The organism is Neptunomonas sp. ABH4_499 (assembly GCF_056160565.1).
Genome location: NZ_JBSWXK010000004.1, coordinates 1 through 57,671, shown reverse-complemented (window position 1 = coordinate 57,671; position 57,671 = coordinate 1). Strand labels below are relative to the sequence as shown.

Here is a 57,671-nt window from a genome sequence, read left to right as displayed (position 1 = left end):
CCGGTATCACCGAGCATGGTTTCAGGTCGAGTTGTACCAACAATGATGTAATCTTTGCCATCTTGTGTTTTGGCACCGTCCGCTAATGGGTAGCGCAGGTACCACATCTTGCCCTTAACCTCTTTGTTTTCCACTTCAAGGTCAGAGATGGCGGTGTGCAGTTTCGGGTCCCAGTTGACCAAGCGCTTGCCACGGTAGATCAAGCCTTCATCGTAAAGGCGGATAAACACTTCTTGGACGGCATTGTAGAAGCCCGTGTCCATGGTGAAGCGCTCGTTCGGCCAATCCACAGAGTTACCCAAGCGACGCATCTGGCCGGTAATGGTACCGCCGGACTCGCTTTTCCACTCCCAGATTTTTTCAATAAACGCATCGCGGCCTAAATCGTGACGCGTCTCGCCCGTTTCGGCCGCTAATTTACGCTCAACCACCATTTGGGTTGCGATACCCGCGTGGTCTGTACCTACCTGCCATAACGTGTTCTTGCCTTTCATGCGCTGATAACGCACCAACGAGTCCATGATGGTGTGCTGGAACGCGTGGCCCATGTGCAAGCTGCCGGTGACGTTCGGCGGCGGGATCATAATGCAGTAGCTGTCGCCTTCGCCGGATGGGGCAAAGTAGTTACGCTCTTCCCAGGTTTTATACCAGGACTTTTCAATCTCGCTCGGCTGGTAGGTTTTTTCCATGATGTCTTGTCAATCTCTTGGCGTTCTGTGTGCTCTTAACCGTTAAAAAGATAGAAGATGCACAAAGGTCTAAAAAAGTTGGGGGAAAGTATACCGTTTGTGACAGTTTCAAAGAAGGTTTAACGGCAAATCCACTCAGTACATCGTCACTTAATGGGCGGATGGGGGGAAAATAAAAAGCGGGCCGTGTGGCTGCCCGCTGTGGGATGGGCTAAAGCTCCTTGGCGACATTACCTGTTGGCATCGAAGGCTCAGTCTTATCGACAGGCTTCTTACTCCAATAACTTGCAATCAGCGAGCCAGAAATATTGTGCCAAACACTGAAAATAGAGCCCGGCAGTGCAGCCGCAGGGGTAAAGAATTTAATCGCTAATGCCGAGGCCAAACCTGAGTTTTGTAGGCCGACCTCGAATGCGATGGTGCGGCAGATGCGCTTATCAAAACCAAGCAGTGCTGTAACGGAGTAGCCGAGCAACAAACCGATGCCGTTATGGATGACGACGGCTAGGGCCACCAGTGCACCGACACTTGCCAGTTTTTCGGCACTGAGAGCGACAACAATCGCAATGATAAAGACGATCGCAAACATAGAGATGTATGGCAGAGCCGCTTCGGTTTTACGCACTGCATCGTGAGCAAATGAGTTGATCAAAACGCCGATCGCAACGGGGATTAACACAATTTTCACCAGACTCATCAGCATAGAGCTGACCGGAACATCCACTGCGGTGCCGATCATCCAAGAAACCAGTAGCGGTGTGAGTACAACGCCCAGTAAGGTGGAGATCGCGGTCATAGAAATCGACAGCGCCGTATCGCCTTTGGCGAGATAACACATCACATTGGATGATGTGCCACCTGCAACACTGCCGACCAGCAGCATGCCGACGGTTAGTTCCTCGTCAAAGCCGAACAGTGTGGCAATCAACAAAGCGGTGATCGGCATCACTAAAAACTGCAGCAGTACTCCGACGCCAACGGCTTTGGTGTTTTTACCGACCTGTTTGAAGTCTTTTGGACTGAGTGTAAGTCCCATGGCCAGCATAATGACCATTAATAGTGGGATAATATACCCCTTAAACGGGATGAAAAATTCAGGCAGAAAGTAAGCCAGCGCCGACAAGAGTACGGCCCAAAGCGGGAACAGTTGGATAACCATCTAACGACTCCTAATTGTTATTGTGAACATCCATGAGGGCGGGAGAGTCGCCTCAACCTACCTATGGTAGAGAGTCAAAAGAGGATGGTCGAGATAGGAAAAGAGCATTACAGAAAACGATGTAATGCTCTTAAATGGGGCGTGTTATACGTTTTCAACGTTATGGAAGACGTTCTGCACATCATCCAAATCGTTCAGCATGTTCATGAATTTTTCGAACATAGCGGTATCATCATCGCTTTGCAGTTCGGTCATTACTTTTGGTACGAACTGGATTTCAGCCACTTCAAAATCAATGCCTTCAAACGCGGATTCCAATGCTTGTTTTGCGTTGAAAAACTCGGTGTTTGGGGTCAATACGTTGATCATGTCGTCTTCAAGTTCAACATCGCTCACATCAACGTCGGCTTCCATTAAGGCTTCCAAAACGGCGTCTTCGTCATCGCCTTTGAAGACAAAAACCGCCGCATGATCAAACATGTGGGCAACGGAACCCTGAGTACCAATTTTAGACTTAGTTTTGGTAAAGCAGTTACGCACATCGCCAAAGGTACGGTTTGGGTTATCGGTTAAACACTCGATAATCACCATGCAGTTAGCTGGGCCATAACCTTCGTAACGTGCAGGGGAGAAATCTTCACCCGCTCCACCTTGAGCTTTTTGCAGGGCCTTGTCGATGACGTGGCCAGGGACTTGCTCTTTTTTAGCGCGTTCGATCATTGAGCGAAGCGCTAAGTTACCGTCCGGGTCCGCGCCACCGGATTTAGCACAGACGTAAATTTCACGTCCGTAACGGCTGTAGAGTTTTGCTTTCATGTCGGATGTTTTCGCCATCGCGACTTTGCGGTTTTGATAGGCACGGCCCATAGGGTGCTCCAAATAAAAAAATCAGAGGAACAGTGCTGCAAAATTAGAGCACTTTCTTGGTATTTTAATCGAGTTCTTCGTTTCTAAGAAACTTAATTACTCGCTCAGTTCTTGATTGCACATCTTCCAGTAGATGCTGCCTTACGATGAGCGCCTCTGACTCGGTTACATTATCCCAGTCTTCAGGCTCTTCGTAACCTTCGATACTTGATAGCCCTGTAGAAGCCATTCTGAAAGTGTTCGAAAGAGGTTTTCCTTGTGTAAGGTCGGCATAGGGATTAAGTGTATAGATGTGCCAATCAAATCCAAATGATGCAGTTGCGAAACCAATTCCAAACATGGAGCGCGAGTACAACCCTGGATGTGACATCTTACGATAAGAGCAGTCCGACATACCGCATTCGATGCTTACTAATAGGTTTTCTGAGCTTTGCATTACAAAGAGAGCGTCAAGCTCCAAGGTGTTCTTTACGTAGTCTGCAGCAGGTTGTTGTTCAGGTGTGATTCGCCACTCTTTATCTGAGTAAGTAATCAGAGGCTCTTTTTTGGGGAAGCCCTCAATCGATCCTTTAGGAATAATAACAGTCTCAAAGCCTGCATTTTTAAGCTTAGTAACCACTACTTGCTCAAGTTGATTCTGGTAATCCCAATCGTATGGAAGCGTTTTCTCTTCATTATTGAACGCTGTTGTTCCGATGTGCTGATGATGTAACTCTTCAGGAACATCAATATAAACACCAATTCTTGCGCCTTGCTGAATATCTGTAGATGGGATTTCAGGAGTTCCCATACAGCCAAGTAAAATCAATGATGATAAGCACAGAAGTAAAATGCGCATTATTGTATCCTTTCAATATAAAGCGCGGATTTTATCATTAAATTAGATTTAAAAAGAATGACCTACGTCGATAAGTTCTCAACGTCGCATATCGTGCAAAGCGGTTTTCCAACCTTGCGATTGGTAGTCCTTAAAACGCGCGCGGGTGATTTCTAGAACGGTGTCTTGTTGAATCACAATCTCTGTGACACGCGAAAACGCATCACTGGATACCTTAGGCAGAACCGAGAGATTCATTAAAAGATCCGGTTCTTTAGGCGTGTGCGTTTCATCCCAACCGATCTCAATGGGGCTGTAGCCCTCTTGGGTGATCAGCTTGCTGGGTAAAAACGACTCGGCTTCACTGTGCCATAGGCGTTCGTGAATGGTTTCGGCTTCCGATTGGGAGTCGGTAAGAATATAGATGCGGTGTCCCGCGCCCAAGGCGCGAGTCACCAGTTTGCCCATAAACCGATATCGGCTGTCGATATCGGCTTGGGGCAGTACGTAAAAATCCGCTTGCTTCATGAATCAGTGGGCGTGGTCATGCTCGTGATCTTCATCGATCACATCGGCCGCTTGATTCATCAAGTACTGGGACAGTAACGGTACACAACGGCCTGACGCGCCTTTGTCTTTACCGCCGCTCACCCAAGCGGTACCTGCGATATCCAAGTGCGCCCAACGGTACGCTTTTGTGAAGCGTGACAGGAAGCACGCCGCGGTAACGGTACCTGCACCGGCGTTACCGATGTTAGCAATGTCGGCAAAATTGCTGTCCAACTGCTCTTGGTAATCGTCCCACAACGGTAGACGCCATACACGGTCATCCGCGTAATCACCGGCCAGAGTAATCTCATCGGCCAGTTCTTCGTCGTTGGTTAACAGGCCAGACGCCACATGACCCAGTGCAACGATGCATGCGCCGGTTAAGGTTGCAATATCCACAACGGTTTTTGGCTTAAAACGCTCAACATACGTCAGGGCGTCACACAAGACCAGACGGCCTTCAGCGTCGGTGTTAAGAATCTCGACCGTTTGGCCGGACAGAGTCGTTACGATGTCGCCTGGTTTAGTAGCATTGCTGCTTGGCATGTTTTCAGCGGAGGCGATCACACCGATGATGTTGATCGGCAATTCCATTTCAGCCACTGCGTGCATGGTGCCCATGACGGAGGCTGCGCCACACATATCGAACTTCATCTCGTCCATTTTTGTGCCAGGCTTCAAGGAGATACCGCCCGTATCGAACGTGATGCCCTTACCGACGATCACGTGTGGTGCTTCATCGGCTTCGCCGCCATTGTATTTGATCACGATCAGACGTGATGGCTCTGCGCTACCGCGACCAACGGACAGCAACGAACCCATGCCGAGCTTTTCCATCTCATCTTCATCAAGGATGTCGCAGGTAACGGCATCAAACTCAGACGCCAACTCTTGCGCTTGGTCGGCCAGATACGTTGGTGTGCAAACATTGCCCGGCAAGTTACCCAAATCGCGCGCAACGTTCATGCCGTTTGCGATCGCTGTTGCGTCAACCAAGCCGCTCTCGCCATCTTCGGAGTCCGCTTCACTCATTACAATCGTAAAGCGCTCAATGCTATGCGGGTCGGCTTTTTTGCTTTTCGTGTAATCGTATTGGTACAGCTCTGCCGTGGTCAGTTGGGCTAATAAACGCGCATAGCGGTAAGCGTCTTCTTGATCCGATGCTTTGTTATCCAGCGCAACCGAGATGTCTTTCAGGCTGGATGACTTAACCGTCGACAAAATCGCCTTAACGACTTTTTTCAGGTTGCGGTCGTGACGGTCAGCTTCTTTACCAAGACCTACCAACAAAACGCGCTTGGCGCTAACGCCTGCGACCTTGTGCAGCAATAAAGACTCGGCGGTTTTACCTTTAATATCACCTGATTGAACTAACTCAGTGATCAAACCGTTACTTACGCTGTCTACTTCTTGAGCGGACGGGGTCAACACACCCTCAGCTTCGATACCAACAACCAAACATTCGGTTTCTAACGCAGTGACGGCGCCATGTACAATTTCAAAATCCATAATCGCTCCAAACAAGACATTACAGCGGCTTTGAGTGATAATGCCGGCCTAAGTTTCGGCCAACCTATGAGTGTTGGCACTATAAACCATTTGCGATTGGTTTCATAAACGCTTTTAGGCGGGTGTTTTGTTTTGATTATTTTTCGTTACCTTTCCCGTCAGATTCTTGTCAGTACCTTTGCAGTTACGGCTGTGCTTACGTTGATTATCGTCAGTGGCCGCCTGATCAAGTTTTTGACCTACGCCGCATCCGGCGAACTCTCTCCTGAATTTGTTCTGCAATCGGTGGGCTACCGTATCCCAGGCATGCTGATGCTGATTTTACCGCTGGGGCTCTTTCTGGGTGTGTTGCTCTCGTATGGGCGCATGTATTTGCAAAGTGAGATGGTGGTGCTGCAAGCGGGGGGCGTCAGCCATAAGCGCTTGGCAGGCTACGCGCTTGGTCCCGGTATTTTTGTTGCGCTGATCGTCGCGTTATTAGGGTTGTTTGGATCCCCTTGGGCGTGGCAACAGATGGATCGCATGTACCAAGAGCAGAGCGAGCAAAGTGAGCTGGATCTACTCACGGCTGGGCGTTTCCAATCATTTTCGGGCAGCGAACGAACGCTTTATACCAGCGGCGTCGAGAACGATACGTTAAAGCTGATCTTTGTCTCTGAACACAAGCAAGATGATGAGCAAATTCAGATTGTTTTGGCCGAATCCGGTCGAAAGCTCGAATCCGAGGACAGTGACGCTCGTTACATTGTGTTAAATAACGGGGTTCGCTACGCCGGTGTACCTGGGCAAGCGAATTACGAAGCGGTGAGCTTTGATGAATATGGCTTCCAGTTACCCCCTTCGAACCTTCGTCGTCGCTCGGCTGATGTGAATGCACTATCACTGCAAGAGCTACTGGCCGATAACAGTGCCAAAGCGCAAGCCGAACTCCAGTGGCGCTATTCTTTGCCCTGTTTGGTGTTGATCATCACGCTGATTGCTGTGCCGATGTCGCGTACCAACCCACGCCAAGGCCGCTATGCGAAACTGATCCCCTCGATCTTGCTTTATATGCTGTACCTAACCTTATTAACCTCGTTGAAAGGCCAAATCGAGGATGAGAAAGCGCCGGCTTACAGTTTGTGGGGTGTGCATGCCGCTTTCTTAGTGCTGGCGTTATCGCTGTTGTTTGCCGGCGGATTTTGGGATCGAGTATTTAATGCCTTACCGTCGCTTCCCGCCATTAAAGGGAGGAAAAAAGCATGATGACCAAATTAGACCGTTACATCGCTGTGCAGATGCTAGGTGCTGTGTGTCTGATCCTATTGATCGTTGTGGGTTTGGATGTCGTGTTTGCTTTTGTGGATGAGGCCGAAGATTTAAGCGACACCTATCAAATAAAGGACTTGCTCTATTATTTGATGCTGCGTATCCCGAGCCAACTGTACGAGTTTCTACCCTTAGCCAGTTTGATCGGAGCTTTAGTTGGCCTTGGTGTTTTGGCCAGCAACAGTGAACTGACCGTGATGCGTGCGGCCGGTATTTCGATTAAGCGCATTGTTTTGTCGGTGTTTAAACCGGCGTTGATGCTAGGCGTGTTGGTTGTACTGCTGGGTGAGTATGTGGTGCCAAACACCGAGCAAATGGCCGAAAGCTCGCGTGCGTTAGCGCAATCGGGCGGGCAGGCGATCCGTTCTAAAAATGGTATTTGGCACCGCCAAGGTAACGAGTTTATCCACATCAATGCGGTGGCTTTGGATGGTCAAATTTACGGTGTAACGCGCTTCAAATTTGATGAGTCGCGTAACCTTAAAGAGAGCAGCTTTGCCGAAACGGGCGTCTACAAAGAGGATGGCTGGGATTTAAAAGGCGTTCGTGCAACCGAGTTATTTGATGATCGGACCCAAACCCGAGTGGTGGATGCTGAGTTTTGGCCATCGGAGCTGACCCCCGCTTTGCTGTCAGTTGTGGTGGTGGAACCGGTGGATCTGTCCATTCAAGGGCTGTGGTCTTACACCCAATACCTACAAGATCAAGGCTTAAACACCGACGCGTACCAGTTAGCGTTCTGGAGCAAAATCTTACAACCGGCGGGCATCTTAGCTTTGGTTCTGGTCGCTGTGTCTTTTGTCTTTGGTCCCTTACGGAGTGTGACCGTAGGTCAGAGGATTATTGCAGGTGTGATTGTTGGTTTGGTGTTTAAGTTTTCGCAGGATTTACTGGCTCCGGCCAGCTCCATCCTTGGGTTTACACCGCTGTTGGCCTCGTTACTGCCTATTGTGATCTGCTTCTTTGTCGGTTGGTTACTGCTGCGACGGGCCGGGTAAAATATAGATTAAGCCGCTGAAGCATCAGCGGCTTTTTTGTTTTTCTTAGGTAGCAGCACAACACGTGTATGAGTGATACGGTCGTGCAGAGTCAGGCGTTCATCACCCCACAGCATAGCAAGATACCCCAAGCCAAAAAGCAGCATCGAAAGCGCCCCCAATAAAAAACGCTTAAGCGATGTACTGTAACTTAAGCGTCCCCCTTCAATGGTTTGTACCCGAAGTCGCCACGCCATCATGCCAATGGTTTGTCCTGAGTGTGTCCACGCGTACGCACAATAGGCAAAAGCGGCAATGAGTAAGTTGCTTTGATAGAAGGGGCGTTGCGTCTCTGAAATCGCTTCGCCTTGGTTGATGGCAATCCATACACCGCTAACAAAAAACAAAATCGCCGCAAGAATAAACGCATCGTATACCCAAGCGGCCAAACGCCTCAGTAAATTGGCGTGTTGAACGTGGGTTTGGTCAAAAGCGGAATGAATGCTCATAACCCAGCCTTATTGGTTAAAGGGCTCAACGAATTCGCTCGCGTACTCATTGGCGAGGGATTGCGCCTCGGCAACTTGTTCATCCTTTAGCTTCATCAAAAGGCGAGTTTCGATGGTTTTTGCAGTTCGGTTGCCCAGCATGGCTGCGTTGTGAATCCAGGCATAGGCGATCACATCGTGTGCATGGCTCTGGTCTTGTCCGTAACCGTTCGAATACATTACGCCTAAAAAGAACATCGCATCGGTAAGGCCTTGGCCTGCGGCGGTTCGGTACCAGTGCTCGGCCTTAACTAAATTTTGCTCTACGCCGGTACCGAAGTGGTAGCAACGTGCAATGTTGTTCTGGGCTTTCAAAAAACCTTGGTCGGCGGCTTTTTTGTACAACTCATACGCTTTGGCAGGGTCACGCTCTGTGCCATAACCAAACTCGTACATCTCGCCTGCGCGGTTTAACGCGGCAGGCTCACCGGCGTCGATTTTCGCTGCTAGCGCATCCAGCTCTTGTTTGTATTCCTGATTTTTTAGGGCGCGAAGGCTGTTGATAGAAGGCAGGTGACCCACACGGGCTCCGCGGTCGTACAGCTTTTTCGCTAGCTCGATGTCTTGGTCAACCCCCAAGCCTTGTTCATAGAGTTTGCCCATCAAATTAGAAGCGTCGGCGTTACTGTCTTTCATCAAGAGGTTAAGCTGCTCTATCGCTTCGGGATAGGCGCCTCGTTCGATGGCGTCTTGCGCCTCTTGGAGGGAGGCGGCATGGCTTAGGCTGATCTGCATGGTCAGCAAGGTGGCGGTAAACAGGGTACGTAATTTCATAAATGCATTGCCCTTGGTGTCATCGCACGCTGGCTTTGGCGTAGAAAATTGCAGCGCTGGTTCAATAACTATGGTTCAAATGCTGGTGGATTGCTGTGGTACTTTCAGTCAAATCTACCAATTAGGCGTACATCTTAAGGTGTAAGGCGTGTTTGGTGGGGTTTAATCGCGAATCTATTGATCAAGATTAACAAACCGGGCAGTGATGACCGCCCGGCTTTAGAAGATCAGTCTTTACGGTCTGGGCTTAACAGTTCAATCATGTAGCCATCGGGGTCTTTAACGAAGGCTAGGATGGTGCCTGAGTTGCTGTTTTTCATTGGTCCCGCTTCACGCACTACATCGCCGCCACGGGCTTTGATGGCATCGCATGCTTTGTACACATCATCGACTTCGATCGCGATGTGGCCGTAGGCGTTGCCAAGATCATACTCATCGGTATCCCAGTTGTGGGTCAGTTCCAATGCGGCTTGCTCGGATTCAGGGCCAAAGCTCACAAACGCCAGTGTGAAACGCCCTTCTGGATAGTCGTTCTTGCGCAGCAGTTGCATGCCCAACACATTGGTGTAGAAGTCGAGGGATTTATCGAGGTCGGTCACTCGGACCATCGTATGTAAAATTCGCATTGAGCTCGCCTTGTCTTTGGTAAGTGCTTGTTATCAGTCCATCAGCGATGTGTACAAAAGTACGTATTTGTGTTGCTCTCACTGACAGAGAGTGCTTAAGTATAAACAACTCTAAAACACAGAGGTTCCAGAGCGGAGGGCAAAAGAATGTTTCAGGATATGACAAAAACAATGACTGAATCGATGGCGCCATTTAAAGAGTTACTGAACGTGCAAACCAAGATGCTTGAAGAGATTACTCGACATCAGATGGAATGCACTAACTCCTGTATTGAAGCAACACTGCAGCAAACCAAAGAGTTGACCAAGTGTGAATCACCCACCGATTTGGTCGCCTTGCAACAGGCGTATGCCAAAGAGTTGGAGGAAACACTCTCGAGCGCCAGTGCTCAGAATATGAAAGCGTTGGAAGACGCCAGACTCCAGATCGAAAAGATTACCAAGGACTCGTTTAGCGCATTTGCCGGAAAATAAACGACCCTTACCCAGACTAAGCCGCTTTTTGAGCGGCTTTTTTGTACGCGTTAATCAGAACTAAATTAAGCACACGCTTTCTAAGTGTAAATATTTGTTAATCCGGCGCTCCTACACTAAGCCGAGATTGATGCGGCTGATCGGTTCTTCTAGATTAGACGCTAGGGTAAAGCTCCGTTAAAGAGGGCGGCCCATACCGAATTGGACAATGACGAAAGGAACCAACTATGAAAAAGCCTCTTTTAACGGCGGCCGCGGCTGTGCTGTTGAGTACGACGACCGTTGCTTTTGCGGATGTAGAAGACTCGATCGAATACCGTCAAAGCGTTTTCAAAGCGATCAAATATCACTTTGGCCCAATGGCTGACATGGTGCGTGGTAAGGTCGATTACGACCAAGCAGCGTTTTCGCTGCACGCAGACCGTGTTGCGGCGTTGGCCAAAATGCCAGGTGATGGATTTGTTGAAGGCTCAGACAAAGGTGATACCGATGCTAAATCCTCCATCTGGTCAAATCGTGCCGACTTTGATCAACGCCTAGATACGTTTGCCAGCGATGCTGCAACGTTAGCTGAGGTGGCTGGCACTGGCGATATGGGCGAGATCCGTAATGCATTTGGTAACGTGGGTAAAAACTGTAAAGGTTGCCACGACGAATACAAAGATTGATTTCTCAATCCTTACGCCATAAAAAAAGGGCCAGCGGCCCTTTTTTGTATTCGTTTTTTTGAATATTAAACGCTGTTAACCACCTAGCTGCACAATACCGTACACGGCCGCGATCGCGATGATCGCAACAATGCTCATGCGGATGAATGGCTCTTTTATCGATACCGCTTCACGGTTTTTACTGGTCTTGTAGCCAGTCACCATGCTGCGCGCCAAATGCTCGCGTTTGAAAACAAGGTGGACCAGTACCGCAGCAATGTGCAAAGCGACACAGGCCAGAATTACGTTAAAGTTAAAATGGTGAATCTTTGTCAGCATACCGGCAATATCACTTGGAACCAGTGAGTAGAGTGGGCCTTCGATGAAAATATCGTCACTGGCAAAGAGCCCGGTTGCGGCTTGCAGAAAGATCACCGTGAGTAGGATTAGTACCATCCAAGAGCCAAGCGGGTTGTGGCTTAAGTGCTCTTTCTCTCGACCGATCAAAAACTGAGCGCCGTATTTGAGGGTCACAAAAGGCCCTGTAACAAACTGTCCAAAGCGCGCATACCGACTGCCGATGAACCCCCAAATGACCCGATAAATGATTAAGCCCAGCACAAAATAGCCAACGTACACATGCCAATCCATCGCGGTGCCGCCGGTCTCACCTGAGTACCAAAGAAAGCCAATGGAGGCCACCAAGGCCCAGTGGAAAAAGCGCACGGAGATATCCCATACTTTGACTTTCTTAGGGCCTTTAGATGCCTTGGTGGTTTCGGGCGGGTGGGGGGCTTTTGGCGGCGCGTTTACATCGGCCGACAAGGTGTCGGGGTTAAATGTGGGTTCTGTCATGATCGGTCAAGCTCCATTTATGATCGTTATGGCGGCAAAGATACTGGAGTGGGATTCCCTTGAAAAGCCTGTGGAATTAGAGCTTAGATGATAAAGCGAGTTCCTGACTGATCGCTTAAGCATGAAAATTACCTGGAAATTAAACCCAACGATTCAAAGCGTAAGGCGGATCGGTTAAAATACGTCCCCTTTTGAATTTGACAAGTGTTGAGCGTAGCGATGGAAGTCAATCCAATCATAAACAGCCTGAAAGATATCAGTGAGCGCACCAAAGCGCTGTACACCTATCTGGATTACGAAGGCAAAAAAGAACGCCTTGAAGAGGTTGAGCGTGAGTTGGAAGATCCAACCGTTTGGAACGACCCAGAAAATGCGCAAAAACTTGGTAAAGAGCGCTCTTCGCTGGACGAGGTGGTCTCAACACTTGAAACGCTGAAAAGCGGTGCGGTGGATGCCCGTGACCTGCTGGATATGATCGTCGAAGAGGGCGATGAAGATTCCCTCGTGGATGTGGAAACCGAAGTCGCGTCCCTGATGGAACAGCTCGAGAAGCTGGAATTCCGCCGTATGTTTGCTGGCGAAACAGACGAGAACAACGCCTACTTGGACATCCAGTCAGGTTCCGGTGGTACCGAAGCACAGGATTGGGCCAACATGGTGCTGCGTATGTTCCTGCGTTGGGGCGAGGACAAAGGCTTTAAAACTGAGCTGATGGAAGTCTCCGACGGCGAAGTAGCCGGTATTAAATCCGCAACGATCCGCTTTGAAGGCGAATACGCCTTTGGTTGGTTGCGCACGGAAACCGGTGTCCACCGTTTGGTTCGTAAGTCGCCATTCGATTCCGGCGGTCGTCGTCACACCTCTTTCTGTTCCGTGTTCGTGTCCCCTGAGATCGACGATAACGTCGACATCGAGATCAACCCAGCGGATCTGCGTGTGGACGTATATCGCGCATCCGGTGCAGGTGGTCAGCACGTTAACCGAACAGAATCAGCGGTACGTATTACCCATAACCCATCCGGTATTGTTGTTCAGAGCCAAAGCCAGCGCTCTCAGCACCAAAACAAAGACAACTGTATGAAACAGTTACGTGCAAAACTCTACGAGATGGAAATGCTGAAACGCTCAGCCGCGGCTCAAGAATTGGAAGATTCTAAAGCGGACATCGGCTGGGGCAGCCAAATCCGCTCCTATGTTTTGGACGACCAACGTATTAAAGATCTGCGCACTGGCGTACAAACCTCCAACTGCGACCGCGTGTTGGATGGTGATCTGGATATGTTTATCGAAGCAAGTTTGAAAGCGGGCCTGTAACCGCTGCTTGCCCTTTTGACCTTATCAACTTAACCCACACTTGAAGGTTGCTTGATGTCTGACACAACTCAGAAAATTGATGAAAACCGCTTGATTGCCGAGCGTCGTGAAAAGCTGAATGCGCTTCGCGAACAAGGCAATGCATTCCCTAACCAGTTCCGTCGTGATAGCTACGCGCAAGATCTGCAAGATAAATACGGCGATAAGAGTAAGGAAGAGTTGGCTGAATCAGGCATCAAGGTAAGCGTGGCTGGCCGTGTGATGCTAAACCGTGGTGCCTTCATGGTACTGCAGGATATGACCGGTCGCATCCAGTTGTACGTGAACAAAGAAGCGCGTGCGTTCGCTAAATCTTTGGATTTGGGTGACATCATCGGTGTGACCGGCGAGCTTCATAAATCTGGCAAAGGTGACCTGTACGTCGACCTTGGCGAGTACCAGCTGCTGACCAAAAACCTGCGCCCATTGCCCGATAAGCACAAAGGGTTAACGGACACTGAAATGCGCTACCGTCAGCGCTATGTGGATCTGATCACCAACGATGATTCTCGTCGTGTGTTCCAAATCCGCTCGCAAATTGTAGCCGGTATCCGTCAATACCTGACCGAGCGTCGCTTCATCGAAGCGGAAACACCGATGCTGCAAGTGATTCCAGGCGGCGCGTCTGCGCGTCCATTCGTGACCCATCACAACGCGCTGGACATCGATATGTACCTGCGTATCGCGCCAGAGTTGTACTTGAAGCGTTTGGTTGTCGGTGGTTTTGAGCGTGTGTTCGAGATCAACCGTAACTTCCGTAACGAAGGTCTGTCGACACGTCACAACCCTGAATTCACCATGCTTGAGTTCTACCAAGCGTACGCTGATTACAACGACCTGATGGATCTGACTGAAGATATGCTGCGCACCTTGGCCAGCAATATCTTGGGCTCTACGACCTTGACCTATCAAGGCGGTGAGTTTGATCTTGGTAAGCCGTTTGATCGCATCAGCGTGTACGATTCGATCTTGAAGTACAACGAGAACCTAAGCGCAGCCGACATCGATACGTTAGACGCGGCCCGTACAACGGCCGAAAAGCTGGGTATTGATATCAAAGACTCGTACGGCTTGGGTAAAGTGCAGATCGAGATCTTCGAAGAAACGGTTGAGCACCTGTTGCAGCAGCCAACCTTCATTACTGAATACCCAGCGGAAGTATCGCCTCTGGCACGCCGTAATGACGATAACCCATTCATTACCGATCGTTTTGAGTTCTTCTTGGGTGGTCGTGAAGTCGCTAACGGCTTCTCGGAGTTGAACGACTCTGAAGACCAAGCTGAGCGTTTCCGCAAACAAGTGGAAGACAAGGACGCAGGTGATGATGAAGCGATGCACTACGATGCTGACTACATCAACGCCTTAGAATACGGTTTACCGCCAACGGCGGGTGAAGGTATCGGTATCGATCGTTTAGTGATGTTCTTCGCAGACTGCGATTCGATCAAAGACGTTATCTTGTTTCCGGCCATGCGCCCGCAGGCTCAGCAAGCAAACAACGAAGAGGGTGACGACGCTTAATCGTCAACCCCTATCAACAAGCCGCTCAATGAGCGGCTTTTTTGTGGCTGTTGCCCCGTCCTGAATAAGATTTATAAAGAGGGTAGTAGCCCAAGGTTTACTCGGGCTTTTTCGGGACTTCTCCCGACGCTTCTTTGTCTTCGGTGGCCTCTTGGGTGTCGTCTTCAGGTTTGTCGTTGATGTCCATTGATAAAGGCTCATCAAAGGTGTCGGCCTCGTGGAGGATCTCGACCACATCGGAGGCGGAATCAGGCAGCATCTCGACCACGGCCGTTGCCACATCCATCGCTTGCTCTGGTTGGTGTTCCGCAAAGTGGCTCACCAGCTCAGCGGCGCTTTCTTGATACGCTTCAAGGTCTGCTGGGCGAAGCTCAGAGCTATCGAACCCAGTGCTCTCTTCGGCTTCGACGTCACCGTTGGATGCATCCGCGAGTGTTGTCTCTTCCTCAATCACCTCGGTCGGTTCTGGCTGGCTTGGCGTTAAGCGAGCAATAGCTGTAACGATCTCATCCAGGCGCTCTGGTTGATGCTCACTGATCCACTGCACCAGTTCAGTTACTTGTTCTGGGGCGGAATCGGCCAGTGCCTCGGCAATCGTTAAGCTCAAATCAGGAGCGGCGCGCGTGATGGAGTCAAACAGTCGACCTAGATCGATTTCGTCCACTTGCGCCAGTGCTGTGTAAAGCTCGGGTGCTAAATCAGGGGAGCGCTCGATCAACTCTTTGACCATCTTAACGGCGCTGCCTGGGTTGCTTTCGGCCATGGTGATGGCTACCTGAGCTTCAAGACTTGGAACGCCCTCCGATGGTGAGGCCGGGATACGAGGGTCAAGGTCGTACAGTGCGGCACTCATGTCGGTGTGCATAACAAAGCTTTCTTGATCGGCCACAGGCAAGGCGGTACGTACTTTCATGCGGTAGAGCACGAAGGCCAGCAAAGCGACTTCAAAAACGGTTAGGAATAGGAACAGTGCATCAGCCCCCATTATCTGCATCACACGCGAAGATACGATGGGCCCTAAAATGCTGCCCATGGCGTAAATGCTGAGGATGCCACCCATCGCCGCGGCCATTTCTGATTGGCGTAAACGGTCAAACGTTTCGGCAATACTCATCGGGTACAGGCACGAGAACACACCGGTAGTGACCGCTGTCAGTGCCATCATCACCCAGACCAAATCCCATTTGGCGACAAACATCATAGTGATGGTGGCCACAATGTTGATGACCAACAGATAAAAGAGCAGGGTTCGACGGTCCATCCGGTCAGACAAAATCCCCACAGGGAACTGGAACAAAAACGCACCTAATACCGCAGAAGCCATAAAGAAGGAGAGCATCACTCCGCTGACGCCATGGCTGTTGGCGAAGATGGGGAGCATGTTAATGATAGAGCCATACAATAAGCCGCCAAAGAAGCAGGTGACCACACCCAGAGGTGAAGCGGTAAAGAGCGCCTTATAGGACAAGCCCTGCATTTCGTGGATGACAGGCCCGGTACGCTTACTGATGGTCAGCGGAACTAAGCCGACCGACAGAATGATGGCCGCTAAAATAAACAGCGTGCTTTCTAGAGGCGGCGCAATGTTAATAAAGAACTGAGAGCAAAACATCGCCGCCATAATAGTGATCTGGCTGGTGGCCAGCATCTTGCCGCGCGTCTCTTCTGTGGCGTCGGCGCTTAACCAGCCATCGATGACCGCATAGACACAAGCGATACAGAAGCCCATTAAGCAACGCATGGCGCCCCATACCCAGACATTCATGGTCAAGCTGCAAATCAGGATCGCGGTAGAACTCAATGCCGCAGCGGCTGCGAGTACGCGGATGTAGCCTGCACGTGCAATCAGTTTTCGGCAGTACATACCGCCAAATAGCATACCCACTGCATACATAGCCAACACCAAACCGATGGTGTCGGTTGGGATCGATTCTAAATCCATGCGGACCGGTAAAAGAATACCGATCAGGCCATAGCCTGACATCAGAATAAAGCAGCTAATAAATAGAGAAACCAGCGGAACGAGCGCGACGATCACGGCAGATCCTTTAAGATTGAGCGGGTTGAGAAAGAAGTCGTTTGTAGAAGGCGCCACCCTAGGTGGAATAAACCACAGTGTCAATGTAGCAGAACAAAAGTGAACTTTCCGTTCTGAAAAAACAACGCTTGGGTTGAATTATTCGGTATCATGGCAAGATTCAATCAGCAGCAACATCGAAAATAAGACTATGGCTTTGGAGTTAGCGCCCACGTGGTCGCCTTTTTTACAGGTGGAATTTGAAAAACCGTACATGACCTCGTTAAAGCAATTTCTGCGCGAGCGCAAAGATCAACAGGTACGCATTTATCCGCGCTCAGAAGATTGGTTTCATGCACTGGAAGCCACACCGTTGGATCAGGTCAAGGTGGTCATCATTGGCCAAGACCCGTATCACCAACCAGGCCAAGCGCACGGTTTGTGCTTTTCCGTAAAGCCAAGTGTTAAGGTGCCACCCTCCTTAATGAACATCTATAAAGAACTGGCAACGGATGTTGGCTTTGAACCAGTAACGCATGGCTTTCTCGACAGTTGGGCGAAGCAGGGTGTGTTGATGCTCAACAGTGTGCTGACGGTTGAGGATTCAACGGCGAATGCCCACCAAGGCAAAGGTTGGGAGACCTTCACGGATAAAATCATTGAAACGGTAAACCAGCAGTGTGAGCATGTGGTGTTCCTTTTATGGGGCAGTTATGCCCAGAAGAAAGGCGCGAATATTGATCCAGAGCGCCACTGCGTTTTGAAAGCGCCACACCCTTCACCGCTGGCCGCGCATCGTGGTTTTTTTGGATCCAAACACTTTAGCCAAGCCAATCAATATATAGAAAGCCAAGGGCGGACACCGATTGAATGGCAACTGCCGGTAACCCCTGATTATAACGAGTCAAACGGAGAGTAAAGGCCAGATGACCTCCTTGTCATTTGATGTGATTAAAAAGTTGATGCTGATCGCCCTGATCTCAATTCGGCCTCCCAAGAGGGGATCTACTTTGCAGATTGGATTCGACCTTTCAGCTACTTTTAATCCTGCTATCTCCCTTCAAAATAAAAAAAGAGCCTCATGTGTAGGCTCTTTTTTGCTTGATCAGCGAAGCGGTGTTTTAACGCTTGGCGACAAACAGCTCAGGATCCAACTCGTAAGGCAGTTCAGCAAGCGTGATGGTGCCGCCACCGTCCAACGAGAGTGGGTGCTCGTCCGCTTCGGTTTTGGTGATCACCGCTAACGCTTTAGCACCGGTCTCGGTTTTGGCTACACGAAGAATGTGCCCAGCATGTTGACGGTTATCCGAATGGATCGGTGTGCCGATGGCGGGCAGAGCATCTGTCTCGATATCCACAACGTACATCGGCTTATTCAGCTTACCGCGGTGCTGAAGGCGAGCTACAATCTCTTGCCCTGTATAGCAGCCTTTTTTGAAGCTTACGCCCTTAAGGGCTTGTAGGTTGGTCATCTGTGGGATGTACTGCTCGGAGCTAGCGGCTTCGATGTCCGGAACACCGGCCTGAATTTCCGACAGTTCCCAATCGTTAGTGCTGCCCAATGGGGCCATGTCGATCAAGGATTTGAGCACGTCGGCGCTTTGGTCAGTGCCCATCCACAGCTCAAAGCGGCGTCCCGGTAGACGAGTACCGATCAAGCCATCCTGCGTAACAATCCGGTCCACTTCCGTAGGGATTGATTCAAACAGCTTATGCATCAAAGACTCAGCGCCTGGGCCAATTAATCCCAGACCGACCTTGGAATCACGAAGATCAAGCATCTCGACCTTCGAGAAGATGCTGTACTTTTTAAGTGCTGCAAATCCCGCTTCAAACAAGTTGGCAGGGCAGTGCAAAAGATAGCCATCTTTGAGTTTAACTAAGCGATAGAGCGCAATCATGCTGCCCTTTGGTGTGCAGTGCGCACCTAAACGGCTGCCGTGCTCGTTGACTTCGCGCAGATCGCAGGTTAACTGACCTTGCAAGAATTTCTCAGCATCAGGGCCTGTAACCGAAAAAGCGGCACGCTGAACCAGCGGGATAATGCGCGTAGCGCTGTCGGATGGCGTGACGGGGGCAAGGCTCTGTGCCTCTTCATCCCAAGTCACCTTGTAAGCATCCAGTGTGTGTTTCCAAGCATTCATGGATCAATCCTCTGGGCTTGCCTTAGCAAACCCGTCTATTCCGAAGGTCCGGCAATTACGATGCGTTTGAGGCATCCTGTGATGGCGCATCGCTTGTGATCGTTGCAATGCGCTCGCCCAAGCGTACACCCGAGTTCTCTTGGAGGGCATCTACCCAATCAATCGCGTCCTGACCAAACAGTAAAATAACGGTTGAGCCCAGTTTGAAGCGGCCCATCTCTTCCCCTTTTTCAAGGGTAATCGGGGTTTCGGGTTTAGGTTGAAACGCCTTAATAACCGGCTTTTTAATGACCGGCGCTTCTTGTCCGCTCCACACCGTTTCAATACCCGCGACGATCATTGCGCCCACGAGCACCATCGCCATAGGGCCTGCTTCGGTATCAAACAGTGCAACCAAACGCTCGTTCCGCGCAAACAGCTGATCGACTTCCTGAGCGGTGGTTTGGTTAACCGAGTACAAATCCCCCGGGATGTACACCGTTTCACGCAACGTGCCTTGGATTGGCATGTGCACACGGTGATAGTCGCGCGGTGATAGATAGATGGTGGCAAAGTAGCCATTTTTAAAGAGGTCGCTTAAATGGGCATAACCGCCCAATAAGGTGGACAGACCATAACCACGGCCTTTGGCTTGTACAATGCGGCCGTAATCGATCTTACCCATTTGGCTAATCGCACCGTCGGCTGGGGATACAATCGCATCACTGTCGGTATCGATTGGGCGAGCGCCCTCTTTTAATGCGCGAGTGAAAAAGGCATTAAAGGTTGGGTAATCCAAGGGGTTCTCGATCTGCGCTTCGGCCATGTTGATTTGATACTTCTTGGCAAAAAAGCGGATAAAGGTGTTTTTGATCAACGGGATGCGGCTATCGGCCAGCCAGCCCACGATACGTGACAGCGCATGTTGAGGAACAAGATGTTGGAAGGCGATAAAAAACTGTTTTTTCAAAGGGTGTATTCCAATCTATATCTGACTAAGAAGGGCTTACGCATTACCGGTTTCAAACGGTAAGTCGCTACGGTTGCCCCATTCAAACCAAGAGCCATCATAACACTGCATGGTAGCACCGGCATAAAGTCCGGCAATGTAGGTGAGACCAGAGCGGCGATGGGTCTGGCAATGCGTCACAATCGGCTTATCAAGATCAAGCCCCGCTTGCTGCATCTGATCTCGGATCACATCCGGCGAGCGCAGCAACGCAGGAGTGTCGTGCGCCAGTGTATCGGTCCATTCCAGCCAACGTGCACCTGGTAAGTGGCCGCCATGGTCAGCATTAACCACTTTCTCGCCAGCAAATTCGGCTTGAGTTCTCGCATCCCAAATCGAAACAGCGCCTTCCTGAACGCCTTTAATAATCCCTTCAGGGGCTGCAATTAACTCAGGTCGCTCGATGTTCACCGTTAGAGAGGACGGCTTAGGTTGGTTAGGTGTTTGTTCGTAACTGAAGCCTGCTAGCTTCCAAGCTTCTAGGTGGCCATTCAGAAAAGAGGCTTTCGTCAGCCCGCAGCAATGCAGTGTCCAGATGAAGCGCCCTGCGAGGGGGCCTTTTTGATCATCGTAAGCGACAACATGCGTCTCTTTCGTAATTCCGCAATCGGATAACAGCTCCGATAACTGTCGCTCGTTGGGGATCTTGTTAGGAACAGGTGCTTGGCCTGACTGCATGCGGCTTGAATCTAGATGAATCGCCCCCGGTATGTGGCCCGCTTGGTAATGATCCAGTGAAGAAAGATCGACGATGATCAAATTAGGATCATCCAATACTTTCGAGAGTTCGACAGCGTCGATTACGAGCGGTAGGTCCATGGCAGAGTCTCTTTTTCCAGCGCGAGAATGCCAAAATCATATCGGTTTGTCGGAGTGGGCTCAATCACGATAAGTCCACTCAATCGTTACGGATAAAGGTCAGGAGCTGATCGTGCGATGTTTAGAGCTTCTTCAGCGCGATACAGGCCGCCGCGCAGAGCTGCTTGAATTGATCCATCATGGATTCTGGAATCTGGCTTTGATCATCGGTGTCGACGTAGATGATGGCCACAGGGCGCTCACCTTTAAAGATCGACATCATGGCCCACTCTTGATCGGGCAGCGCTGCTTTAAATGGGGCTGGCAGTGCCCCTGCGTACTTAACCCGTTGCGCATCTTTACCGAACACCGGTAATGGTTTTTCCATCAGTTTCGCCAGAAGTGGTGAAGGGGAGAGAGGATAAGTAACACAGATCATCGGATGATCCGCCGGCAAACCCAAGGCTTGAGCGCAGCGGCCGGTACTCTCTTTGGCGTTGAGTAGATGTAAGCAGACGTGTTTAAACCCGATGGTCTCATGCAAACCTTGAGTTAAGGCCCCCAGAATATGAGAGGGTTTGGTGTACAAAGAGTACCCCTCTTTAAAGCGCTGGGTTAACAAGTCTAAGCGTCGTTGGTTATCTTCACTTAGATCCAGTACTGCGACGTTTGACGCGGTTTTGGTCTTGGGTTTCGGTGCGGCCGTTTCCGGTACCGCCTTGGATGGATCAGCGGTTTGGGTGTTGGCTTGAGCCGAGGCCGTCGCAGCGTCTTTAGCTGGCGCTTTGGTTGGGTTAGGGCTTGGGTATTTGCTTTCCAAGCGCATCGCCTCGGTCTCACTTAACTTGTAAGGCATCGACTGTTTGCTGGGGATCATCAGCATCTCGGCCGCTGGGGCGATAGCGCCGCGTACATGATACAGGTGGGCAGCGTACGCACAGGTGCGACTCAAAAGTGCTCGCGCATCGTCCTTGTTACCGCCAAGGTAGTTGCAAATGATGTCAGCGTATTCTGAGCTTCGCGGGCCGTTCCACTGTTTGTGTACGTTTTGAGCGTACCAGTTGGCCAGTTTGATGGGGAAGGTCCGATCATTCACGATGTGGTTCAGCGTGCGTTCTTCCTCTTCGGTCAGATCGGCCACACCCAAATTACGCTCTTTCATTTGGGTCAAAATGGTGTTGGACGGCGCCGTATCAGGGGCTTGCGCTTGTTGGATTAGCTCCGATAACTCCCACCGCTTAGACAGACCAAAAGCGATGGACTGGATCGAGCACCCAAGGACTGCTTGCTCGGCCTGTAGGTGGTTTTTGTGCTTCTCATTCATCAAAATCTGGATCTGATTCATATGCAGCGGTGCATTGAGCCACAGACTCCAATGCCCAACCCCATAAAACAGGGCCGACAAGAAGGTCTCTTCAACAAAAGGAAGGTTCTTTTGGCGCATCCAGGCTTCGCTGTAGCAGGCCGCCAGATGGCTGTTCGCGATGGAACGTAGATAAAACTGTTGTTGTCGACTGCTGGGGTTGATTTTGACCGGTTGCAAGCGGGTTGCAAGCTCCTCTATTGGGTCCATCCCAAGCGAGGCTACTGCGTGTTCAATACTGGTCACAAAGGAATCACGGCCAGACGATAAATGCGCTTTTTGAGCTTGTTTGACAACGCTTAAGCACAGAATAGGGTCGGCTTTGATCAACGCATTAAGGTCTTTGATCATGGTCGATGGGCTGATCAGCTTTTTCTTGAGGCGCGTTAAGCTACTGGCGCGAACCGGAAACGGCTTTTTCGCCAAGTAATCAACCCATGCAGAGGTGCCATGCAGCTCAGTGGGAGGTGTGGAGTTGGATTCTGCTGTCATGCCCATTCAGTATCTGCGCCCAGTTATACGTTCCCTTTACGCTTTTTAACGGCGTTCGTAGAGATAACATTAGACGCAAATGGGCCGAATTTCCGGTTTTAACCAGTGAAAATCGACCAATAGGCTGGTTTTGGATTAAAACGCTGGGGCGTTTTCCTCTAGGGATTGCAAAATCCGTTGGTAACTCTCCATACGCGACGCGCTGATCTTACCGGATTCGATCGCCTCAAGAATGGCGCATCCCGGTTCTTGTTCATGCTTGCAGTCACGGAAACGGCAGTGGCCAAGGAAGGGGCGAAACTCAATAAAGCCCTCGAGAAGGCGCTCAGGTTCAAGGTGCCAAAGTGCGAATTCGCGAATCCCCGGTGAGTCGATCAAATCGCCTCCTTTCGGAAAGTGGAACAAACGGGCCGTGGTTGTGGTGTGTTTGCCTTTTCGGGTTTGTTCAGACAAAGCACCCACTTTCAAATCAATGCCGGGTAACAGCACATTGATCAAAGAGGATTTACCCACACCGGACTGTCCGACAAACACACTGATTTTATCGGCCAGTTGCGCATGAAGCTCAGCCAAGTCTTGTTCGGTCTTCGTCGAAACCAATAGCACCTGATAACCGATGGCCTCGTAACGGCCAACTAAGTGGTCAATCTCGGCTTGATTGGACTCATTGATGAGGTCTGCTTTGTTAAGCAGGAGTACCGGCGTGATTTGACTAAGCTCGGCCGCGACCAGATACCGATCAATGAGGTTCGCAAAAGGTTGAGGCTCGACAGCAAAGGTGATGATGATCTGATCAATGTTCGCCGCGACCGGTTTTAGCTCACCGTGATTGGTTGGGCGCACCAACTCGCTGTCCCGATCCAGGACGGCGACTACAACCCCATATTCAACGCCCTTGCGCCAAATGACACGATCTCCTGTAACCAATTGGCCAAGATGCTGACGCATATGACAACGGAACAGCTGACCGGCGTCGGGGCCGTCTGTGGCTTCAACATCCACTTGCTTGCCAAAGTGAGAAATGATCAACCCAGATTGCTCTGGACCAAGATCCCCGCCGTTCAGTGCTTCATCGATGCGGGCATCTTTTTTGGCCGCGCGGGCTTTGCGCTCTTCTTGGATTTTCTCGATGCGCCAAGCTTGGCGGCGGGTCACTTTGCGTTTTGACATTAAAATTAACTACCTAAGTCCGATCACGGCTTGCTGTTGCTCGTGGTATTCTATACCGAACACATACAATATTGGCCATTTAATGCGCTTGTTTGCCCTGTTTCTCAAAAAATGCAGAGCGAAACCGCCATGGCGAGGTTTTAGAGGTTACACCATGTCCCGTACTGACAACCTGATTTGGATCGATTTAGAGATGACCGGACTCGACCCAGATCACGATTACATCCTAGAGATTGCTACCATTGTCACCGATGCGCATCTGAATGTGATTGCAGAGGGGCCGAACCTAGTGGTTCATCAGCCAGATTCGGTGCTGGATAACATGAACGAGTGGTGTATCGAGCAACACGGAAAAACCGGTCTTACGCAAAAGTGCCGAGAAAGCACGCTGACAGAGCGCGAGGCTGAGCAGCAAACCATCGATTTCTTAATGGATTATGTCGACCGCGGTGTATCGCCAATGTGCGGTAACAGCATCGGACAGGATCGCCGTTTCCTAAATCGCCACATGTCGGAGTTGGAAAACTACTTCCATTACCGCAATTTGGACGTAAGTTCTGTAAAAGAGTTGGCGCGCCGTTGGAAGCCAGAAATTCTGAAAACCCTTAAAAAACAAGGCACTCATCTGGCGCTGGATGATATTCGCGACTCCATCCATGAGCTTAAGCATTACCGCGAGCATTTTTTCACACTCTGATGTGAAAGTCGGATGAAATACCCCCTAGGGAATAGTTGTCGTCTCTTTTTTGTCTTACACTCGCACTAATGGTGGCCTGTTTTTTAAAGCACCTTCATTCTTGCAACGTAGGAAAAAGCGATGCGTTTTCACTTCCCCATCGTCATCATTGACGAAGATTTCCGTTCCGAAAACACCAGTGGTTCCGGCATTCGCCAGTTGGCGGATGCGATGGTTAAAGAGGGGGTCGATGTAGAAGGGTTTACCAGCTACGGCGATCTCACCTCCTTTGCACAACAGCAAAGCCGAGCCGCGGGTTTTATACTGTCGATTGATGATCACGATTTCGAATCGGATGAAAGCTCAGATAAATCGCTGGATCAGATTCGTGGATTTGTCGGCGAGATCCGTCGTCGCAACCCAGATATCCCTATCTATTTGTACGGCGAAACGCGTACGTCCCGCCACATTCCGAATGATGTTCTACGTGAGCTGCACGGCTTTATCCACATGCACGAAGATACGCCGGAGTTTGTGGCACGCCACATCATCCGCGAAGCCAAATCGTATCTGGATACCTTGGCACCACCGTTCTTTCGCGCACTTACTGATTACGCCCAAGACGGCTCATACAGCTGGCACTGCCCAGGTCACTCAGGTGGCGTTGCCTTTTTGAAATCTCCTGTTGGGCAGATGTTCCATCAGTTTTTCGGTGAAAACATGCTGCGTGCCGATGTGTGTAACGCGGTTGATGAGTTAGGTCAGCTTCTTGATCACACAGGGCCTGTTGCGGCCTCTGAGCGAAATGCGGCGCGTATCTTTAATTGCGATCACCTTTTCTTTGTCACCAACGGTACGTCAACGTCCAACAAGATTGTATGGAACTCGACCGTAGCACCGGGCGACATTGTGGTGGTGGACCGTAACTGTCACAAATCCATTTTGCACGCGATCATGATGACAGGGGCTGTGCCTGTGTTCTTGATGCCGACGCGCAACCATTACGGCATCATTGGTCCAATCCCGCGCAGTGAGTTTGAGCCTGCGACCATCAAGCAAAAAATGTTGGCCAATCCATACTGCAGCGAATTGCTAGAAGCCAATCCAGATCTTAAACCGCGTGTGTTGACGATCACCCAATCGACCTACGATGGAGTTCTGTACAACGTAGAAGAGATCAAAGATCTGCTTGATGGCGAGATCGACACGCTGCACTTTGACGAGGCCTGGCTGCCGCACGCGGCTTTCCATGATTTCTACGGGGATTACCATGCCATAGGTGAAGGTCGCCCACGTTGTAAAGATTCGATGGTGTTTGCAACTCAGTCCACGCATAAGCTGTTGGCCGGTTTATCGCAAGCGTCTCAGATTCTGATTCAAGATGCGCAAGAGCAAAAGTTGGATCGCGACGTCTTCAACGAAGCCTATCTGATGCACACCTCGACCAGCCCGCAGTACGCGATCATTGCCTCGTGCGATGTTGCGGCCGCCATGATGGAAGAGCCGGGTGGCACAGCGCTGGTGGAAGAGTCTTTGGATGAAGCACTTGAGTTCCGCCGTGCAATGCGCAAGGTGGATGAAGAGTACGGAGATGATTGGTGGTTCCGCGTTTGGGGCCCTGATGATCTGACCAGCGAAGGCTTGGATGAACGCGATGCGTGGATGCTCAAAGCGGGCGAGAGCTGGCACGGCTTTGGCGACATCGCCGAAGGCTTCAACCTGTTGGATCCGATCAAGGCGACGATTTTAACCCCAGGTTTAAACGTAGATGGTGATTTTGCCGATCAAGGTATTCCTGCGGCGATTGTGGCTAAATACTTAGCTGAACACGGTGTCGTGATCGAGAAAAACGGCCTGTACTCCTTCTTTATCATGTTCACCATCGGTATCACTAAGGGCCGCTGGAACACGATGATCTCTGCGTTGCAGCAGTTTAAAGACGACTATGATCGTAACGCACCTTTGTGGCGTGTTCTGCCAGAGTTTGTGCAGCAGTATCCACAGTACGAGCGCATCGGCTTAAAAGAGTTGTGTCAGATGATCCACGATATCTACAAAGCCAACGATGTAGCGCGTTTAACCACCGAGATGTACCTGTCGGATTTGGTACCGGCCATGGTGCCTGCAAAAGCCTTTGCGAAGATGGCGCATCGTGACATTGAACGTGTACCTTTGGATCAGCTTGAAGGGCGCGTAACAGCGGTCATGCTAACGCCGTATCCGCCAGGCATTCCGCTGTTGGTACCGGGCGAAGTCTTCAACAAAACGATTGTGGATTACCTAAAGTTCGCTCGCACCTTTAACAAAGCCTTCCCGGGGTTTGAAACCTATGTGCATGGCTTAGTCGCTGAAAAGACCGAGCAAGGTACAGGCTACTTTGTAGACTGCGTTAAAGAGTAATAGCAATCAGGGTGGTTCAGTTACGTAACTGCTGAACCGCCCAATCAATGTGCTCCTGAACCAATGGGGGGCACTCTTCCCGTTTGGCAAGCAAGGCCGTTGCGGCGGTTTCGCCCCCTCGACTGTTGCCAATGGCCACCGCCAAGTTACGACGCCAGCCATCAAACCCTGTACGTCGAATCGCCGAGCCTTCGGTGCGCTTTAAAAACATCGCCTCATTCCAATCCCATAGCTCCAGCAAGGTAATGTTGTCGAGCGAGTGTCGTGGTTGAAAGTCGGACTCTTCCGTGTGCTTTGCAAATCGATTCCAAGGACACACTAACTGGCAATCGTCACAGCCAAAGATGCGGTTTCCCATCAATGGGCGAAGCTCAACGGGGATGGCGGCCTTGGATTCGATGGTCAGGTACGAGATGCACTTTGTTGCGTTCAGTTGGTATGGGCCGTCAAAGGCCTTGGTGGGGCATACATCCAGACACGCCGTGCAGGAGCCGCAGTGGCGCTTAGTGTCTTTGGGTTGATCCGTCGGCAGGGGTAAGTTGATCATCAGCTCCCCTAAAAAGAACCAGGAGCCTGCTTTGCGGTTCAGAATCAGTGTGTGCTTGCCCGTCCAACCTAAACCGCCTTGTTCAGCAATCGGGCGTTCCATCACCGGTGCACTGTCCACAAACGCTCTAAACTCCAAGCCTTCGGCTTTTTGGCGAATCGCCTCACCAAATTGGGTTAAGCGCTTTCGGAAGGTTTTGTGATAATCCCGCCCAAGCGTATAACGGGCAATATAGGCTTTCTCGGGCGAGTTCAGCACTTCAAGGGATGAAAACGCCGGTGGGAGGTGGTTCATACGGACACTGATCACTCGACAGCTGCCGGGCACTAATTCGTACGGGTGCTCGCGTTTGTCCAGATGGTTTTCCAGATACCCCATCTCGCCGTGGTAGCCTTTTTCAAGCCAGGCTTTATGAGCATCAAGGCTCTCGCCAAGGTTGGGGTCTACGATGCTGATCTGCTGAAAACCAAAGGATTCCGCCATCGCGTGGATCTCTTTTGCGAGCGTTTCAAGCTGGTTCGTTGATAACCTTGCTGCGGCGCTTGCCTGCATGCAATACCCTTCCTCTATAATGCCAGTCAAAGCCGCCAATTGATCACGGAATTGAATGATGAAAACCTTACCCGGCACATTATACACGGCCGAGCAGACTCGGTTACTGGACAGAACCGCAATTGATGCCTTTGGTATCCCAGGCTTTACCTTGATGAAACGCGCAGCCAAAGCCTGCTTTCGTGAAATCAAACAGCGTTGGCCACAAGCAAAGCGGATCACAGTCTTATGTGGCGGTGGCAATAATGGCGGTGATGGTTTAGTGATTGCGGCGTTGGCAAAGGCCCAAGGCTGGCAAGTGCAAGCGCGCTTTTTGGGGGATGAGCACTACGCTCTTAAGCTCCAAGGTGAAGCGCTGGATGCTTGGCAAATGGCGAAAGCCTCGGGTGTTGAGCTTCGGCCCTTTAAGCGCGAAGAGCCTTTCTCTGGGGATATCATTGTTGATGCGCTGCTGGGCACAGGGCTAGGTGGAGATGTCCGTGGTGTCTTTGTTGAGGCCATCTCCAAAATCAATCGTGCCACGCAGCCAGTGGTTGCGGTGGATATCCCTTCGGGTCTGTGTGCTGATACGGGGGCGATTTTAGGTGTGGCAATACGGGCGGATCTGACCGTGACCTTCATCGGGTTAAAGCAGGGCCTTTTTATGCATCAAGCGGTCGACTGTGTCGGTGAGGTGGTCTTTGACGGTTTGTTGATCCCCGAGGCTGTTTTTGAGTCGGTGGATGTCAGCGCGTTTCGCCTAGGCCCTGATGATGTTAAAGAGTGCCTGCCAAAGCGGAAACGTTCCGGCCACAAAGGGGATTACGGGCACCTGCTCATCATTGGTGGTGACCATGGTATGGGAGGCGCGGCCTTGATGGCTGCTGAGGCGGCGGTGATGTGCGGTGCAGGTAAAGTCACCTTGGCGACCCGAGAGGAACACGTCACGGCGTGCCTGACCCGTTGCCCAGAGGTGATGGCCAAAGGCGTTAATTCGGCTCAAGCGCTCGTCCCCTTGTTGGAACAAGCAACCGCCGTGGTCATTGGCCCGGGGCTTGGACAGTCTGGTTGGGGGCATCAAATGCTCAAATCAGTGATGGATGCGATGCGCCCGACGGTTGTGGATGCCGATGCGCTGAACTTGATGGTGCTCCATGGGCTCTGGGGTGCTCAGTCGTTTGACACTTGGGTCGCCACACCTCACCCGGGTGAAGCTGCCCATTTGCTTAATGATCATGTGGTGGACCTTCAGTCCGATCGGCTTGATAGCGCCGCCCGGTTGCAGCGAGTGTTTGGTGGCACCATCGTTTTAAAAGGGGCTGGGTCCATCGTGACCGATGGCGATGCGGTTCATCTGTGCTCGCAAGGTAACCCAGGCATGGGCAGTGGTGGTATGGGGGATGTTCTATCCGGTGTGATCGGAGCCTTGCTGGCCCAAAAACTGTCGGCCATTGATGCGGCTCGTGTCGGAGTCTATGCTCATGCGGCGGCCGCTGACCAAGCGGCGCTTGATCTGGGTGAGCGTGGTCTAAAAGCGACTGATTTGATTCAATATGTTAGATTTTTAATCAATCATAGTTTCACCGTGGATTGATCCAAAGAAAACTCACGTGTACGGTTCTGTTTTTGAAGAAAAAAGGGGCAATTGTGGTCTATCTTCCCAATGAAGCTGCCATGGAACAATTTGGCGCAGCATTACTGAAGGCGTTACCAAAAGGGGTGGTGTTTTTACAAGGTAATCTAGGGATGGGTAAAACCACACTCAGTCGAGGCTTATTGCGCGCGGCTGGGCATCAAGGCTCCGTGAAAAGCCCAACTTACACCTTAGTGGAGCCCTATGAGCTTGAAAGCGGCACCATCAATCATTTCGATTTGTACCGTTTGATGGACCCAGAAGAACTCGAGTTTTTGGGTATCCGTGATTACTTTAACGAACAGACCCTCTGCTTAGTGGAATGGCCCGATAAGGGCGAAGGTTTATTACCTGAGCCTGATTTAATTATTGATCTAACCCCAAAAGATGAGGGGCGCGAAGCCAATTGGCAGGCGTGCACTGAAAAAGGCGAAGCGGCGGCCGATAAGTTACAACAGCACTATTTATAAACGACCCTCGCATGGGTCGTGCGACAACGGTTTGATGTAAGGTACTTGGACGTATGAAACGTGTAATTCAAAGATGCTTGGATGTACGCGCCCGAGTCTGTGTTTTGATGTTCACATTGATGTTCAGTGCGCTCGCCAGTGCCGCTGATATCAACAATGTACGTATGTGGCTCTCGCCCGACAAAACCCGCTTGGTTTTTGATTTAAATGGAGCTGTCTCGCACAAGGTGTTTTCACTCACTGGGCCTGATCGGTTGGTGATGGATATCCGTGGTGCGGTGATGAAAGCCGATTTAAACGGCTTAGATCTCAAAAATAGCCCGATTAAAGGGGTAAGAACAGGGCAAAACGGCGATGATCTGCGTGTGGTTTTGGACCTTAATGAGGCGGTTAAACCGCGCAGTTTTGATTTAAAACCCAACGATCAATATGGACATCGTTTGGTGTTGGACCTTGTGACCGATGGGCAAGTTAAAGCCGAACAACAACCGGTAACCGCGACACCGCCGGCCACACCTGCCAAGTTGCGCGATATCGTGATCGCAATTGATGCAGGGCACGGGGGCGATGACCCAGGTGCCTCAGGCCCAGGTGGCGTGCGTGAAAAAGACATCGTGTTAGAGATTGCCCGTGAAGTTAAACGCTTGATCGACAAGGAGCCTGGCTTTCATGCTCAGTTGATCCGCGATGGGGACTACTACGTCAGCTTGCGTGGACGTACAAACAAAGCGCGTAAGTCCAGTGCGGATATGTTTGTGTCGATTCATGCCGATGCCTTTAAGGACCCTCGGGCGCGTGGCGCTTCGGTGTGGGTGTTGTCCAACCGTGGCGCAACCAGTGAGATGGGACGCTGGTTAGCATCCAAAGAGAACAGCGCCGATTTAATCGGTGGTGTCGGCGGCGTGAGCCTTGAAGATAAGGATGAAGTGTTAGCAGGGGTGTTGCTCGATATGTCGATGCACGCGACCCGAACTGATAGTCAACTGATTGCCAAAAAAATTCACGGCAACATCAGTAAATTTGCCAAAATGCATAAATCCTACGTCGAGAAGGCCGGGTTCATGGTGTTGAAATCACCTGATATCCCCTCCATTTTGGTTGAGACGGGCTTTATCTCTAACCCAGAAGAGGCGCGCTTACTGAAAACGCGTCAGTATCGTCGTCAAATGGCGAATGCGATCTACAACGGCATCAAAGAACATTTCTGGAATAAGCCGCCGGCGTACACTCTTATTGCTCACCAAAAAACCGGTGGCCTTAACGCTCAGGGCAAGCGGGTGTACAAAGTGGTGTCCGGTGACTCGCTTTCCGGGATTGCGTCTCGTCACGGAGTTTCGCTCTCCAACTTGCGTAGGGCGAATGACCTTAAAGGTGATATCATAAAAGTCGGTCAGGTGTTGGAGATACCCTCCACCTGATTAAAACGCCGCCTAAGGGCGGCCTTTTTGTTTATGCAGATCAAAGGTTTTCATGTCCCGTATACACTTGCTCTCCCCTCGACTTGCCAACCAGATCGCTGCCGGTGAAGTGGTTGAGCGTCCGGCTTCTGTGGTGAAAGAACTGTTAGAAAATAGCTTAGATGCCGGTGCGACACGCTTAGATGTGGATGTAGAACAAGCGGGGATTAAAGTAATCCGTATACGGGATGACGGTGGTGGCATCGAGAAAGATGATCTGCCGCTGGCGTTAAGTCGCCACGCGACCTCCAAGATTTACGAGCTGGAAGATCTCGAAGCCGTTATAAGCCTTGGCTTTAGGGGCGAGGCCTTGGCCAGTATCAGTTCGGTTTCACGTTTGTCTTTGACCTCGCGTCGAGAGGGCAGCGATCACGCTTGGCAGGTGCTTACCGAAGGTCGGGATATGGAAGCCAGCTTATCGCCTGCGGCACACCCGCAGGGTACGACGGTTGAAGTCCGGGATCTGTTCTTTAATACGCCCGCTAGACGTAAGTTTTTAAAAACCGAAAATACCGAATTCAAACACCTTGAAGAGGTGGTCAAACGATTGGCCCTTAGTCGATTCGATGTGGGGTTCAGTCTTAAGCACAATGGCCGTGTTATTCATCAATTAAAACCGGCCACCACGTTAAAAGAAGCCGAAAGACGAGTGGCTTCCGTCTGTGGGCCTGCGTTTATGGAGCAGTGCTTGCGGGTCGATATGCACGCTGAAGCTTCTGGTCTTAAACTGCATGGCTGGATGGGCTTGCCTACGTTTTCGCGCAGCCAAGCCGATCTTCAGTATTTCTTTGTGAATGGTCGAATGATTCGCGATAAGGTGGTGACGCACGCGGTGCGCCAAGCGTACGCCGATGTGCTTTATAACGGCCGTCATCCTACTTATGTACTCTACCTTGAATTGGACCCTGCGCTGGTGGATGTCAACGTCCACCCGACAAAGCACGAAGTGCGTTTTCGTGAAAGCCGTTTGGTGCATGACTTTATCTTCCGCTCGATTCATCGTGCCATTGGCGATGTTCGCCCAGAGGCCGACAACGTTCCGGCGCTCCAGACCTTATCGGGTCAAACGGCACCGACCGAGCCTAATTATCAACAAGGCGCGATGGCGTTTGGAGTGGCAGGGGCGGATGCCTCCAACCAGGCTTCTTCTGAAACCCCAGCAGGTTTTGCGCAGTCGTCGGGTTATTCTGGCGGAGGATACTCGGGAGGTTCGGCAGGAGCTGTCCGGGAGCAAATGAATCAATATGGCGCCTTGCATCAATCTGCTCCGAGTGTCGCCGCGATGCCCTCCGTCATGCCAGATGTTGGCGAAGACGAGCAATCGGGTATGCCGCCGCTTGGTTTTGCCATCGCACAGCTTCATGGCATCTATATATTGTCCCAAAACGCGCACGGCTTGGTGTTGGTGGATATGCACGCAGCGCACGAGCGCATTGTGTATGAGCGTCTCAAAACCGCCTACGAAGCCCAGTCGGTTCGATCGCAACCTTTGTTGGTTCCACTGAGCATGGCGGTGAGCGCTCGCGAAGCGGATGCCAGTGAGGAACAATCCCAACTGTTTGAGTCATTAGGGTTTGAGCTACAACGTATGGGCGAGGAGACTCTGATCATTCGTCAGGTGCCGGTCACTCTCGCCAAAGGGAATGTTGAACAACTTCTACGTGATGTACTGGCCGATGTACTTACATACGGCAGCAGTCGACGCATTCAAGAGCATATTAATGAGCTCCTTTCGACGATGGCTTGCCACGGTGCCGTGCGGGCCAACCGCCAATTGACCGTCCCAGAAATGAACGCCTTGTTGCGAGACATGGAGGCCACCGAGCGCAGTGGCCAATGTAACCATGGACGCCCAACCTGGACTCAGCTGACCTTATCCGAGCTGGATAAACTCTTTATGAGAGGGCAGTGACATGAGTGTACAGCAGCACCCACCTGCGATCTTTTTAATGGGGCCTACCGCCGCCGGTAAAACCGACTTAGCGATGGGGCTTTATGATCGGTTGCCTTGCGAAATCATCAGTGTGGACTCTGCCCTAATTTATAAAGGGATGGATATTGGTACTGCAAAGCCGACTAAAGCCGAGCTTGAACGCTACCCTCACCATTTGATCGATATTAAAGACCCCAGCGAGAGCTATTCGGCCGCGGATTTTCGCGAAGATGCTTTGGCTTTGATGGCGGATATCACCCAGCGTGGGAAGATCCCTTTATTGGTGGGCGGTACAATGATGTACTACAACGCACTGATCAAGGGGATGGCGGAGCTTCCGGAAGCGGATCCTGAGGTTCGAGCGCGTTTGTTGGAGATAGGTTTAACCCAAGGTTGGCCAGCGATACATGCGCGTTTAGCCGAAGTGGACCCCGAATCGGCACAGCGTCTTGCGCCCAATGACTCTCAGCGGCTGCAACGGGCACTGGAAGTGTACGAAATTACCGGCAAGCCCCTTAGTCAGTGGTGGGCCGAGCAAGCCGCGTACGAGTTCCCGTATTCGGTGGTCAATTTGGCCGTTATGCCAAAGGAACGTCACCTTTTACATCAACGTATCGAGCAACGTTTTCGCTTGATGCTAGATCACGGTTTTATCGACGAGGCGAAGGCCCTTTATGAGCGGGGCGATCTTAACCCGCAGATGCCATCGGTTCGTTGTGTTGGTTACCGCCAGGCATGGTCATATCTTGCGGGTGAGTGGGATTATGACACCATGGTGGATAAAGGTATTGTTGCAACGCGGCAGCTGGCTAAGCGTCAGATCACCTGGTTAAGAAGCTGGGATGATCTACACTGGTTGGAGACTGGGCAAGCAGATATTGTTGATCGCAGCTTGAAATTAATGGACAGTGTCATTATATAATGCGAACTTGTCTTAAATTTGGTGCTTTGCACAAAAAAAGAGCCAATATTTCAACTTACTAGGCACTTTTTGCTGGTATAAGGCTCACATAAGAACGATTTTTTCATCTCAGGAAGGAGTTTTCCAATGTCAAAAGGGCAGTCACTACAAGACCCTTATTTGAACGTGCTGCGTAAAGAGCGCGTCCCTGTATCAATTTTCTTGGTAAACGGTATCAAGCTGCAAGGTCAGATCGAATCTTTCGATCAGTTCGTGATTTTGCTGAAAAACACCGTCAGCCAGATGGTTTATAAGCACGCCATCTCTACTGTTGTGCCTTCACGTCCAGTGAAATTGCCACAACCAGACGAGAAGCCTGCGGATTGAGGTATAACCTGATTGTTTTTTGAACGCCCAGAGTCTGGCGAACGCGCCATTCTCGTCCATATGGACAGATACGAAGAGTCTGTCCAGGAGTCACCACGCGAGCTTGAAGAGCTCGCTCTATCAGCAGGTGCCGATCCCGTTGAAATCTTGATGGGGAAGTTAAATAAGCCTGTTGCGAAGTTCTTTATCGGGTCTGGTAAGTTGGATGAACTGCGGGAGTTGGTTCAGCTACACGAGGCCGAAGTCGTAATTTTCAACCATGCTTTAACCCCAGCGCAGGAGCGTAACATTGAACGCGAAGTAAAATGCCGGGTATTGGACCGTACGGGTTTGATCCTGGATATCTTTGCTCAACGTGCTCGTACGCACGAGGGTAAACTGCAGGTTGAGCTAGCACAGCTAGACTACATGTCGACCCGCTTAATTCGTGGATGGACCCACCTTGAGCGTCAGAAAGGCGGTATCGGTCTTCGTGGTCCGGGTGAAACCCAGCTGGAGACTGACCGACGACTACTGCGTGCCCGAATTAAAACGATTCTGGCCCGTCTTGAAAAAGTACGTCGTCAACGTGAGCAAGGTCGCCGATCGCGCCAACGCTCCGAAGTACCGACCTTATCGTTGGTGGGATACACCAACGCGGGGAAATCTACGTTGTTTAACCGCATGACCGATGCTGATGTTTACGCAGCCGATCAGTTGTTTGCAACCTTGGACCCGACGCTTCGACGTGTCGAACTGGAAGATATCGGCCCGGCCATTTTGGCGGATACGGTTGGATTTATCCGACATTTGCCGCACAAATTGGTTGAGTCGTTCCGCGCTACGCTTCAAGAAACCATTGATGCGACCTTGCTGTTGCATGTGATCGATGCGTACGACGAAGAGCGCGCAGGGCATATTGCCGAGGTCGAAAAAGTGCTGGCCGAAATCGGTGCAGAGGATGTCCCCTTGCTTCAGGTCTACAATAAAATAGACCAGATGCCAGGGCAGGTTCCGCGCATCGATCGTGACGATCAGGGTGTTCCAATCAGGGTTTGGCTATCTGCTCGCACAGGCGAGGGGACAGAGCTGTTATTAAAAGCGATCAGCGAGCGACTTACGGACGATATTTTCCATGACACCATGGACCTATCCCCGAGAGATGGTCAGCTTCGTGCGCAGTTGTATGCGCAAGGCGCTGTGATGAACGAATCGGTCGATGATCAAGGCGGAATGCATCTGGAAGTGAGGATGCAGCGTAAAGACTTACTGCAGCTTCTGTCGCGTTTGGGGCTTCCAACGGAGCCTTACCGGATACAAGAAGAGTTTTACTAAAACGATAGTAGCCCGTTTTTAATGGGCTAAATAACAATCTTGGGTTTGAACGGAGAGCGATATGGCTTGGAATGAGCCTGGCGGTAACGGTAACAACCAGGATCCTTGGGGCGGTAATAACGATCGCGACAAGGGCAATCGTGGCAATAACGATCAAGGTCCACCGGATCTGGACGAGGCCCTGCGCAAGTTGCAGGACAAAATGAACGAGCTGTTTGGCTCAGGCAAAAAGAAAGGCGGTGGCGGGGGCGGTAGCTCAAGCGGCGGCTCTGGCGGCGGTTCTATGTTGATCGTAGCTGCAGTTGTGGCCGTTGTTGTTTGGGCGGGTATGGGTTTCTATACCGTTGACCAACAAGAGCGGGGTGTTGTGCTTCGTTTAGGTCAATACCATGACATCGTGCAGCCGGGTCTTCACTGGAATCCTCCTTTGGTGGATGAAGTTAGCCTGATCAACACGACGCGTGTCCGTGAACATGATCACAAAGCTCTGATGCTGACAGAAGATGAAAACATCGTTGATGTGTCCATGGTGACGCAATACGTTGTTTCTGACCCTAAAGCGTACAAGCTTCAAGTGCGTGATCCGGATGGCAGTTTAGCGCAAGCGGCTGAGTCCGCCCTTCGTCAAGTTGTGGGTTCATCTGACATGCACTCTATCCTGACAGAAGGTCGTGAGAACTTAGGTATCGAAGTTCAAAATCGCCTGCAAAACTATATGGATGAGTACCAAACGGGTCTTTCGATCAATAAAGTAAACATCAAAGATGCTCAGGCACCAGCACAAGTGCAAGACGCATTCGATGACGTGATCAAAGCTCGAGAAGATGAGCAGCGTGTGAAAAACGAAGCGCAATCTTACTCAAACGGTATCATTCCTGAAGCGCGTGGTCGTGCTCAGCGTATCTTGGAAGAAGCAAACGCGTACCGTGAACAAGTGGTTTCTCGTGCAGAGGGTGACAGCAAGCGTTTCGTATCGCTGTTGACCGAGTATGAAAAAGCACCTGAAGTAACTCGCGAGCGTCTTTACCTAGATGCGATGCAAAATGTATTGGAAAACAATCCAAAAGTGTTGATGGATGTTGATAACGGCAACAACCTGATGTACTTGCCAATGGATAAGCTGATGCAAGACTCGGCGGAGCGTAAAACGAGCACCTCTTCTTCAAGCAGTCTTCGTTTGGATGACCAAACTGTGAAGTCTGTGACTGATCAGGTGGTCGATGAGCTACGTCAGCGTCAATCAGCAGTTCGTCGGGAGGGTCGTCAATGAGCGGTAAATCCTTAGTTGCGATCATCATTGCTTTGGTGGTGATCTTAATCGGTTCAAACTCAATCTACATCGTTAAAGAAACCGAGCGGGCCGTTAAGCTGCAGTTTGGTGAAATTGTCGATGCGGACGTAAAGCCTGGTTTGCGCTTTAAAATACCCTTCATGAACACGGTGCGTAAGTTTGATGCCCGTATCATGACGATGGACGGTCGCCCACGTGACTTCCTGACCATTGAGAAAAAACGTCTGAGCGTTGATGCGTTTGTGAAATGGCGCATTGTGGATAACCTGACGTTCTACAGCGCTACATCGGGTGATGAGTTGCGTGCGTCGGATCTGTTATCTACCCGTGTAGAGAACGAATTGCGTAACCAATTCGCACAACGTACCCTAAACGAAGTGGTATCGGGTGAGCGTGATGAGGTCATGAAGGAAGTGATCGGTCGTCTGAGTGAAGTGGCTCAGAAAGAGCTGGGTGTTGCGATCATTGATGTGCGTGTAAAGCGTGTTGAGCTGCCTCAAGAGGTTTCTCAGTCGGTTTACGAGCGTATGCGTACTGAGCGTGAGCGTGAAGCCCGCGAATTGCGTTCTCGTGGTTATGAGCTTGCAGAAGGTATCCGAGCTGATGCGGATCGTCAAAAGACCGTTATCGAAGCCGATGCGTATCGTGAAGCTGAGCAAACACGTGGTGAAGGTGACGCACAAGCGGCTGCCATTTACGCAGAAGCGTACAATCGTAACCCTGAGTTCTACTCGTTCACACGTAGCTTAAAGGCGTACACTGAGTCGTTCAAAGGCAACGGTGACATCATGGTGTTGCAGCCAGACTCTGAGTTCTTTAAGTACTTAAAAGGCGCAGAACCTCTGCAATAACGGAATTGTGATCGGGTGTGCAAAAAGGCTGCACTTTGATCACTAAACCGTGTTAAACTTCTCAAAACCGGGCTCTGACCCGGTTTTTTTGTGTACTGTGTGGTAATGATGTCAGCCGAATTCTGGTACGAAATCGCAATTGCCTTGTGTTTGGTGTTTATTTTGGAAGGGATGATGCCTTTCCTGTATCCGGCACGTTGGCGGCGTTTGGCCGAGCAGCTGGCAACCACTCAAGATCACACCCTGCGGTGGCTGGGTTTCATCAGCATGATCGTAGGTGTTGTGGGCTTGTACCTGATTCGATAACCGCAAACGCGGATCAACAGCGTGGAGTTTTAAATGGCATTGGCCGATCGCTGGTTGCTGCCGGATGGCGTCAAAGAGATGTTGCCTTCCGATGCACGCCAGATAGAAACACTGCGTCGTACATTGTTGGATATGTATGACCGTTGGGGGTATGAACTTGTCATGCCGCCTTTAATGGAACATCTCGAATCTCTGCTAACCGGTGTTGGTAAAGATCTGGATCTCAACACCTTCAAATTGGTTGACCAGCTCACCGGTCAATCCCTCGGCATCCGGGCTGATATCACGCCTCAGGTTGCTCGCATCGACGCACACCGCATGCATGTACAAGGCGCTAACCGCCTTTGCTACTGCGGCTCTGTTCTTCACACCTATCCTGCCAATATGTTGGCGTCTCGTAACCCTTTGCAGATTGGTGCAGAGGTGTACGGTCATGCCGGTATTGAAAGTGATCTGGAAGTGATCTCTTTGATGATCGAAACCTTGTATGCGGCCGGTCTTAAAGAGGAGTTGAGCTTAGATCTTCAGCACATCGGAATTTTCCGTGGCTTGATGGCGGCGTGCGGCTTAGAAAGCACCGTTGCTGATCGCTACATGGAGCTTCTTGAGCGTAAGGCGCTGCCTGAGCTGGCGGAGTTTTTGGCCGATCTGGACATCAGTGTTGAGCTGAAAGAGCAGATGGCCAGCCTGCCAACGCTAAACGGCGGTTTAGAGGTGCTGGACGCGGCAAAATCGCGCTTTGCAAATTTGCCGGATGTACTTGAAGCGATCACGTATCTGTCTTCATTGGCGCGCGGCATTTCCGAGCGCTACCCAGAGGTTGATCTGTATTTTGATCTGGGTGAACTGCGTGGTTATCACTACCATACTGGCGTTATGTTCTCTGCACTGAACCCTGTGTTTGGGCAGGCGATTGCCAAAGGTGGTCGATACGACGCCATCGGTAAAGATTTTGGTCGAGCACGCCCAGCAACGGGTTTCAGTGCTGACTTAAAAACACTGGCGGCTTTATCAAAGCCAGTGGAAACGGATCGTAATGTGGTATCGGCACCTGCGGGTAATGATGCTGAGCTGTTAAAGGCGATTGCGGATCTTCGCAGTAAAGGGCATCGAGTCGTTCAATTATTACCGGGCGACACGCCGGTATCGGTTGATGCCGAATTGGTTTTAGAAAATGGGGGTTGGGCGTTAAAAGCTCAATGATTCCATGTCGATTAACGTAACTAACTCAGAGACAACAATGGGCAAGAACGTAGTTGTTTTAGGTACACAATGGGGCGATGAAGGCAAAGGTAAAATTGTCGATTTGCTAACGGAAGAAGTTTCTGCGGTTGTTCGCTTTCAGGGCGGCCATAACGCAGGACACACACTGGTTATTGATGGCAAAAAGACGGTTTTGCACCTGATCCCATCCGGTATTTTGCGTGAGAACGTTCTGTGCTTGATCGGTAACGGCGTAGTGCTTTCACCAGAAGCGCTGTTGAAAGAGATCAAAGGCTTAGAAGAAGCGGGTGTTCCAGTGCGTGAGCGCCTGAAACTAAGCCCGGCATGTCCTTTGATTCTGTCTTACCATGTCGCGTTAGACCAAGCCCGTGAAGCGGCGCGCGGTAACGCTAAAATCGGTACGACAGGTCGTGGTATCGGTCCTGCTTACGAAGATAAGGTTGCTCGTCGTGGTTTGCGATTGGGTGATTTGATGGACCCTGCGCGTTTTGAAACCAAACTGCGTGAAGTGGTTAAATACCATAACTTCGCTCTTAAGCATTACTACAATGCAGAAGAAGTGGATGTTGAAGAAGTCTTAGCTGAAGCGCTGAAAATGGGTGAAGAGCTTCGTCCATTGGTGGCGGATGTGACAGCGATTCTTCACGCTTTCCGTAAAGAAGGCAAAAGCATCATGTTTGAAGGTGCTCAAGGCTCCTTGCTGGACATCGACCACGGTACCTATCCATACGTAACCTCTTCCAACACAACGGCAGGCGGTACGTCGACAGGCTCCGGTTTTGGTCCTCTGTATCTGGATTACATTTTGGGTATCACCAAGGCTTACACAACGCGTGTAGGTGGCGGTCCATTCCCAACAGAGCTTGGTTGTGACATTGGTCAGCGTTTGGCTGAGCGCGGTCATGAGTTTGGTTCGACCACAGGTCGTGCGCGTCGTTGCGGTTGGTTTGATGCGGTAGCTCTGAAGCATGCCATCCAGATCAACTCTGTTTCTGGTATCTGCTTGACCAAGCTGGATGTATTGGATGGCCTTGAAACCATTCAGATCTGTGTAGGCTACAAAGATGAAGCGGGTAATACGGTTGAATCGTTAACCGCCAGTGAAGACTACGAAGTGATTGAGCCTATCTATGAAGAGGTCCCAGGTTGGACTGAATCAACGGTAGGTTTGAAGTCACTGGAAGAGTTACCAGCGAACGCTCAAAACTACATCAAGCGTCTTGAAGCATTGATCGAAGCGCCTATCGATATTATTTCGACAGGTCCAGATCGCAACGAGACCATCGTTTTGCGCCACCCATTTGAAATCTAAGATTTAATGGGTATAAAAAAAACCGGCTTAGGCCGGTTTTTTTGTGGGTTGGTTTAGCTGGAAGACTCAGCCAGCCAAGCCTTTCATGGATTGCAACAAGGCTTTGAACAGCTTTGGGTTAGCCGCAACGGTATCGCCTGTTTGACGGAAGTTGTTACCGCCTTTGAAATCGCCCAATAAACCACCGGCTTCTTGTACCAAAAGCGCGCCGGCTTCAAGTACTTCGCGGCCTAGATTGATTTGAACGAAGCCATCCACACGGCCAGCGGCCAGGTTGGCTAAATTCAGCGCAGGTGAGCCCGTGTTTAGCAAGGTGCCTTGTGCTTCAAAGATTTGGGCTTGAAGGCTGGTAAAAGCGCCTACGTAGCCGCGCTCTTTGGGTGTGTTCAAGTAGCTGGTTGCTGTAATGGACTTCGCTAGCTCGCGTTGTGTGCTAACACGCATGCGTTTGCCATTCAGCTGTGCGCCATGTCCACGGCTGGCCGTAAACTCTTCGCCCGTGATTGGGTTTAGGATGATTGCGTGTTCTACGCGTCCTTTTTGGCTTGCGCTCAAGCAGATGGCGTAATCAGGGAGGCCTGCTAAAAAGTTGTTAGCGCTATCGATCGCGACGACGCTCCACTCAACTTCCGCAGATTCAGCGCCTGTATGCGCATGATCACCAGAGTACACACCCACAACCTTATGAGTTGGATACGCTTTCTGCAGAGTATAAGCAATGGTCTGTTCAGCTTTGGTGGCTGTCTCGTTTAGAAAGTCCGTGACGCTGTTGTTTTCGGCTCGGATTAGGTCGAGTCGTTCAGCTGCACGAGCAATCTGTTCTCCGGCCATACGAGCTGCACGAAGAGCAATGTTAAGCATTGGTTGCATGGGAATCTGTGCCTGGTCTGTAACAAAACGCACATTATACAAAAGCTGCAAAGGCTAAAGAATACCCAAGGCACATTCTGTTAAACTATTACGCTTATTTTTCGCGGGTATATGTTATGAATCTTGAGCATATTCAGATTGTTCTGGTGAACACCACCCACCCAGGCAACATTGGTGGGGTGGCTCGGGCCATGAAAAACATGGGGTTATCCCGTTTGGTGTTGGTGGAGCCTAAGGCGTTTCCTTCACCTGAGGCGGATGCGCGTGCCTCTGGTGCGACGGATATCCTCGAAAACGCCAAAATCGTGGCCACGTTAGAGGAGGCGATCGCTGAATCGCACTTAGTGATGGGTACCAGTGCGCGAGGTCGTCACATCCCGTGGCCTATCATGGATCCTCATGAGATGGCTGGAACGATCGCTAAAGTGCAGCCAGAGCATAAGGTCTCTCTCGTCTTTGGTCGCGAAGACCGAGGTTTAACCAATGAGGAGCTCCAGTTGTGTCATCTTCATGTGCATATCCCATCGGATGAATCGTTCAGCTCGCTGAATATCGCCGCAGCCGTTCAAGTGTTGGCGTATGAGTGTCGAATGGCGTTTTTGAAAGGTAAGGAAGCTCTGGTTCAAGCTCCAAAGTGGGGGGTTGATTGGGATATCGAGCTTGCTGATCAAAAAGAACTTGAGCTTATGTTTGAGCACTTAGAAAAAGTGTTGATTGAAGTTGAGTTTCTAGACCCAGACAACCCAAGGCAATTGATGCCGCGGCTTCGACGATTATTGCAACGCGCTGTTCCCGATAAAGTTGAGGTCAACGTATTGCGCGGTATTTTGACGCATATCTCCCGTAAAAACCGCGAATAGGCCGCTTTTGCCCGATTTGGGCGGGCAATTTGAGCCGAAAAGTGGTACTCTTTGGCGCGTGATTGGCTAATTCCTGACTATTTTGCTTGGTTAAATACTTGACCGTTTTTCTCGGAATAGCGATAATATCGACATCTTAACGAGATAAAACAGGTTATTTCTATGAGGCTAACGACCAAAGGACGCTATGCAGTGACAGCGATGCTGGATCTTGCATTGCATGAAGGAAAAGGGCCAATCAGCTTGGCGGATATCTCTGATCGCCAAGGCATCTCCCTGTCCTATCTCGAACAACTCTTTGCCAAGTTACGTCGTAACGACCTGGTGAAAAGCGTTCGTGGTCCTGGTGGTGGTTATCAGCTTAAGCACGAACAAGCGGCCATTAGCGTGGCGCAGGTGATCGATGCAGTGAATGAATCTGTTGATGCTACTGGATGTAATCGCCAAGGCGATTGCCAAAGCGGCGAGACATGCTTAACGCATCATTTGTGGTGCGATCTAAGCGATCAGATTCACCTGTTCTTAAGTCAAATCTCGTTAGCTGATCTGGTTCAGCGTTCCGACGTAAAAGAGGTGGCAGGGCGTCAAGATCGCCGTCACCAAAATGGTCAGATCTTCCTGACCGCAAGCGATTTGCCGCTCGTTAATAAAGCGGCTGTTTAATTTATTGCTGGAGTTTAGAAATGAAACTACCCATCTATTTTGATTATTCTGCTACGACTCCTGTTGACCCACGCGTCGCAGAGAAGATGGTGGCGTGTCTGACATTGGATGGTAATTTTGGTAACCCAGCGTCCCGCTCCCACCTGTTTGGCTGGAAGGCTGAAGAGGCGGTCGAGACCGCTCGTCGCAATGTGGCGGATCTGGTAAACGCTGACCCTCGTGAAATCGTCTGGACGTCCGGTGCGACCGAGTCTGACAACCTCGCGATCAAAGGTGTGGCGCACTTCTACCAGAAAAAGGGTAAGCACATCATTACTTCCAAAATCGAGCACAAAGCGGTACTGGATACATGCCGTCAGCTTGAACGTGAAGGCTTTGAAGTCACTTACCTTGACCCGAACACAGACGGTTTGATCACAATTGAATCGGTTGAAGCGGCCATGCGCGATGACACCATTCTTGTGTCTTTGATGCATGTAAATAACGAAATTGGCACGATTACTGACATCGCAGCGATTGGCGAGCTGACACGCTCTAAAGGCGTGCTGTTCCACGTCGATGCGGCACAAAGCGCGGGTAAAATTGAGATCGACCTGTCCTCTATCAAAGTGGATCTGATGTCGTTCAGCGCGCACAAAATTTACGGCCCTAAAGGCATTGGCGCTTTGTATGTGCGTCGTAAGCCTCGTGTTCGCCTTGAAGCGCAAATGCACGGCGGTGGTCACGAGCGTGGCATGCGTTCTGGTACTTTGCCAACTCACCAAATCGTAGGCATGGGTGAAGCGTTCCGTATCGCGAAAGAAGATATGAAAGCAGACGCTGAGCACGCACTTGCTTTGCGTAACCGAATGATGGAAGCCCTTAAGGATGTTGAAGAGGTACACGTGAATGGTTCGCTGGATCAGCGCGTAGTACAGAACCTGAACGTAAGCTTTGCGTACGTTGAAGGTGAGTCCTTGTTGATGTCATTGAAAGACCTGGCTGTTTCTTCGGGGTCTGCGTGTACGTCGGCGTCACTGGAGCCATCATACGTGCTGCGTGCACTGGGTCTGAGTGATGAGTTGGCGCACAGCTCGATCCGTTTCTCTTTCGGTCGTTTTACTACCGGAGAAGAGATCGATTACGCAGTCAGCCAAATTAAAGACGCGGTCGACAAGCTGCGTGAGTTATCACCGCTGTGGGATATGTTCAAAGACGGTGTGGATCTGAGCAAGGTTGAGTGGGTTCACCACTAAAACCGCCACTCAACTGAGGAGTAATAAACATGGCTTATAGCAATCAAGTTATCGATCACTACGAAAACCCACGTAACGTTGGCAAGATGGACGACAAAGACGCGTCTGTTGGTACCGGTATGGTCGGCGCCCCAGCGTGTGGTGACGTAATGCGTCTTCAAATCAAGGTTAACGAGCAGGGCATCATTGAAGATGCGAAGTTTAAGACCTATGGCTGCGGTTCGGCCATCGCATCTAGCTCGCTGATTACCGAGTGGGTTAAAGGCATGTCTTTGGAGCAAGCGGCTGAGCTTAAAAACACTCAGATCGCTGAAGAGCTGGCGCTGCCACCGGTGAAAATTCACTGTTCAGTACTGGCGGAAGATGCGATCAAAGCAGCGATCGATGATTACAAAAAGAAACAAGCGTAAGTTTGTTCTCGATCATCGCGTTTAACGAATAACGGTAGGTAAGATTATGGCGATTTCAATGACTCCGGCGGCGGTCCAGCACGTTTCACGTTACTTAGATAAGCGTGGCTCGGGTTTTGGTATTCGTGTGGGTGTCAGGACGTCAGGATGCTCGGGTATGGCTTACGTGCTTGAGTTTGTTGATGGCAAAGAGCCAGAAGACCACGTGTACGATATGGATGGGGTCAATGTCGTTATTGACCCTAAAAGTCTGGTGTACCTTGATGGCACTGAGCTGGACTTTGTTAAGGAAGGACTGAACGAGGGCTTCAAGTTCAACAATCCTAATGTTCGCAGTGAATGCGGATGTGGGGAAAGCTTCAACGTCTAATCTTCAAAGAGTGGCAGTCCATGGATATTCATCAAAATTATTTTGAATTTTTAGGGCTGCCTCTGTCCTATACGGTTGATCAAACCGAACTCACGCGTCGTTACCGCGAATTGCAGCGTGAGCTACACCCCGACCGCTATGCTCACCTATCTGAGCGCGAACAGCGAATGGCTGTGCAATATACCGCTTACCTAAACGAAGCGTATTCTTCACTTAAGTCGCCTTTGGGCCGAGCTCAATATCTGTTGTCACTTCAAGGTGTTGATACACTTTCTGAATCCCGTGTTCAGCTGGACCCCATGTTTTTGATGGAACAGATGGAGCTTCGCGAAGCGCTTGAAGAAGCACAAGAGGCTTCCGATCCAGAAGAGGCTCTTGAGGAGCTTGAAGGGCAGGCTCAAGCAACGGTCACGTCTTTGGCCGATGAGTTTGCTCTGCTATGGCCGGCTCTGCAGTCGAGCGAAGAAGCTGATTTCACTGAAGCCGAAAAGCTGGTTCGCAAGCTGCAATTCGCTGTCAAATTTCACAAAGAGATTGAGCGCTTGCTCAACGAACTCGACTAACGGATTTCTTTTATGGCATTACTGCAAATCGCAGAGCCAGGTCAAAGTTCTGTGCCGCATCAGCATAAGCTTGCGGTCGGTATTGATCTGGGTACAACGAACTCTTTGGTCGCCACGGTAAAAAGTGGTGAGGCGGTAACTTTACCGGATCTTGATGGTCGTCATATTTTGCCATCGGTGGTGCGTTATACCCAAGAAGAGGTCATCGTTGGCCATGAAGCAAGAGTGCAAGCGGCGGCTGACCCATTCAATACCATTGTCTCTGTTAAACGTTTGATGGGGCGTGGTGTCTCCGACGTGAAATCTCTTGGTGATGTGCTCCCATATCATTTCGAAGCAGATCAAGGTGGTATGCCGTTTATTAAGACGGCAGCCGGTGCTAAGAGCCCGGTTGAAGTTTCCAGTGACATACTCAAGCACTTGGTTGCTCGTGCTGAAGAATCATTAGGCGGCGATCTGGTGGGTGCGGTCATCACCGTGCCGGCTTATTTCGATGATGCGCAGCGCCAAGCCACTAAGGATGCGGCAACCCTAGCCGGCCTTAAAGTCCTTCGCTTGCTCAGTGAGCCAACCGCTGCGGCCGTGGCTTATGGCTTGGATCAGAAAGAAGAAGCGAAAATCCTCGTCTATGACTTGGGTGGCGGTACGTTTGATGTGTCTGTGTTGCATCTGAATAAAGGTGTATTTGAGGTATTAGCTACAGGTGGTGATACCGCTCTTGGTGGTGATGACTTTGACCAAGCGCTGGCGCAGTGGCTATTGGAGCAGACTCTGCCAAACGTACCCATGACCGCTGAGTTATCTAGGCTTTTAATGGAGCAAGCACGTTACGTCAAAGAGCAATTGACCGATCAAGATGAAGTCCTTGCTTCGTTCGAGTACGACGGTCAAAGCGTTGAGGTGTCTGTTTCTAAGTCTCAATTTAATGCGTTAATCGAGTCCTTGGTTAAAAAGACACTTCGTACCTGTAAGCGTGTAATTAAAGATGCCGGATTGTCGTTGGATGAGCTTAATGATGTCGTTATGGTCGGCGGTTCGACTCGTGTTCCCTTGGTTCGAGATCAGGTAGCAGAGTTGATTGGTCGAAAGCCGCATACCGATATCGACCCGGACCGAGTGGTCGCGATTGGTGCCGCTATCCAGGCGGATGTCTTGGCGGGCAATAAGCCAGATTCGGACATGTTGCTGCTGGATGTTATCCCGCTCTCACTTGGTCTAGAGACAATGGGTGGCTTGGTTGAGAAAGTCATCCACCGTAATACGCCCATCCCAGTTGCAATGGCTCAGGAGTTTACCACCTATCAAGATGGTCAAACTGCCATGGCGATTCATATTTTGCAGGGCGAGCGCGAGCTGGTTGAGGATTGTCGCTCTTTGGCGCGTTTTGAGCTTCGTGGCATCCCGCCGATGGCGGCCGGTGCAGCAAAAATTCGAGTGACGTTCCAAGTGGATGCGGATGGCCTATTAAGTGTGTCGGCCAAAGAGTTATCCACAGGTGTTGAGAGTCACATTCAAGTGAAGCCAAGTTATGGCTTAAGTGATGATCAAATCACCCAAATGCTGACTTCTTCCTTCAGTGAGGCTGAAGGCGATAAAGAGCGACGCGCACTGCGAGAGCAGCAAGTTGAAGCGGATCGTCTTTTGCTGTCAGTGCGACAGGCGATTGTGGTGGATGGCGCGCAACTGTTAAGCGAAGATGAATTAAAAGCCCTAATGGCTGAAGTGGACACGTTACAAGGCGTTCGAGATCAGAGTGAGTCCGCTTTCGAGGTCGAAAAAGCCATACAGGTACTTGCGCAAGCCAGTGATGAGTTTGCGTCTCGTCGAATGGACGCCAATATTCAAAAAGCCTTACAAGGCCATACTATCCAAGAAATCGAAGAGGGCGTATAAATGCCACAAATTATTTTTCTTCCCCATGAAGACTTGTGCCCTGAAGGTAAAGTGATCGATGTTGAGCCGGGTGTAACGGTTTGTGATGCGGCATTAGCTAACGGTATTGAGATTGAGCACGCGTGTGAAAAGTCGTGTGCATGCACAACCTGCCACGTAATTGTGCGTGAAGGCTTTAATTCGATGGACGAGTCTGACGAGCTTGAAGATGATATGCTGGACAAAGCGTGGGGGCTTGAGCCTGAGTCGCGTCTGAGCTGTCAGGCCGTTGTCGCTGATGAAGACCTGACGGTCGAAATTCCTCGCTACACGTTGAATCAAGTCTCGGAACGTCATTAATCTCTAGGGGAGGTCGTTATGAAGTGGGTCGATGTGAATGATTTGGCCATTGAGTTGTCAGAGACCTACCCGGACATTAACCCGATCACGATCAGCTTTCCCGATCTTTATCAAAAGGTGATGGATTTCCCGATTTTGATGACGATCCTGATCGCTGTGGCGAGAAAGTGCTTGAGGCCATTCAAATGGCTTGGATCGAAGAGTTAGATTAATAACGACAAGCCCGGTTATCCGGGCTTTTTCTTATTCCGATTGTTGAGGCCTGTAACAGGCTTCGCGTATAATTGCGCGTTTTTCGGAAATGCCTTACTAGAGGATAAATCGCATGGCTATCGAACGTACACTGTCTATCATTAAACCAGATGCAGTTGCTAAAAACGTAATTGGCGAAATCGTATCTCGTTTTGAAAAAGCGGATTTGAAAGTCGTTGAAATGAAAATGAAGCAACTGAGCAAAGAAGACGCTGAAGGCTTCTACGCTGAACACAGCGAGCGTCCATTCTTCGCTGATCTGGTTGCGTTCATGACTTCTGGCCCTGTTGTTGTTCAGGTTCTGGAAGGTGAAGATGCAATCGCTAAAAACCGTGAACTGATGGGTGCTACTAACCCTAAAGAAGCGGCTGAAGGCACTATTCGTCGTGATTTCGCTGAATCAATCGACGCTAACGCTGTACACGGTTCTGATTCTGCGACATCTGCTGCGCGCGAAATCACCTACTTCTTCGGTTAATTTTTATTGTTAACCGAATCACACGAGGGGCTTAGCCCTTCGTGTTAACCAACTTTGGAAAACCACCATGACTGCTGTAAATACCAAAACTAACCTGCTAGGTCTGTCGCCAGACGAACTAACGGAATTTTTCGCCGGATTGGGCGAAAAGCGATTTCGTGCAACACAGGTGCTGAAATGGATTCATCAGCAAGGTGCCGAAAGTTTTGACGAAATGACCAACATCAGCAAAGCGCTGCGCGAAAAACTCCACGAAGTGGCAGAAATTCGCGAGCCAGAAGTTGTTTCTCAAAAAATTTCCAAAGATGGGACCCGTAAATGGGTTATCCGTGTGGATGGCGGATCCTCCGTCGAAACTGTATTGATCCCAGAAGGGGATCGAGCCACCTTGTGTGTATCATCGCAAGCGGGTTGTTCGCTCGATTGCAGTTTCTGTTCTACCGGTAAACAAGGCTTTAACCGCAACTTATCAGCCGCCGAAATCATTGGTCAGGTGCGTATTGCGATTAAATCGTTCGGTCCTATGGACCCTGCTGGCCCACGCCGTGTAACCAACGTGGTTATGATGGGGATGGGTGAGCCTCTTATGAATTTCAGTAACGTTGTCAGTGCCATCATTTTGATGATGGAAGACAACGCTTACGGCTTGTCAAAGCGTCGTGTCACACTCAGTACGGCAGGGGTTGTACCGGCTATTGATAAACTGCGTGAGGTGACGGACGTCTCTTTGGCGATCTCTTTGCACGCTCCAAATGATGAATTGCGTGATGTTTTGGTGCCAATTAACCAGCGTTACCCAATCAAAGAGCTGTTTGCAGCATGTCATCGCTATTTGGATGATCTTAACGATCGCCGTGTAATCACCATCGAGTACACCTTGATGGCAGGCGTTAATGATCAGATCACCCATGCTAAGCAACTGGTTAAGCTCTTAAAGACCTTGCCGTGCAAGCTCAATTTGATTCCGTTTAACCCGTTCCCTAACTCGGGATACGACCGCCCATCGGAAAATGCCATCCAAACATTTAAAGATGCGATGCTCAAAGGGGGTATCTTAACCACGGTTCGTAGAACCCGTGGTGATGAGATCGATGCCGCGTGTGGACAATTGGTAGGTCAGGTAGAAGATCGTACTCGACGTAGTCAAAAGTACATTCCTGTGGTACAAGAGAGTTCTGCCGAACTTGCTAAATCCTTGTAATTACAGGAGGCATCAGTGAAAGGATTTCAAATTACTTGCCTCGTACTTTGTTTAACTTGGCTCGCAGGGTGTGCGACAACCCCACAAGATAATCGCAAAAACGTATCTTCCGATGCGGCTCTTGAGGCGTATACCCGTTTGGGATTGCAATACCTGCAAGCCAGAGACACGGCAAACGCACGTGCGTCAGTACAGCGCGCACTAGAAATCGATAAAGACTACGCGCCTGCTTACAATGCGTTGGGACTCATCTTCCAGTTAGAGGATGAAACGCAATTGGCGGAGCAATACTACAAAGATGCGATTCGGTTGGATCGTGATTCGGCCATGTTTCATAACAACTATGGCGCTTTTTTATACGCGCAAAAACGATACCGTGAAGCGTGTGGTGAGCTTGAAAAAGCAACCAGTGATCCGTTCTACACCAGCCGTGGAAGAGCATTCGAAAACCTTGGGCGCTGCTATAAGCAAATAGGCGAGAACGCTAAAGCCCTGGATGCATTTGATCGATCACTGAAAACCGGTGGTCGTCGGCCATACTCGCTAGTGGAGTTGGCGCAGCTTTATATAGAAGTGAATGATTTGGCCAAAGCGGAAGGCTATTACAAAGAGTTTGAAAGACTGGTTGAGGATAAACGAGTAGATCATTCGGCAAAAAGTCTCTGGGTTGGGATTCAGTTATCGCGTGCTAATGCGGACGCCTCAAAAGCGGTCACGTATGCACTTTTACTGAAAAACCTATATCCTGATTCACAAGAGTATCAACTTTATAAGGAATCCAGCCGGTGAGTAGTATGCCCGATGAAAGCGTTGTTCAAGACAGCAATCGTTTTCCCGGAGAACGGTTTGTGATTGCGCGTGAGGCTAAACACCTTTCTCAGACAGCCGTCGCAGACGAGCTGCATCTACCACCTCGCTACATTGGTTGGATGGAAGAGGGTGCTTTCGAAAAACTACCCAGCTTGGTCTTCGCTCGGGGCTACATTCGTGCCTACGCTAAATACCTCAATATAGACAGCAACGAACTGATCGCGGCTTTTGATCGTCTGTATCGAGAAGACTCCAAAGCCAAACCCATTCAAACCGTAGATAAGATTCAGCAACAAGTTAAGCTTGGCGATCCTATCATCAAGTTCTCTGTTTGGGTGTTTGTGATCTGTTTGATTGCGGCCACTGTGTGGTGGTGGCAAACGCAATATGGATTAAGCGATGCTAAACCGGCCTCTCAAGATGCACCCTTAGAGGTAGAAACGGCCGACGGTAATACGCTTGTTTTACCGAAGTTTAATGACCCTGCACCAACAGACGAAGCTCAACAGCCGGTTGAATCTGAAGAGGCATCCGAAGCGGAGCCTGTTTACGAGTCGCAAGAAGATGCGGTCGATGAATCCAGTGTTCAACAAGACGCTCCTCAGCCGGGTGACGTTGCAATAGAGCAAACGGCACAATCGAGCAGTGAAGAATCGAGTGCAGAAGCCGAGCCGAATGAGGCTGCTCCACAGGTTGAATCGACTACAGAAACGGCAGTGAACACGAACGGTTTGTACATTGCCTTTACTGATGAGTGTTGGGTAACGGTAAAAGATCGAAATGGCCGTACCCTGTTCAACAACATTCGACGTGCAGGCGATACGATTTCGGTCAGTGGAGCAGAGCCGCTGTCGGTCAACATTGGACGTCGTTCTGCGGTAAGCCAAATTACTTACAACGGCAGTGCTGTGGATATGACTCCGTTTGCAAATCGCGATGTGGCTAAGTTCTCGCTGCCTGTACGCTAATTATTAACACCGAATCACAAGAGAGTAAGACGTTGGCGAAAGTTAAAGCAATCCGCGGAATGAATGACATCCTCCCGGAAGCCACGCCAGTTTGGCAATACCTTGAAAGCAAAGTGAAAGGCGCGGTCGCGACCTTTGGTTATTCCGAAATTCGTATGCCGATCGTTGAGCAAACAGAGCTGTTCAAACGATCCATCGGTGAAGTGACGGATATCGTTGAAAAAGAGATGTACACCTTCGATGACCGCAACGGTGAGAGTTTAACGCTTCGTCCAGAGGGAACGGCTGGTTGTGTGCGTGCCGGTGAAGAGCATGGTTTGCTGTTTAATCAAACACAGCGCCTTTGGTATCAAGGCCCAATGTTCCGTTATGAGAAACCTCAAAAAGGCCGCTATCGTCAATTCCATCAGATCGGTGTGGAAACGTTTGGCATGGCCTCTGCTGAGATCGATGCGGAATTGATCTTGCTGTCGGCCCAGTTGTGGAAATCACTGGGTATCTTAGATTCGGTGACACTGCAGCTGAACTCCCTTGGCAGTAATGAATCTCGTCAAACGTATAAAACGGCGCTAACGGCTTATCTTGAACAGCACATTGATGCGTTAGATGAGGATAGCAAACGTCGATTAAGCACGAATCCTCTGCGTATCCTGGACAGCAAAGATGCCGGTACACAAGCCATTCTGAGTGATGCACCTGTATTAAGTGATTACCTCGATGACGAGTCTAAAGAGCACTTTGCGCATCTAACCTCGTTGTTAGAAGAGGCCGGCGTAACCTACGAGATTAATCCGAAACTGGTACGTGGTCTGGATTACTATTGCAAAACGGTGTTTGAATGGGTAACCGATAAACTGGGTGCTCAAGGCACGGTCTGTGCTGGCGGTCGTTACGATGGCTTAGTGCAGCAACTTGGTGGTAAGCCAACGCCAGCCGTTGGGTTTGCGATGGGTGTAGAGCGACTCATCTTATTACTTGAAACCCTAGATGCTGTGCCAAGTGATATTAAAACACCGTTTGATGTGTACCTTGCCGCTGACTCAAAGCGTGAACAAACGGCCGTATTTGCTACGGCTGAACGTATTCGTCAAATGTGTCCAAACCTGCGGGTTCGCAGTCACTTCAGTGGTCTTAAAAACATTAATCAAAAAGCGAAGCAATCTGGCGCGCCTTGTATTGTTATCTTGAAAGAGATCGATGGGGCCGTAAAAGCCAACCTGTGGAGTCAAACAGATCAGCTGGCTCAGGCGGTTGAACTTGAGTCCTTAGGTCAGGTCATTGCTAAGCAGTTTTCTTAATTTATTCATTACAGAGTATTATGCGTGCCAAATGGCATGTGTTAGGAGTTAAACGTGGCTGAATTGCGTACAGAAGAAGAACAGGTAGAAGCGATTAAAAGTTGGTGGAAAAACAATGGTACGTCACTGGTGACTACCGTCGCTATCGCGCTGGCTGCTGTGTTTGGTTGGAAGGCATGGCAACAAAAGCAACTCAACGACGCAGAAGCGGCATCCGTTGCTTATCAAACCCTGACTCAGGCGATTGCCCTGAACGTTCGACAGCCATCGGATGATAACAAAGCCACCGCAACTCACTTGGCCAATGAGCTTAAGACAGAGCACGAAGGTACAGAGTACGCTCGTTTAGCAGCACTGATGCTGGCGCGTGTGTATGTTGATCAAAAAGAATACGATCAAGCGCTTTCAGAGGTGAATGCTGTATTGGCTCAAGAGCTTTCTCCAGAGATGAAAAACGTAGCGACGATGCGTAAAGCACAATTGCTTATGGCACTTGAAAAGTACGATGAAGCTTTGACTACCGTTGGTGATGTCACTGCTGAGCCTTTCAAAGCGGTAGCGCTGGAATTAAAAGGCGATATTCAAGTTGCTCAGGGTGATAAGGTAGCAGCACGCACAGCTTATCAAGCGGCTCTTGATGCATTAGGTGCGAACGCAAATGCCCAGTTGATTAATGTTAAACTCAATGATTTGGCGGTTGAAGAGAGCTAATACACATGTTGAAAAAAGCTTTGTTGATCGGTTTAACCGCTAGCGTTTTATCAGGATGCAGTCTTTGGGGCGGTTCTGACGAGATCGAGCCGAACCCACTCGTTGATTTTACGGCTGAAAAGCAGTTTGTCGTAAAATGGAGTACTCAGGTGGGGGATGGTCCTGGTAAGGCTTATCACCAAATGACCCCTGCAATCACAAACGATCGTGTCTTTGCGGCTGATCGTGAAGGCTTGGTCGTTGCGGTTGATAAAAACACCGGTAAGTCTCTTTGGAAAACCGATTTGGATGTTGCTCTAACGGCCGGTACAGGTGCGGGTGCAGATCGCGTTGTCGTTGTTGGTTTATCAGGTGATGTTTACTGTTTAAGCGCGGCAACCGGTGAGATCCTTTGGCAACATGCCTTAAGCTCCGAAGTGGTGTCTGAGCCTCAGTTAAACAACCAAATTGTTGTTGTTCAGCAGATTAACGGAGTCATCGTCGCGCTGAATGGCCAATCCGGTCAAGAGGTGTGGCGCTATGAAAGCCAGATGCCTCGCTTAACACTGCGCGGTACCAGTGCACCGTTAGTAGCGTTGGATGTGACCTTAGCAGGTCTTGATAACGGTAAGTTCGTCGCGCTAGATAACAATACGGGCGCTGTTTTGTGGGAACAAAATGTATCCGTAGCAGAAGGGCGTTCAGAGCTTGAGCGTATGACCGATGTTGATGGTCGTCCTTTGCTTTTTGAAAATGTGATTTATGTACCGTCTTTCCAAGGCGAGTTAATTGCGATCAACCCTTACAATGCGCAAACCGTTTGGAAGAAAAAAGTATCAAGCTTTAAAAGCTTAGCGGCTGATTTTGGCAACATCTACTTGTCAGAAGCCAATGACCATGTGCAAGCATTTGATGCTCGTTCTGCGGCCAGTGTATGGAGTCAAAATCAGCTTGAATACCGTCGTTTAACGGCGCCTGTCGTATCTGGGAACTCCGTAATTGTGGGGGATAAAGAAGGTTACCTTCACGCGATGTCTCAAATCGATGGTCACTTTGTGGCACGATACGATACAAACTCAGGCCTTACAGGCGATATGAAAGTCAGTGATGGTGTTGTCTATGCTTTAACTGACTCAGGCCGCTTATTAGCACTGACACTTAAGTGAGTCAGTAACTTGTGATCATGCGGCCCCCTGATGGCAGGTGGCCGCTCTTTTTGTTTTTGGGTGAAGTAAAATGTTACCGGTAATCGCACTGGTGGGTCGGCCAAATGTTGGTAAATCGACCCTCTTCAATCGCTTAACTAAATCTCGTGATGCGCTCGTGGCTGACTTGCCAGGTGTCACACGTGATCGAAAGTATGGAGAGGGACGCTCCGCTGACAAGCCATTCATCGTTGTTGATACAGGCGGTATCACAGGTGATGAACAAGGACTTGATTTCGAAATGGCCAGGCAGTCACTGCAGGCCATCGAAGAGGCGGACGTTGTTCTGTTTATTGTCGATGGGCGTGCTGGTTTAAACCCGGCTGATGAGCAGATCGCCCATTACCTGCGTAAAACCAATAAAGAGATTCATCTGGTTGTAAATAAAACCGATGGGCTGGACCCCGATGTGGCCATGGGTGACTTTTACGCATTGGGGCTAACCGATCCTCTTCCTATTGCGGCCGCCCATAACCGTGGTGTGCGCTCTTTAATTGATTACGTTCTTGAACCCTTCGGCGAAAGCGAAGAGGACAAAGAAAGAGATAACAGCACAAAGATTGCGATTGTTGGTCGTCCCAATGTGGGTAAATCCACTTTGGTTAACCGCCTGCTGGGTGAAGATCGCGTTGTTGTCTACGATCAAAGCGGTACGACACGCGACAGTATCTACATTCCTTACGAGCGTGATGGTAAAGAATACACATTGATTGATACCGCAGGTGTTCGTCGACGCAAAAATGTGACCGAGGCTATAGAGAAGTTTTCGATCATTAAAACCTTGCAGGCCATAAAAGACGCAAATGTCGTTGTTGTTGTGATCGATGCTCGTCAAGGTGTAACTGACCAAGACCTGCACATGCTGAACTTTGTATTGGATACAGGTCGTGCGGTCGTTGTTGCATTGAATAAATGGGACGGCATGACCGAAGATCAAAAGAGCAGTGTGAAAGAGCAGATTCAGCGTCGCCTTGAATTCTTAAGCTTTGCTCGATTCCACTTTATCTCTGCGTTACATGGTAGTGGTGTCGGTGAAATGTACGGCTCCGTTGATGAGGCATATCAATGCGCGATGGCTAAGTGGCCGACACCTAAGTTGACCCGTTTGCTCGAGGATATCGTGGCAGATCACCAGCCACCGCAAGTCGCAGGTCGTCGAATCAAGTTGCGTTATGCGCACCAAGGGGGCTCTAATCCGCCGATTATCGTAATTCACGGTAACCAAACGGATCAGCTACCGATCTCGTATAAGCGATACCTGCAGAACAAGTTTACTAAAGTGCTTAAAATTCGCGGTACGCCTGTGCGATTTGAATTTAAAACCAGTGATAACCCATTTGCGAATAAGCGCAATACGCTTACACCTCGCCAAAAAGCGAAGAAAGAGCGCCAGCAGCGTCATATTCGTACATTGAAAAAGCAAGAAAACAAAAAAGCGCGTAAGAAATGAGTTCGTCTATGGCAAGTCAAAAGGCCATAGGTGTATTTGATTCTGGGGTAGGCGGGCTTACGGTTCTGAATGCAATCCGTAAGCAGCTACCTTGCGAAAACCTCGTGTATCTTGGGGACACGGCTCGTGTCCCTTACGGTACCAAGTCAGCAGTTTCTGTTCAGCGATATGCCTTACAAGCAACCAAAGCGTTGCTAAAGCACGATGTTAAGATGATCGTGATTGCCTGTAATACGGCATCCGCGTACGCCATCGAGCATCTTCAAACACAATTTCCCGATATTCCTATTGTTGGTGTCATCGAACCCGGGGCCATTGCCAGTTGTAAGGCTTCTCAAACAGGCCGCATCGGTGTGATCGCAACTGAGGGTACCGTCAATAATCAGGCTTATCACAGAGCCATCCTTGAATTAAACCCAGAAGCGATGGTTTCCGCTTTGCCTTGTTCGCTTTTTGTAGCGCTAGCTGAAGAGGGATGGCATGAAGGAAGCTTGGTTGAATCCATTGTGGCTGAATGCCTTAAGCCGATAACCGCAACGCTTGAAAATCCTTTATATGAATCCCTAGATACTTTGGTGTTGGGTTGCACTCATTTCCCAGTATTAAAAGGTGCGATCCAAAACGTACTGGGCCAGAGTGTGACTTTGGTTGATTCTGCACTCATGACCGCTCAGTGGGTTGAGCGACTTCTGAGTGAAAGGGCTTTGAGTAGAGGTCATGAAGAAGCAGGTTCTTTACGCTTCTTTGTAACCGATGGACCGGATCGATTTAGACGGTTTGCAGGTAGCTTTTTTAGCGAGTCGATAGATGGGTGTTCAGTTGAGCTGATCGACATTCAACACATCGATTAAGCCGGAATGAAAAAAGTTTAAAATATTTGAAAATAGTTGTTGACCGCCAGAATAACCTCTCTATAATACGCCCTCACTGAACGGGACAACGAAACGCCAAGCGGTTCAAGAAGTTAGTCAAGTTCAGCGCTCTTTAACAGATTGGTCAGATAATTCGTGTGGGCGCTTGTCGGGATAGAGCTACAAAGCTTTATTCAGGTAAGCAACCAAGTGAATTCATTGAAACATACGTTTTATGAAGTAATGAAGTTAGCGAGCCTGAGCAGATTTAGATGACAGCATCTTCGGAAGTTGAGCATCAAAAACTTTTAACTGAAGAGTTTGATCATGGCTCAGATTGAACGCTGGCGGCAGGCCTAACACATGCAAGTCGAGCGGTAACAGGAA

General features: G+C 50.1%; 56 protein-coding genes, 1 rRNA gene and 1 pseudogene (1 of these 58 running past the window's edge). 40 read left to right on the top strand and 18 right to left on the bottom strand.

Features of this window, described 5'->3' with window-relative positions; translation table 11 throughout:
- The 6 genes from ACXAF9_RS05135 to ACXAF9_RS05110 form a co-directional block, all read right to left on the bottom strand.
- Nucleotides 1-689: the 5' portion of a valine--tRNA ligase gene (locus ACXAF9_RS05135; protein ID WP_475071251.1), read on the bottom strand. It extends 2,167 nt beyond the left edge of the window; only the first 689 of its 2,856 coding nucleotides appear in the window; its start codon is at nt 687-689; its stop codon lies off the left edge, out of view.
- Nucleotides 690-900: 211 nt separating this feature from the next.
- Nucleotides 901-1,848, bottom strand: coding sequence for a bile acid:sodium symporter family protein (locus ACXAF9_RS05130; protein WP_475071248.1), 948 nt, complete (start codon nt 1,846-1,848; stop codon nt 901-903).
- Between the two features lie 144 nt (nt 1,849-1,992).
- Nucleotides 1,993-2,715 (bottom strand): YebC/PmpR family DNA-binding transcriptional regulator, encoded by a 723-nt coding sequence (locus ACXAF9_RS05125; protein ID WP_475071246.1) that lies wholly within the window; start codon nt 2,713-2,715, stop codon nt 1,993-1,995.
- A 64-nt stretch (nt 2,716-2,779) separates the two neighbouring features.
- Nucleotides 2,780-3,553, bottom strand: coding sequence for a hypothetical protein (locus ACXAF9_RS05120; protein ID WP_475071243.1), 774 nt, complete (start codon nt 3,551-3,553; stop codon nt 2,780-2,782).
- A 78-nt stretch (nt 3,554-3,631) separates the two neighbouring features.
- Nucleotides 3,632-4,060 carry a DNA polymerase III subunit chi gene (locus tag ACXAF9_RS05115; protein ID WP_475071241.1) on the bottom strand — a complete coding sequence of 143 codons (429 nt, stop codon included), beginning with the start codon at nt 4,058-4,060 and terminating at the stop codon, nt 3,632-3,634.
- A gap of 3 nt (nt 4,061-4,063) precedes the next feature.
- The gene (locus ACXAF9_RS05110) at nt 4,064-5,590 is read right to left on the bottom strand and encodes a leucyl aminopeptidase (RefSeq protein ID WP_475071239.1); all 1,527 of its coding nucleotides are present in this window, start codon (nt 5,588-5,590) and stop codon (nt 4,064-4,066) included.
- Nucleotides 5,591-5,722: 132 nt separating this feature from the next.
- Here ACXAF9_RS05110 and lptF point away from each other — a divergent pair, with 132 nt between their 5' ends.
- Both lptF and lptG read left to right on the top strand, forming a co-directional pair.
- Nucleotides 5,723-6,835: an LPS export ABC transporter permease LptF gene (gene lptF, locus ACXAF9_RS05105; RefSeq protein WP_475071237.1), complete on the top strand. Its 1,113-nt coding sequence runs from the start codon at nt 5,723-5,725 to the stop codon at nt 6,833-6,835.
- Nucleotides 6,832-7,896 carry an LPS export ABC transporter permease LptG gene (gene lptG, locus ACXAF9_RS05100; RefSeq protein WP_475071235.1) on the top strand — a complete coding sequence of 355 codons (1,065 nt, stop codon included), beginning with the start codon at nt 6,832-6,834 and terminating at the stop codon, nt 7,894-7,896. Before lptF ends, lptG begins: the two co-directional genes overlap by 4 nt.
- 8 nt (nt 7,897-7,904) lie before the next feature.
- Here lptG and ACXAF9_RS05095 read toward each other — a convergent pair whose 3' ends face one another.
- The 3 genes from ACXAF9_RS05095 to gloA form a co-directional block, all read right to left on the bottom strand.
- Nucleotides 7,905-8,384: an RDD family protein gene (locus ACXAF9_RS05095; protein ID WP_475071232.1), complete on the bottom strand. Its 480-nt coding sequence runs from the start codon at nt 8,382-8,384 to the stop codon at nt 7,905-7,907.
- A gap of 9 nt (nt 8,385-8,393) precedes the next feature.
- Entirely contained in the window at nt 8,394-9,197 is an 804-nt protein-coding gene (locus ACXAF9_RS05090) for a tetratricopeptide repeat protein (protein WP_475071230.1), read from the bottom strand.
- Between the two features lie 227 nt (nt 9,198-9,424).
- Entirely contained in the window at nt 9,425-9,823 is a 399-nt protein-coding gene (gene gloA, locus ACXAF9_RS05085; RefSeq protein ID WP_475071228.1) for a lactoylglutathione lyase, read from the bottom strand.
- Nucleotides 9,824-9,970: 147 nt separating this feature from the next.
- Between gloA and ACXAF9_RS05080 the strand changes: the two genes are divergently transcribed.
- Complete coding sequence (locus ACXAF9_RS05080) at nt 9,971-10,297, top strand: phasin family protein (protein ID WP_475071225.1); 327 nt, start codon at nt 9,971-9,973, stop codon at nt 10,295-10,297.
- 227 nt (nt 10,298-10,524) lie between these two features.
- Nucleotides 10,525-10,965: a c-type cytochrome gene (locus tag ACXAF9_RS05075; protein WP_475071224.1), complete on the top strand. Its 441-nt coding sequence runs from the start codon at nt 10,525-10,527 to the stop codon at nt 10,963-10,965.
- A gap of 75 nt (nt 10,966-11,040) precedes the next feature.
- Here the strand turns inward: ACXAF9_RS05075 and ACXAF9_RS05070 are convergent, their stop codons facing one another.
- Complete coding sequence (locus ACXAF9_RS05070) at nt 11,041-11,799, bottom strand: cytochrome b/b6 domain-containing protein (RefSeq protein WP_475071222.1); 759 nt, start codon at nt 11,797-11,799, stop codon at nt 11,041-11,043.
- A gap of 219 nt (nt 11,800-12,018) precedes the next feature.
- Between ACXAF9_RS05070 and prfB the strand changes: the two genes are divergently transcribed.
- Together prfB and lysS are read left to right on the top strand one after the other, a co-directional pair.
- Entirely contained in the window at nt 12,019-13,113 is a 1,095-nt protein-coding gene (gene prfB, locus ACXAF9_RS05065) for a peptide chain release factor 2 (protein ID WP_475071220.1), read from the top strand.
- Nucleotides 13,114-13,167: 54 nt separating this feature from the next.
- A complete protein-coding gene (gene lysS / locus ACXAF9_RS05060; RefSeq protein ID WP_475071218.1) occupies nt 13,168-14,673 on the top strand; it encodes a lysine--tRNA ligase in 1,506 nt (501 codons plus the stop codon).
- A gap of 97 nt (nt 14,674-14,770) precedes the next feature.
- Here lysS and ACXAF9_RS05055 read toward each other — a convergent pair whose 3' ends face one another.
- Nucleotides 14,771-16,711 carry an MFS transporter gene (locus ACXAF9_RS05055; protein ID WP_475071216.1) on the bottom strand — a complete coding sequence of 647 codons (1,941 nt, stop codon included), beginning with the start codon at nt 16,709-16,711 and terminating at the stop codon, nt 14,771-14,773.
- Between the two features lie 190 nt (nt 16,712-16,901).
- On the opposite strand from ACXAF9_RS05055, the gene ung reads away from it, so the two are divergent.
- On the top strand, nt 16,902-17,609 hold the full coding sequence (gene ung, locus ACXAF9_RS05050; protein ID WP_475071214.1) for a uracil-DNA glycosylase: 708 nt from the start codon (nt 16,902-16,904) through the stop codon (nt 17,607-17,609).
- A gap of 202 nt (nt 17,610-17,811) precedes the next feature.
- On the opposite strand, the gene ygfZ is transcribed toward ung, so the two are convergent.
- The 5 genes from ygfZ to rsgA all read right to left on the bottom strand — a co-directional run bounded on the left by ygfZ (nt 17,812) and on the right by rsgA (nt 23,645).
- Complete coding sequence (gene ygfZ, locus ACXAF9_RS05045) at nt 17,812-18,834, bottom strand: CAF17-like 4Fe-4S cluster assembly/insertion protein YgfZ (RefSeq protein WP_475071212.1); 1,023 nt, start codon at nt 18,832-18,834, stop codon at nt 17,812-17,814.
- A gap of 55 nt (nt 18,835-18,889) precedes the next feature.
- Nucleotides 18,890-19,783, bottom strand: a complete 894-nt coding sequence (gene asd / locus ACXAF9_RS05040) for an archaetidylserine decarboxylase (RefSeq protein ID WP_475071210.1) — start codon at nt 19,781-19,783, stop codon at nt 18,890-18,892.
- A 36-nt stretch (nt 19,784-19,819) separates the two neighbouring features.
- Entirely contained in the window at nt 19,820-20,641 is an 822-nt protein-coding gene (locus ACXAF9_RS05035; protein WP_475071208.1) for a sulfurtransferase, read from the bottom strand.
- A 121-nt stretch (nt 20,642-20,762) separates the two neighbouring features.
- Nucleotides 20,763-22,481, bottom strand: coding sequence for an HDOD domain-containing protein (locus ACXAF9_RS05030; RefSeq protein WP_475071206.1), 1,719 nt, complete (start codon nt 22,479-22,481; stop codon nt 20,763-20,765).
- 129 nt (nt 22,482-22,610) lie between these two features.
- A complete protein-coding gene (gene rsgA / locus ACXAF9_RS05025; protein WP_475071204.1) occupies nt 22,611-23,645 on the bottom strand; it encodes a small ribosomal subunit biogenesis GTPase RsgA in 1,035 nt (344 codons plus the stop codon).
- Between the two features lie 154 nt (nt 23,646-23,799).
- Here rsgA and orn point away from each other — a divergent pair, with 154 nt between their 5' ends.
- Together orn and ACXAF9_RS05015 are read left to right on the top strand one after the other, a co-directional pair.
- The gene (orn, locus tag ACXAF9_RS05020; protein WP_475071202.1) at nt 23,800-24,342 is read left to right on the top strand and encodes an oligoribonuclease; all 543 of its coding nucleotides are present in this window, start codon (nt 23,800-23,802) and stop codon (nt 24,340-24,342) included.
- Between the two features lie 120 nt (nt 24,343-24,462).
- A complete protein-coding gene (locus tag ACXAF9_RS05015) occupies nt 24,463-26,721 on the top strand; it encodes an Orn/Lys/Arg family decarboxylase (RefSeq protein WP_475071199.1) in 2,259 nt (752 codons plus the stop codon).
- 16 nt (nt 26,722-26,737) lie between these two features.
- Here the strand turns inward: ACXAF9_RS05015 and queG are convergent, their stop codons facing one another.
- Nucleotides 26,738-27,898 carry a tRNA epoxyqueuosine(34) reductase QueG gene (gene queG, locus ACXAF9_RS05010; RefSeq protein WP_475071197.1) on the bottom strand — a complete coding sequence of 387 codons (1,161 nt, stop codon included), beginning with the start codon at nt 27,896-27,898 and terminating at the stop codon, nt 26,738-26,740.
- Between queG and ACXAF9_RS05005 the strand changes: the two genes are divergently transcribed.
- From ACXAF9_RS05005 to ACXAF9_RS04950, 12 genes are all read left to right on the top strand, one after another.
- Nucleotides 27,876-29,393 carry an NAD(P)H-hydrate dehydratase gene (locus tag ACXAF9_RS05005; protein WP_475071195.1) on the top strand — a complete coding sequence of 506 codons (1,518 nt, stop codon included), beginning with the start codon at nt 27,876-27,878 and terminating at the stop codon, nt 29,391-29,393. The two genes, queG and ACXAF9_RS05005, sit on opposite strands and share 23 nt — an antisense overlap.
- A gap of 32 nt (nt 29,394-29,425) precedes the next feature.
- Entirely contained in the window at nt 29,426-29,902 is a 477-nt protein-coding gene (tsaE, locus tag ACXAF9_RS05000) for a tRNA (adenosine(37)-N6)-threonylcarbamoyltransferase complex ATPase subunit type 1 TsaE (RefSeq protein ID WP_475071193.1), read from the top strand.
- A gap of 53 nt (nt 29,903-29,955) precedes the next feature.
- A complete protein-coding gene (locus tag ACXAF9_RS04995) occupies nt 29,956-31,320 on the top strand; it encodes an N-acetylmuramoyl-L-alanine amidase (RefSeq protein ID WP_475071191.1) in 1,365 nt (454 codons plus the stop codon).
- Nucleotides 31,321-31,372: 52 nt separating this feature from the next.
- Nucleotides 31,373-33,271, top strand: a complete 1,899-nt coding sequence (gene mutL, locus ACXAF9_RS04990; protein WP_475071189.1) for a DNA mismatch repair endonuclease MutL — start codon at nt 31,373-31,375, stop codon at nt 33,269-33,271.
- A gap of 1 nt (nt 33,272) precedes the next feature.
- Nucleotides 33,273-34,214, top strand: a complete 942-nt coding sequence (miaA, locus tag ACXAF9_RS04985; protein ID WP_475071187.1) for a tRNA (adenosine(37)-N6)-dimethylallyltransferase MiaA — start codon at nt 33,273-33,275, stop codon at nt 34,212-34,214.
- Nucleotides 34,215-34,340: 126 nt separating this feature from the next.
- Nucleotides 34,341-34,580, top strand: a complete 240-nt coding sequence (gene hfq / locus ACXAF9_RS04980) for an RNA chaperone Hfq (RefSeq protein WP_475071185.1) — start codon at nt 34,341-34,343, stop codon at nt 34,578-34,580.
- Between the two features lie 12 nt (nt 34,581-34,592).
- Nucleotides 34,593-35,894: a ribosome rescue GTPase HflX gene (gene hflX, locus ACXAF9_RS04975; protein WP_475071183.1), complete on the top strand. Its 1,302-nt coding sequence runs from the start codon at nt 34,593-34,595 to the stop codon at nt 35,892-35,894.
- A gap of 61 nt (nt 35,895-35,955) precedes the next feature.
- Complete coding sequence (gene hflK, locus ACXAF9_RS04970) at nt 35,956-37,164, top strand: FtsH protease activity modulator HflK (protein WP_475071181.1); 1,209 nt, start codon at nt 35,956-35,958, stop codon at nt 37,162-37,164.
- A complete protein-coding gene (gene hflC / locus ACXAF9_RS04965; protein ID WP_475071178.1) occupies nt 37,161-38,036 on the top strand; it encodes a protease modulator HflC in 876 nt (291 codons plus the stop codon). The genes hflK and hflC overlap by 4 nt, the downstream gene beginning before the upstream one ends.
- A 105-nt stretch (nt 38,037-38,141) precedes the next feature.
- Complete coding sequence (locus ACXAF9_RS04960) at nt 38,142-38,342, top strand: DUF2065 domain-containing protein (protein WP_475071176.1); 201 nt, start codon at nt 38,142-38,144, stop codon at nt 38,340-38,342.
- A gap of 33 nt (nt 38,343-38,375) precedes the next feature.
- Nucleotides 38,376-39,545: an ATP phosphoribosyltransferase regulatory subunit gene (locus tag ACXAF9_RS04955; protein WP_475071173.1), complete on the top strand. Its 1,170-nt coding sequence runs from the start codon at nt 38,376-38,378 to the stop codon at nt 39,543-39,545.
- A gap of 37 nt (nt 39,546-39,582) precedes the next feature.
- Nucleotides 39,583-40,878 carry an adenylosuccinate synthase gene (locus ACXAF9_RS04950; RefSeq protein ID WP_475071171.1) on the top strand — a complete coding sequence of 432 codons (1,296 nt, stop codon included), beginning with the start codon at nt 39,583-39,585 and terminating at the stop codon, nt 40,876-40,878.
- Nucleotides 40,879-40,944: 66 nt separating this feature from the next.
- Here ACXAF9_RS04950 and ACXAF9_RS04945 read toward each other — a convergent pair whose 3' ends face one another.
- Complete coding sequence (locus tag ACXAF9_RS04945) at nt 40,945-41,748, bottom strand: inositol monophosphatase family protein (protein WP_475071169.1); 804 nt, start codon at nt 41,746-41,748, stop codon at nt 40,945-40,947.
- 116 nt (nt 41,749-41,864) lie between these two features.
- Between ACXAF9_RS04945 and ACXAF9_RS04940 the strand changes: the two genes are divergently transcribed.
- From ACXAF9_RS04940 to ACXAF9_RS04850, 19 genes and pseudogenes are all read left to right on the top strand, one after another.
- On the top strand, nt 41,865-42,608 hold the full coding sequence (locus ACXAF9_RS04940) for an RNA methyltransferase (protein WP_475071167.1): 744 nt from the start codon (nt 41,865-41,867) through the stop codon (nt 42,606-42,608).
- 162 nt (nt 42,609-42,770) lie between these two features.
- On the top strand, nt 42,771-43,271 hold the full coding sequence (gene iscR / locus ACXAF9_RS04935; RefSeq protein WP_475071164.1) for a Fe-S cluster assembly transcriptional regulator IscR: 501 nt from the start codon (nt 42,771-42,773) through the stop codon (nt 43,269-43,271).
- A 20-nt stretch (nt 43,272-43,291) separates the two neighbouring features.
- On the top strand, nt 43,292-44,506 hold the full coding sequence (locus ACXAF9_RS04930) for an IscS subfamily cysteine desulfurase (RefSeq protein WP_475071162.1): 1,215 nt from the start codon (nt 43,292-43,294) through the stop codon (nt 44,504-44,506).
- A 29-nt stretch (nt 44,507-44,535) separates the two neighbouring features.
- Entirely contained in the window at nt 44,536-44,916 is a 381-nt protein-coding gene (gene iscU, locus ACXAF9_RS04925; RefSeq protein ID WP_475071159.1) for a Fe-S cluster assembly scaffold IscU, read from the top strand.
- Nucleotides 44,917-44,962: 46 nt separating this feature from the next.
- On the top strand, nt 44,963-45,286 hold the full coding sequence (gene iscA / locus ACXAF9_RS04920; protein ID WP_475071157.1) for an iron-sulfur cluster assembly protein IscA: 324 nt from the start codon (nt 44,963-44,965) through the stop codon (nt 45,284-45,286).
- A gap of 20 nt (nt 45,287-45,306) precedes the next feature.
- Nucleotides 45,307-45,849 (top strand): Fe-S protein assembly co-chaperone HscB, encoded by a 543-nt coding sequence (gene hscB, locus ACXAF9_RS04915; RefSeq protein WP_475071155.1) that lies wholly within the window; start codon nt 45,307-45,309, stop codon nt 45,847-45,849.
- Nucleotides 45,850-45,861: 12 nt separating this feature from the next.
- Entirely contained in the window at nt 45,862-47,742 is a 1,881-nt protein-coding gene (gene hscA / locus ACXAF9_RS04910) for a Fe-S protein assembly chaperone HscA (protein ID WP_475071153.1), read from the top strand.
- Nucleotides 47,743-48,081 carry an ISC system 2Fe-2S type ferredoxin gene (fdx, locus tag ACXAF9_RS04905; RefSeq protein WP_475071151.1) on the top strand — a complete coding sequence of 113 codons (339 nt, stop codon included), beginning with the start codon at nt 47,743-47,745 and terminating at the stop codon, nt 48,079-48,081.
- A gap of 18 nt (nt 48,082-48,099) precedes the next feature.
- A pseudogene (iscX, locus tag ACXAF9_RS04900) lies at nt 48,100-48,293 on the top strand (Fe-S cluster assembly protein IscX).
- Between the two features lie 113 nt (nt 48,294-48,406).
- Nucleotides 48,407-48,811, top strand: a complete 405-nt coding sequence (gene ndk / locus ACXAF9_RS04895; protein ID WP_475071149.1) for a nucleoside-diphosphate kinase — start codon at nt 48,407-48,409, stop codon at nt 48,809-48,811.
- A 67-nt stretch (nt 48,812-48,878) separates the two neighbouring features.
- On the top strand, nt 48,879-50,012 hold the full coding sequence (rlmN, locus tag ACXAF9_RS04890) for a dual-specificity RNA methyltransferase RlmN (protein WP_475071147.1): 1,134 nt from the start codon (nt 48,879-48,881) through the stop codon (nt 50,010-50,012).
- Nucleotides 50,013-50,027: 15 nt separating this feature from the next.
- Nucleotides 50,028-50,801 (top strand): type IV pilus biogenesis/stability protein PilW, encoded by a 774-nt coding sequence (gene pilW / locus ACXAF9_RS04885; RefSeq protein WP_475071144.1) that lies wholly within the window; start codon nt 50,028-50,030, stop codon nt 50,799-50,801.
- A gap of 5 nt (nt 50,802-50,806) precedes the next feature.
- On the top strand, nt 50,807-51,790 hold the full coding sequence (locus ACXAF9_RS04880) for a RodZ domain-containing protein (protein WP_475071757.1): 984 nt from the start codon (nt 50,807-50,809) through the stop codon (nt 51,788-51,790).
- A 59-nt stretch (nt 51,791-51,849) separates the two neighbouring features.
- On the top strand, nt 51,850-53,088 hold the full coding sequence (hisS, locus tag ACXAF9_RS04875; protein WP_475071142.1) for a histidine--tRNA ligase: 1,239 nt from the start codon (nt 51,850-51,852) through the stop codon (nt 53,086-53,088).
- A gap of 54 nt (nt 53,089-53,142) precedes the next feature.
- Entirely contained in the window at nt 53,143-53,799 is a 657-nt protein-coding gene (locus ACXAF9_RS04870; protein ID WP_475071140.1) for a YfgM family protein, read from the top strand.
- Nucleotides 53,800-53,804: 5 nt separating this feature from the next.
- The gene (gene bamB, locus ACXAF9_RS04865; RefSeq protein ID WP_475071138.1) at nt 53,805-54,944 is read left to right on the top strand and encodes an outer membrane protein assembly factor BamB; all 1,140 of its coding nucleotides are present in this window, start codon (nt 53,805-53,807) and stop codon (nt 54,942-54,944) included.
- A gap of 70 nt (nt 54,945-55,014) precedes the next feature.
- Nucleotides 55,015-56,433, top strand: a complete 1,419-nt coding sequence (der, locus tag ACXAF9_RS04860) for a ribosome biogenesis GTPase Der (RefSeq protein ID WP_475071136.1) — start codon at nt 55,015-55,017, stop codon at nt 56,431-56,433.
- Nucleotides 56,434-56,441: 8 nt separating this feature from the next.
- Nucleotides 56,442-57,284: a glutamate racemase gene (gene murI, locus ACXAF9_RS04855; protein WP_475071134.1), complete on the top strand. Its 843-nt coding sequence runs from the start codon at nt 56,442-56,444 to the stop codon at nt 57,282-57,284.
- 309 nt (nt 57,285-57,593) lie between these two features.
- Nucleotides 57,594-57,671 (top strand): 16S ribosomal RNA (locus ACXAF9_RS04850); the annotation flags it as partial.

Excerpts from the sequence above, each read along its gene's own strand:
- ACXAF9_RS05110 (WP_475071239.1), bottom strand. The coding sequence starts at position 5,590 with ATGGATTTTGAAATTGTACATGGCGCCGTCACTGCGTTAGAAACCGAA.
- gloA (WP_475071228.1), bottom strand. The coding sequence starts at position 9,823 with ATGCGAATTTTACATACGATGGTCCGAGTGACCGACCTCGATAAATCC.
- ACXAF9_RS05120 (WP_475071243.1), bottom strand. The coding sequence starts at position 3,553 with ATGCGCATTTTACTTCTGTGCTTATCATCATTGATTTTACTTGGCTGT.
- ACXAF9_RS04955 (WP_475071173.1), top strand. The coding sequence starts at position 38,376 with ATGGCATTGGCCGATCGCTGGTTGCTGCCGGATGGCGTCAAAGAGATG.
- ndk (WP_475071149.1), top strand. The coding sequence starts at position 48,407 with ATGGCTATCGAACGTACACTGTCTATCATTAAACCAGATGCAGTTGCT.
- ACXAF9_RS04930 (WP_475071162.1), top strand. The coding sequence starts at position 43,292 with ATGAAACTACCCATCTATTTTGATTATTCTGCTACGACTCCTGTTGAC.
- ACXAF9_RS05030 (WP_475071206.1), bottom strand. The coding sequence starts at position 22,481 with ATGGGCATGACAGCAGAATCCAACTCCACACCTCCCACTGAGCTGCAT.
- hscB (WP_475071155.1), top strand. The coding sequence starts at position 45,307 with ATGGATATTCATCAAAATTATTTTGAATTTTTAGGGCTGCCTCTGTCC.
- hscA (WP_475071153.1), top strand. The coding sequence starts at position 45,862 with ATGGCATTACTGCAAATCGCAGAGCCAGGTCAAAGTTCTGTGCCGCAT.
- ACXAF9_RS05080 (WP_475071225.1), top strand. The coding sequence starts at position 9,971 with ATGTTTCAGGATATGACAAAAACAATGACTGAATCGATGGCGCCATTT.
- ung (WP_475071214.1), top strand. The coding sequence starts at position 16,902 with ATGGCTTTGGAGTTAGCGCCCACGTGGTCGCCTTTTTTACAGGTGGAA.
- fdx (WP_475071151.1), top strand. The coding sequence starts at position 47,743 with ATGCCACAAATTATTTTTCTTCCCCATGAAGACTTGTGCCCTGAAGGT.
- prfB (WP_475071220.1), top strand. The coding sequence starts at position 12,019 with ATGGAAGTCAATCCAATCATAAACAGCCTGAAAGATATCAGTGAGCGC.
- ACXAF9_RS04960 (WP_475071176.1), top strand. The coding sequence starts at position 38,142 with ATGATGTCAGCCGAATTCTGGTACGAAATCGCAATTGCCTTGTGTTTG.
- ACXAF9_RS04880 (WP_475071757.1), top strand. The coding sequence starts at position 50,807 with ATGCCCGATGAAAGCGTTGTTCAAGACAGCAATCGTTTTCCCGGAGAA.
- orn (WP_475071202.1), top strand. The coding sequence starts at position 23,800 with ATGTCCCGTACTGACAACCTGATTTGGATCGATTTAGAGATGACCGGA.
- ygfZ (WP_475071212.1), bottom strand. The coding sequence starts at position 18,834 with ATGAATGCTTGGAAACACACACTGGATGCTTACAAGGTGACTTGGGAT.
- rlmN (WP_475071147.1), top strand. The coding sequence starts at position 48,879 with ATGACTGCTGTAAATACCAAAACTAACCTGCTAGGTCTGTCGCCAGAC.
- ACXAF9_RS05005 (WP_475071195.1), top strand. The coding sequence starts at position 27,876 with ATGATGAAAACCTTACCCGGCACATTATACACGGCCGAGCAGACTCGG.
- rsgA (WP_475071204.1), bottom strand. The coding sequence starts at position 23,645 with ATGTCAAAACGCAAAGTGACCCGCCGCCAAGCTTGGCGCATCGAGAAA.
- hisS (WP_475071142.1), top strand. The coding sequence starts at position 51,850 with ATGAATGACATCCTCCCGGAAGCCACGCCAGTTTGGCAATACCTTGAA.
- iscA (WP_475071157.1), top strand. The coding sequence starts at position 44,963 with ATGGCGATTTCAATGACTCCGGCGGCGGTCCAGCACGTTTCACGTTAC.
- lptG (WP_475071235.1), top strand. The coding sequence starts at position 6,832 with ATGATGACCAAATTAGACCGTTACATCGCTGTGCAGATGCTAGGTGCT.
- miaA (WP_475071187.1), top strand. The coding sequence starts at position 33,273 with ATGAGTGTACAGCAGCACCCACCTGCGATCTTTTTAATGGGGCCTACC.
- ACXAF9_RS05125 (WP_475071246.1), bottom strand. The coding sequence starts at position 2,715 with ATGGGCCGTGCCTATCAAAACCGCAAAGTCGCGATGGCGAAAACATCC.
- iscU (WP_475071159.1), top strand. The coding sequence starts at position 44,536 with ATGGCTTATAGCAATCAAGTTATCGATCACTACGAAAACCCACGTAAC.
- hfq (WP_475071185.1), top strand. The coding sequence starts at position 34,341 with ATGTCAAAAGGGCAGTCACTACAAGACCCTTATTTGAACGTGCTGCGT.
- ACXAF9_RS05095 (WP_475071232.1), bottom strand. The coding sequence starts at position 8,384 with ATGAGCATTCATTCCGCTTTTGACCAAACCCACGTTCAACACGCCAAT.
- ACXAF9_RS04940 (WP_475071167.1), top strand. The coding sequence starts at position 41,865 with ATGAATCTTGAGCATATTCAGATTGTTCTGGTGAACACCACCCACCCA.
- hflC (WP_475071178.1), top strand. The coding sequence starts at position 37,161 with ATGAGCGGTAAATCCTTAGTTGCGATCATCATTGCTTTGGTGGTGATC.
- murI (WP_475071134.1), top strand. The coding sequence starts at position 56,442 with ATGGCAAGTCAAAAGGCCATAGGTGTATTTGATTCTGGGGTAGGCGGG.
- ACXAF9_RS05035 (WP_475071208.1), bottom strand. The coding sequence starts at position 20,641 with ATGGACCTACCGCTCGTAATCGACGCTGTCGAACTCTCGAAAGTATTG.
- ACXAF9_RS05130 (WP_475071248.1), bottom strand. The coding sequence starts at position 1,848 with ATGGTTATCCAACTGTTCCCGCTTTGGGCCGTACTCTTGTCGGCGCTG.
- mutL (WP_475071189.1), top strand. The coding sequence starts at position 31,373 with ATGTCCCGTATACACTTGCTCTCCCCTCGACTTGCCAACCAGATCGCT.
- ACXAF9_RS05115 (WP_475071241.1), bottom strand. The coding sequence starts at position 4,060 with ATGAAGCAAGCGGATTTTTACGTACTGCCCCAAGCCGATATCGACAGC.
- ACXAF9_RS04945 (WP_475071169.1), bottom strand. The coding sequence starts at position 41,748 with ATGCAACCAATGCTTAACATTGCTCTTCGTGCAGCTCGTATGGCCGGA.
- bamB (WP_475071138.1), top strand. The coding sequence starts at position 53,805 with ATGTTGAAAAAAGCTTTGTTGATCGGTTTAACCGCTAGCGTTTTATCA.
- der (WP_475071136.1), top strand. The coding sequence starts at position 55,015 with ATGTTACCGGTAATCGCACTGGTGGGTCGGCCAAATGTTGGTAAATCG.
- ACXAF9_RS04950 (WP_475071171.1), top strand. The coding sequence starts at position 39,583 with ATGGGCAAGAACGTAGTTGTTTTAGGTACACAATGGGGCGATGAAGGC.
- ACXAF9_RS05015 (WP_475071199.1), top strand. The coding sequence starts at position 24,463 with ATGCGTTTTCACTTCCCCATCGTCATCATTGACGAAGATTTCCGTTCC.
- iscR (WP_475071164.1), top strand. The coding sequence starts at position 42,771 with ATGAGGCTAACGACCAAAGGACGCTATGCAGTGACAGCGATGCTGGAT.
- ACXAF9_RS05090 (WP_475071230.1), bottom strand. The coding sequence starts at position 9,197 with ATGAAATTACGTACCCTGTTTACCGCCACCTTGCTGACCATGCAGATC.
- ACXAF9_RS05070 (WP_475071222.1), bottom strand. The coding sequence starts at position 11,799 with ATGACAGAACCCACATTTAACCCCGACACCTTGTCGGCCGATGTAAAC.
- ACXAF9_RS04995 (WP_475071191.1), top strand. The coding sequence starts at position 29,956 with ATGAAACGTGTAATTCAAAGATGCTTGGATGTACGCGCCCGAGTCTGT.
- lysS (WP_475071218.1), top strand. The coding sequence starts at position 13,168 with ATGTCTGACACAACTCAGAAAATTGATGAAAACCGCTTGATTGCCGAG.
- hflK (WP_475071181.1), top strand. The coding sequence starts at position 35,956 with ATGGCTTGGAATGAGCCTGGCGGTAACGGTAACAACCAGGATCCTTGG.
- ACXAF9_RS05075 (WP_475071224.1), top strand. The coding sequence starts at position 10,525 with ATGAAAAAGCCTCTTTTAACGGCGGCCGCGGCTGTGCTGTTGAGTACG.